The following is a 57,671-nucleotide window of genomic DNA, read 5'->3' on the forward strand; positions in this document are numbered from 1 at the left end:
CACCGCCTATTCGCTAAGTGTGGGCGGCCCGGTCATCGTGCCTCACAGCAAGACCATCGCCATCACCCCCGTTGCCCCTCACAGCCTGAATGTACGTCCCATTGTCATCTGCGACGACTGGGAAATCACGCTCGATGTGGAAAGCCGTAGCCACAACTTCCTCGTAGCCGTCGACGGACGGAGCGAATCGTGCAAGGAGACTACGCGGCTCACTATTTCACGTGCGGACTATTCCATAAAGGTAGTGAAACGATTCAATCACATCTTTTTCGATACGTTGCGGAATAAGATGATGTGGGGAGCAGATGTGAGATAACTCCCACGAGGGTATGTCCAAAGATAGTAAAAACACAAAAGCCCCGCCACTTTCCCTTTCCGGCAAAAGTCAGCGAGGCTTTACTTATATATTCCAGGTCGTCTCCCGATTAGAGAGCGCCTACTTCTTTCAGAGCAGCATTTGTCTTGTGGACGGCAGCGGCGCTGGCAGCGAATTTAGCTTTTTCGTCAGCGTTCAGTTCCAGTTCAACAATCTTTTCGATACCGTTCTTGCCAAGGATAACGGGAACACCGATGCAGATATCCGATTCGCCGTATTCACCTTCCAGATATACCGAGCAAGGAATCATCTTCTTCTGGTTGTGGATGATGGATTCAACCACATAAGCACCTGCCGCACCCGGAGCATACCATGCAGAAGTACCCAGCAACTTAGTCAGCGTAGCGCCGCCTACCATAGTGGAAGCAACTACTTCATCCAGTTTTTCCGCGCTCAACAGCGTGCTTACCGGCTGGCCTTTGTACGTAGCCAGACGAGCCAGAGGAATCATGGTAGTATCACCGTGACCGCCGATAACCATACCTTCTACTTCGTTGGCATTGCAGCCCAAAGCCTGAGACAGGAAGTATTTGAAACGAGAGCTGTCCAAAGCGCCGCCCATACCGATGATACGGTTCTTGGGGATACCCAGAGATTTCAAAGACAGATAAGTCATAGTGTCCATCGGGTTTGAGATAACCACGAGGATAGCGTTGGGAGAATATTTCAGAATGTTCTGCGCAACCGACTTAACGATGCCTGCATTCACACCAATCAACTCTTCGCGGGTCATACCCGGCTTACGGGGAATACCGGAAGTGATTACCACAACATCGGAGTTAGCAGTCTTCTCATAATCGTTGGTACAACCTACAACAGTGGTATCGAAGCCCAACAGTTGAGCAGTCTGCATCATATCCATTGCTTTACCCTCTGAAACGCCTTCTTTAACATCCAGCATTACCACTTCGTCAGCCACTTCATTAAAGGCTAACACATTAGCGCATGTAGCACCTACGTTACCTGCACCTACTACGGTTACTTTTGACATAATTTCTAAAGTTTTTGTTTATTAGTGTTCTATAAAGTTGCTACAAAAATACAACGACATTCCTGATTAAAGAAATATTTCCGTAATAATTTTAGTTAAATGAAGAATTTGATTGGGGTTAGTGATCAGTGATTGGTGATTAATGATTATTTTTGCGGCGATTTACGATTATAGAGGGAAGCATCCGTCTGTCAATCACCAATCATTAACCACTAAACACTATCAAAATGGCCAACAAGAAAAATACGCTTCAGGTTGTTGTCGGAAGCATTCTGATACTATTATTAATAGGTGTTACCGTATTGCTGATTTCAGAAAAACGCGCCAACAACGAGTTGGTGCAGGAATTCAACCTGGAAAAGGAAGACCTGGAAAACCAGTACACCGACTTCGCCAAGCAGTACGATGAATTGAAGCTCACCGTATCCAACGACTCCCTTTCCGTCCTTCTGGAGCAGGAACAACTGAAAACGCAGCGTCTGCTGGAAGAGCTCCGTACCGTAAAAAGTACCAATGCCACCGAAATACGCCGCTTGAAGAAAGAACTGGCAACCCTGCGCAAAGTAATGATAGGCTATATCAACCAGATAGACTCCCTGAGCCGCCTCACTACCCATCAGAAAGAGGTGATAGCCGACGTTACCCGCAAATACAACGTCGCTTCGCAACAAATCAGCAGCCTTGCCGAAGAAAAGAAAAACCTGAATAAGAAAGTGACGCTTGCCGCCCAGCTCGATGCAACGAACATCAACATCTTTGCCGCTAACAAGCGTGGCAAGAAAGCCAAAAAGGTAAAAGACGTCGTCAAGCTGAAAATCAACTTCACAATCGTCAAGAACATAACTGCCGAAACAGGCGAACGCACCCTCTACGTCCGTATCACCAAACCGGACAACGGCGTATTGAGCAAAAGCGATTCCAATACATTCCCCTATGAAAACCGCGAACTGGTATATTCCATCAAGAAATATATAGAATATAACGGCGAGGAACAGAACGTAACGGTGTATTGGGATGTCGAAGAGTTCCTGTACGCAGGAAGCTACCGTGTAGACATATTCTCGGACGGAACGCTTATCGGTTCACAGTCGTTCAATCTGGATTGATTCGGATTGATTCGGACAGAAGAACAAAAGAACAAATTTTAGTTTTGACACACCTCAAATTTGTTCTTTTGTTCTTCTGTCTGAAAAAGATTGTTTTCTGTTTCTTCCCCTCCCTTAAATCAAAAAATCCGCAATTTATTTTGTAATATCATTGAAACCCTATACATTTGCATCGTTGTTTATGCAATTATTGTTGCTTCATAAAACAATATTTCCACAACATTTACAATGTATAGATACAATGAAAAAGTTCTTCTGTTTCATCTACTTGACCTGCCTGATGCTGCCAACGAGCGCGCAGGGCATCCTGAGCCTGGATAGTTGCCGTGCACTGGCCGTAGCCAACAATAAGGAGCTGCTGATAAGCCGCGAGAAAATCAATGCGGCGCACTACCGTAAAAAAGAAGCATTTACAAACTATCTGCCCAAGATTTCCGCTACCGGCGGATATATGCGCAACCAGAAAGAGTTTTCCTTATTGAACGATGCACAGAAAAGTGCGCTCGGCAGTGTAGGAACGCAGGTAAGCGGTGCGCTGCAAAACGGAATCCAGGGAATGATGACCCAATACCCGCAACTGGCACAGAACCCGCAATTCATGGCACTTGTGCAATCATTGGGCAATATAGACATTGCCACCCCGCTCAACGGATTGGGACAATCGCTCGTAGATGCTTTCCGCACCGACACACGCAATATGTATGCCGGGGCGTTGACGCTGACCCAACCCCTCTATATGGGCGGCAAGATACGCGCCTACAACAAGATAACCAGATATGCCGAAGAACTGGCACGCCAGCAGCACAACAGCGGAATGCAGGAAGTAATTCTGAGCACCGACCAGGCATACTGGCAAGTGGTGTCTCTCGCCAACAAGAAGAAACTGGCGGAAGGCTATCTCGAACTCCTGCAAAAACTGGAAAGCGACATAGACAAGATGATTGCCGAAGGAGTGGCGACTAAAGCGGACGGACTGTCGGTAAAAGTCAAAGTGAACGAAGCCGAAATGACACTGACAAAAGTAAACGACGGTTTAAGCCTTTCCAGAATGTTGCTATGCCAACTATGCGGATTAGACCTTTCCACTCCCGTCACTCTGGCAGACGAGCAGGAAGACGACCTGCTCCCCACCCCGGCCGACAACGGCAGCATCGACATGAACAGTGTATATGCCACACGGCCGGAAGTGCGCAGCCTGGAACTCGCCGCACAAATCTATAAGCAGAAGGTGAACGTGACCCGTTCGGAATTCCTGCCGTCCGTAGCGCTCATCGGAAACTATATGGCAACCAATCCGTCCGTATTCAACAGCTTCGAAAACAAGTTCAAGGGCATGTGGAACGTAGGCGTCATGGTCAGCATACCTGTCTGGCACTGGGGAGAAGGCATCTACAAGGTAAAAGCCGCCAAGTCCGAAGCACGCATCAGCCGGTACCAACTGGACGATGCCAAAGAAAAGATAGAACTGCAGGTCAACCAATCGGTTTTCAAGGTAAACGAAGCGGCCAAGAAACTTATCATGGCGGAGAAGAACCTGGAAAAGGCTGATGAGAACCTGCGCTATGCCACTCTCGGATTCGAGGAAGGGGTTATCCCGGCAAGCAATGTATTGGAAGCCCACACCGCCTGGTTGTCCGCCCAATCGGAAAAGATAGATGCACAGATAGACGTGAAGCTGACGGAAATCTATCTGAAGAAAGCAACGGGAAGTCTGAATATCGAGAATTAAAAACTGAAATCATAAATTACAATAATGGATACAAAATCACAAAACAGTAACATGTTGCTGGCATTCCTCACCCTGACGGGAGTAATCGCCATCGTTGCCCTCGTAGGTTTCTTCATGCTGCGCAAAGGGCCGGAAATCATACAAGGGCAGGCCGAAGTAACAGAGTATCGCGTATCGAGCAAAGTACCGGGACGTATCCTGGAGTTCCGGGTGAAAGAGGGACAGAGCGTGCAGGCAGGAGATACGCTTGCCATTCTCGAAGCTCCGGATGTGCAGGCAAAACTGGAACAGGCCCGTGCCGCCGAAGCCGCCGCACAAGCCCAAAACGAAAAAGCCTTGAAAGGCGCCCGCCAGGAACAGATACAGGCAGCCTACGAAATATGGCAAAAAGCCCGGGCAGGACTTGCCATTGCCGAAAAATCGTACAAACGCGTAAAGAACCTGCACGACCAGGGAGTGATGTCCGCCCAGAAGCTGGACGAAGTTACCGCCCAGCGCGATGCCGCACAAGCCACTGAAAAAGCCGCACAAGCCCAGTACACTATGGCGAAGAACGGCGCGGAACGTGAGGACAAGGCTGCCGCAGCCGCCCTGGTAGAGCGTGCGAAAGGTGCTGTTGCCGAAGTGGAATCATACATCAGGGAAACCTGCCTGATAGCGCAGTCTGCCGGAGAGGTTTCCGAAATATTCCCCAAAACAGGCGAACTGGTAGGCACAGGCGCCCCCATCATGAACATTGCCGTTATGGACGATATGTGGGTCACTTTCAACGTGCGCGAGGATTTATTGCAGGGACTGGGCATGGGAACCGAATTTGAAGCTTTCATCCCCGCCCTCGACAGGAACATCCGTCTGAAAGTATACTACCTGAAAGACCTCGGCACATACGCCGCCTGGAAAGCTACCAAAACAACCGGACAGTTCGACTTAAAGACATTTGAAGTCAAGGCATCTCCACTGGAGAAGGCAGAAGGCCTGCGTCCGGGTATGAGCGTAATATTGAATAAGTGACAAGATTATATAAGGTTGTAAAACAATAAGGTGACAGAGTGATAATGGAGAAGAAGAACAACAAATACACGGCCCTGCTGAATGTGATGAAACGCGAGTTGCGACGGCTCGTTTCGCGCCCGCTATACCTGTTCTGCATGGTCATAGCACCTCTGTTCTGCTATATATTCTTCACAACGCTAATGGATTCCGGCTTGCCTACCGACATGCCCGTCGGCGTGGTGGACCGGGACATGACCGCCACTTCACGCCAATTGGTGCGCAACCTGGATGCTTTTGAGCAAACCGCCGTCGTAGCCCGCTATCCCGATATTTCCGATGCACGCATCGCCATGCAGAAAGGAGAGATTTACGGCTTCTACTACATCCCCGAAGGAACAGCCGCCAAAGCACAGGCACAACGGCAGCCTAAAGTATCCTTCTACACCAACAATACGCTGCTCATAGCCGGTTCACTGCTTTTTAAAGACATGAAGATGATGAGTGAACTGGCATCGGGAGCCGCCGCACGCACCGCACTATACGCCAAAGGCGCAACGGAAGAGCAGGCAATGGCATTCCTGCAACCGATTGTCATCGACACCCATCCGCTGAACAATCCGTGGCTGAATTACTCCGTATACCTGTGCAACACTTTTGCTCCGGGCGTACTGATGCTGCTTATCTTTATGATAACCGTCTACTCCATCGGGGTGGAAATCAAGGACCGTACCGCCCGCGAATGGTTGCGCACGGGCAACGGTTCCATCTGGATATCCCTTGCCGGAAAACTGCTGCCGCATACAGCCGTATTCTTCCTTATGGGAATCTTATACAACACATACCTGTACGGTTTCCTGCATTTCCCCTGCAACAGCGGGATACTGCCGATGCTGCTCGCCACGCTCTGCCTGGTGCTGGCATCGCAAGGCATGGGCATACTGATGATAGGTACTCTGCCCACCCTGCGTCTGGGGCTCAGCTTTGCTTCCCTATGGGGCGTACTGTCGTTCTCCATGTGCGGACTGTCATTTCCCGCCATGGCGATGCATCCCGTACTGCAAGGCCTGGCAAACCTGTTTCCCCTGCGCCATTACTTCCTTATCTACGCAGACCAGGCCCTGAACGGCTATCCCATGATTTACTCGTGGATGAACTATGTGGCACTGCTTGTTTTCATGATGCTTCCTTTCCTTGTGGCCCGCAGGCTGAAAGAAGCATTGATACACTATAAATACCTACCCTGATGAAACAGATTACCTTCAAACAGAAAGTAGTACAAGGCATATACGACCTGTTCTATGTATGGAAGCAGGAATTACGCAACCTCTTTCGCGACCAGGGTGTGCTGATATTCTTTGTACTCGTTCCGTTGACATATCCTTTGATATACTCGTTCATCTATACCAACGAAACAGTCCGTGAAGTGCCTGCCGTGGTGGTGGACAACTCGCGCAGTTCCCTGAGCCGGGAATATCTGAGGAAAGTGGATGCCAGTCCCGAAACAAGCATCGTGGCACATTGCGCCGATATGGAAGAAGCCAGACTCATGCTGAAAGAGCGCAAGGCATACGGCATCATCTACATACCTTCCGGCTTCAGCGATGACATAGTCCGGGGCAAGCAAACGCAAGTCAGCATCTTCTGCGACATGAGCGGACTGCTCTATTACAAGGCATTGCTCACTGCCAACACCAACGTGTCGCTCGCCATGAATGCGGATATTAAAATGGAACGTGCCGGCAATACTACCGTCCGCCAGGATGAAATAACAGCCTACCCCATCGAGTATGAGGACATAGCCATCTTCAACCCCACCAACGGGTTTGCCGCCTTCCTGATACCTGCCGTACTCATACTGATTATACAGCAGACATTGCTGTTGGGTATCGGTCTGGCAGCCGGAACAGCCCGCGAGCAAAACCGGTTCAAAGAACTGATTCCTGACGACCCTCATTACAACGGAACACTCCGTATCGTCATGGGAAAAGGATTGAGTTATTTTATGGTCTACTCGCTGGTAGCCGTGTACATACTATGTGTAGTACCGCGCCTTTTCAGCCTCAACCAAATAGCAATTCCCAGTGTGCTGGCTCTGTTTGCCCTGCCCTACCTGACAGCCTGCATCTTCTTTGCAATGACAGCATCCATTGCCATACGCAACCGGGAAACCTGTATGTTATTGTTTGTGTTCACTTCCGTACCGCTGTTATTCCTCTCCGGCATCTCCTGGCCAGGCGCCGCAATGCCCGAATTCTGGAGGTATTTTTCCTATATCTTCCCTTCCACTTTCGGAATCAACGGCTATGTACGTATCAACAGCATGGGAGCCACCCTCAACGAAGTAGCCTTCGAGTATCAGGTCCTATGGATACAAACCGGAATTTACTTCCTCACCACCTGCCTCGTCTACCAGAGAAAGAGCGGTTAGCGATTAGTGTTATCACTAATCCCTAACCGCTAACCTATAGCATACCGGCACTGTGCTGTTGCCTACGCGATAGATGCCGAACTTGAAGTAGTAGCCGTCGTCGTCGTTGCGTCCTATCAGGATTTCTTCGTTATTCACGATATGCTCTTTAACGGTTTTCTTTTTGTCGGCATACTCCATCTGCACATCCAGCTTACCCGGTTTCACAATGGTTTCGGCTTCCTTGCCGTAGGTGGTCCAGTCGATATGAATGCGGAAAGTCACCCAGCAATCTTTGGGGAAGTCGGCAAAAGGCATTTTATAGGCTATCGTAGAAGCCTTGTATTCGGAGGTTACGGGCTTCATTACCGGAGTTTTTTCCGGATTGGCATTGCAACGGTCGTCTTTGTCGGTCAGCCAGCGGCGGTCCGAATTGGCCTTGATGTAGAACCAGCCGCCGGAAAATCCGAAAGCCAGCGGCGGATAACCGCCCTGCTCTACCAGCCAGCCGTTTTTCTTTCCTGCCTTATAAACAGGATTTCCCTTTTTATCTTTCACCGGATTTCCCTGCTTATCCAACTTTGCCACCTTTTCATACCCGGTATTCTTCTTGAAGATAGTAGTCTTATCCAGCTCTATGAACTCGTCAACGGTCAGCTTCTTCACTTCACCCTCAGGAGTCTGCACAAGCGTGCGGTCGGGCATGCCGTGCCATTGGGCAAAAATGGTGGACACATTGCTGTCCAAATCAGACGGGATATATACGGAGAACTCATAGTCGCGCGAAGCCCCTTGCGGGCAAATGCCTTTTCCGTGATGATATACGGTTTTCGTAATTTGCGCTTTCCGGTAAGCATCCGCCGGTAGTCCGTTAAAATCCGCCGAAGTGGCATAACAATAAGAAAGCTCGGCACGGCCTTTGGTTTCTCCCTTGCCGTATCCCTCCAATGTGTTGTCCTCCCGACGCAGTTCGAAACGGTAAGAAGGCTTGCCGTTGAACAGACATGTGAAATCCCGCTGAATCGCGTGTTTCTTCTTTGCACCGACAGCCACCCAGCGACCGTCTATAATCTGGTCGATACGTGCAGAGTCTGCCTGAACATTCACCCGTTCGGTCAGGGGAACCAACGTTTCAGCGCCTTTGGTTTGTGCGGTCAGCGTTGCCATGCACCCCGCTGCCGTCACCATGCAGATAGCAAAAATGTTTTTCTTCATCCTTATTTGATATTAAACTTAAAAACGATGCGGCAAAAGTACGAAAGCTGCGCCTCACACCTATCCCCTATTTGTTTCGGAAAACCCTATATTTGTGCAAATACTCCACAAGATATAGAAATTCTGAAAGATATTAGTATCTTTGGTCCATCATAAATTTTACGGTTCAATAATGAGTATCCTGAAAAAGATAACAACCATCCTGTTTATTTTATGTATAACGGGAGCCTCTAACGCTTATCCGGAAGCTTGGGGACAGATAAACTTTTCTTATATATCCATTAACGACGGTCTGTCACAAAGCACGGTCTTCTCCATAGCGCAGGACAAGCTCGGCAATATGTGGTTCGCCACCTACGACGGCGTCAACAAGTACGACGGATACACATTTACCGTATATCAGCACGATGAAAACGACCCCAACAGCATCGCCAACGACATCTCCCGCATTGTTATGACCGACAGCAAGGGGCGTGTATGGATCGGCACCCGCGACGGTCTGTCGTATTATGACGAGGAAAAAGACAAGTTCCAGAACTTCTTCCTCGAAAAGAACGGCAAGCACCTGCAAGTCAACGGCATTGTGGAACTTTCGCCGGAGCGGCTGCTTATCAGCACGCTCGAAGGGCTGACTATGTTCGACATCCCCGCATCCCGTTTTGTAGACGACATATTCGGCACGGCAATGCACAAAATGGTTGCATCCGCCCTATACAGGCATGACGACCAAATCTATATAGGCACACCGTCGGACGGTCTGTACTGCTATTCCATTCCGAAGAATACACTCGAAAAACTCGCATACATTCCAGGCAGCAAGCAAATCCAAAGCATCCTGCAGCAATCTCCTACCCGTATATGGGTAGCCACGGAAGGTTCCGGCCTTCTCCTTGTCAACCCCAAGACCCGGGAAGTCAAAACATACAGGCATTCCCCTTCCGACCCGCAATCCATCAGCTCCAACTATATCCGCTCACTGGCACTGGATTCACAAAACCGCTTGTGGATAGGAACTTTCAACGACCTCAACATCTACCATGAAGGCAACGACTCGTTCATGTCCTACAGCAGCAATCCCGTAGAAAGCGGCAGCCTGTCGCAACGCTCCGTACGCAGTATCTTCATGGACTCGCAAGGCGGCATGTGGCTGGGAACGTATTTCGGCGGACTGAACTATTACCACCCCATCCGCAACCGCTTCAAGAACATAGAGCACATTCCGTTCAAGAACTCGCTGAGCGACAATGTTGCAAGCTGTATCGTCGAGGACAAACAGAAGAACCTTTGGATAGGAACCAACGACGGCGGCTTGAACCTCTACGTCCCCGGCGCTCAGAAGTTCATCCACTACGCATTGCAGGAAAGCCAGCGCGAAGACGGCTTAGGCTCCAACAACATCAAATCCGTATACGTGGACGAACCGAGAGGACTGGTATACATCGGCGCACATGCCGGCGGCCTGAGCATCCTGCATCGCAACAGCGGACGCATGGAAAACTTCAACCAGCTCAACAGCCCGTTAATCAATGAGAACGTATATGCCATCCTTCCCGACGGAGAGAACAATTTCCTTTTAGGAACATTAAGCGCTCTGGTACACTTCAACCCGGAAAAACGGAGTTTTACCACCATCACTCAGGAAAATGACGGAACACCAATCAACGTCCAGAAGATTACTACCCTGTTCCGGGATTCCAAAAAGCGTCTCTGGATAGGCGGTGAGGAAGGCGTGTCCGTATTCAATCAGCATGGAACCTCCATACAGAAAGCGGACATTTTACCCGAATCCACCGCTACGAAAGCATTCACCAATTACATCTACGAGGCAAACAACGGCTTGGTCTGGATAGGTACACGCGAAGGATTCTATTGTTTCGACGAGAAAGCCAAGCAGATTAAACGGTATACCAAAGCCGACGGACTGCCCAACAACGTGGTTTACGGCATTCTCGAAGACTCTTACGGCCGCCTGTGGATGAGTACCAACCGGGGTATCTCATGCTTCAATCCGGAAACGGAGAAATTCCGCAACTTCACCGAAGCGGACGGATTGCAGAGCAATCAGTTCAACACCTCTTCCTGCTACCGCACTTCCGATGGCGAGATGTACTTCGGAGGCATAAACGGCCTTACTACATTCCGTCCGGAACTGTTGCAGGACAATCCCTATACCCCGCCGGTAGTAATCACCAAGCTACAGCTTTTCAACAAGACCGTCCGTCCCGACGATGAAACCGGCATTCTGAGCAAGAACATCAGCGACACGGAAAGCATCACGCTGAAATCCTGGCAGACAGCATTCTCCCTGGAGTTTGTCGTATCGAACTACATCTCCGGACAGCATAATACATTCGCCTACAAGTTAGACGGTTACAATAAAGAGTGGTACTACCTCACGGACAGGCATCCGGTGTCCTACTCCAATCTGCCGCAAGGTACTTATCACTTCATGGTGAAAGCCGCCAATAACGACGGCAAATGGAACACCACGCCTACCGTACTGGAAATCGTTATTCTGCCCGTGTGGTACAAGACCTGGTGGGCTGTCATACTGTTCCTTGCCACTTTTGCCGGCTTTGTCACATTCGTATTCCGCTTCTTCTGGATGCGCAAGAAAATGGAAGCAGAGCTTGAAATCGAACGCCGCGACAAGGAACACCGCGAAGAAATCAACCAGATGAAGATGCGCTTCTTCATCAACATTTCGCATGAACTCCGTACACCGCTTACCTTAATCCTGGCACCGCTTCAAGAGGTCATCAGTAAAATCAACGACCGCTGGACCCGCAACCAACTGGAATACATCCAGCGGAATGCCAACCGCCTGCTGCATCTTGTCAACCAGCTTATGGACTACCGCCGGGCGGAACTCGGAGTTTTCGAGCTGAAAATAAAGAAAGGCAATGCCTATCGCCTGATACGCGAGAACTTCCTGTATTATGACAAGCTGGCACGCCACAAAGAGATACACTACGCTTTCCACTCCGATTTGGAAGAAAAAGAGGAACTTTTCGACCCTAACTATCTGGAACTGATTGTCAACAATCTTTTGTCCAATGCTTTCAAATATACGGACAACGGAAAGAGTATCACCGTTACCCTGAAAGAGGAAAACAACTGGCTGATACTGCAAGTGAGCGACACCGGTGCCGGCATTCCTATCAATAAGCAGGGTAAAGTGTTCGAACGCTTCTATCAGATAGAAAGCCAGCATATAGGAAGCGGCATCGGACTGTCGCTGGTACAGCGTCTGGTCGATTTGCACCACGGACGCATCGAACTGGAGAGCGAAGAGGGCAAGGGAAGTACATTCTCCGTCTATCTGCCGCAAGACCTGGCCGTTTATAAGGCCACCGAGCTGGCAGGCTCCAACACTTCCAAGGAAGAAGAGCAGGTGTACTCCACCAACTCCAAAGAAATGTATTTCATCGATACGGAGAAAATGGAGAATGAAGCCATAGAAACAGGCGACAAGAAACGCGGAACCATTCTTATTGTGGAAGACAATCAGGAGATTCGCCATTATCTCAGCAGCGGTTTGGCTGCATTGTTCAACATACTGGAAGCCGGAAACGGCGAAGAAGCCTTGGAAAAACTGAAGAACCATGAGGCGGACATTATTATCACCGATGTCATGATGCCTGTAATGGACGGTATCAAGCTATGTAAGAATATCAAACAGAATATTCGTACCTGCCACATTCCGGTTATCATCCTGTCTGCCAAAACCGACATAAAAGACCAGTTGGAAGGCCTGCAAGTAGGTGCGGATGATTATATCTCCAAGCCTTTCTCCATCGCCGTCCTCACTTCCAAGATACAGAACATGATGCGTACCCGCCGCCACATGCTCGAGAAGTACGCCAAATCCTTGGAAGTGGAACCGGAGAAGATTACTTTCAATGCCATGGACGAAGAGTTGCTGAAACGCGCCGTAAGCATCGTAGAAGAAAACATTGATAATTTTGAGTTCTCTACCGATGAATTTGCACAAAAGATGAATATGAGCCGCTCCAACCTGCATTTGAAACTGAAAGCAATCACCGGAGAGTCAGCCATCGACTTTATCCGTAAAGTACGGTTCAAAAGGGCTACCGAACTGCTGAAAAGCGGACGTTATACGGTAACCGAAGTCAGCAGCATGGTGGGATTTAATTCATCTTCTTATTTTGCAACTTGCTTTAAGAAGTATATAGGCTGTTTGCCGACGGAGTACATTAAAAAAGTAAAAGGATAGGCCTTATCCCGCAAGGCAATTTTGCTTTTCAAAACACCGCATGTTAGCGTCCGAAACACCGCGTCTTTGCGAGTGAAATGCCGCGCTATAACAGATAAAATCCCTAAGGTTTGCCAAGCAAATGCCTGCACTTTCGGGTGGTAAGGTGTGGAGTTTTAGATGCAACTGTGTAGCATTGCCAATGAAGCTCTACAACCGGGCTTCACCCGCTATCCCGCATGAATAAAGAGTTGTGAAGGGTGAAGGAGGTACAGGCTAACATTTTTTCTGATAAGATACTGATAGAATGCACATAAGAAAGGATAGTTCCTATTCATCCGAACACCCCTCTCAGAATACCCCATGCAGGCTTTTTAAACAAATACGATATTTCATTCAACAAATTTAATAATAAAATTCAGATTTCAAAGAAAGCATAAACAAGACAGATTAGCTCTTAGAAATCAATGTAATATATTTGCGGCAAGGAAAATTGAAACTTTTACTAATAAAAAACAACTTAAGTATGAAGAACACTCTTTTTATCTGTTTGTTCGCAATGTTTGCACTCTCCGGATGTGTTGACGACGAAGAAGAATTCGCCACAGGCGGAAACATCAGTCCGGAACTGATTCCTGAGAACAAAGAAAACGCAGTATTGAACACTGCTGTTTTTGACCAACTCAACCTCGACTATCCCGGCTTGGAAAAAGTAAAGCAATATCATGAAGCTGGTGAGGACTATCTTGCGGCAAGTGCACTCTTGGAGTATTACCGCATGAGAGCCAATGCAGAAAACCCGGCGTTGTCATTAGTCAACATCACTCTCAACAAAGGAAATGCAAGTAACAACTTCAATGATGGTGACCAAAATATCGCAGACTTCGCATTAGAATATCGCTTTTTTGTTAAAGGCTTCTATGAAGGCAGCGATAAAAAGCCCTACTCTTTGGGTAAAGCCGGCAGTATTGACTGGAACAAAAATGCGAGTGTTGGTGAAGAATATCTGAAACAATTACATCGTCATCAATGGTTCATCCCACAAGCCAAAGTTTATCGTGTAAGTGGTGATGAAAAATATATCAAATCCTGGATAGAGGTCTACAGCGATTGGATTACTCAAAATCCACAACCGGCAGAAGGGCCTAATACCACTTCATGGTGGCAACTCCAAGTAGCAACCCGTCTTATCGATCAGGTACAACTGTTGGAATACTTCAAACACTCCGACAATTTTACGCCCGAATGGCTCACTACATTCTTGACTTCATTTGCCGAACAGGCAGATTTTCTTGTAAAATACCCTTATGCAGAAAGCGGTAACATTTTAGTTACACAAGGACAAGCATTGATTGCTGCCGGTGTACTGATGCCGGAATTGAAGAATGCTCAAAATTGGTTGGATAAAGGATGCAGCATTGCAAATGCAGAAGTAAAGAATCAATTCATGGCTGATGGCTGGCATAAAGAAATGTCACTTCATTACCATATTTCCGCTGTAGCTGATTTTTACGAAACAATCAGATTGATTCAGGCTAATAAACTGACAAGCAAGTTAGACCCTGAATTCAATGAATATCTCCGTAACGCAGCAGAAGTCTTAATCCATTTCACCTATCCCAATTATTTTGAAAAAGGTGCAGATTATATTGTACCCGGTTTTAATGATTCTTGGAAATCAAACTGGAGTCGTTCCACAATATCCAAAAACTTCATAAAGTACACAGAACTATTTCCAGATAGTGAAAAATTTAAGTATATGGCAACAGCCGTCAACGGTGGAAATGCCCAGGGGAAAACACCCGGAAACGACATAAAAGTATTTGGAGACGCCGGTTATTATGTGATGCGCAACGGTTGGGAGCCTTCATCTACTGTAATGATTTTCAGTAATAACAAGAGCAATGATATATCTACCGACTTGGAACGGTGGAGCCACAACCAACCCGATAACGGAACATTTGAATTATACATCAACAAGCGTAATTTCTTCCCTGACTCCGGTGTATATAGTTACGAATACAACACTAATACCGATTCAGGAAAAGCACGTTTATGGTTCCGCAACAGTGAAAACCATAACACGCTGACTCTAGGAAAAGTTACTGAAGGAAACAGATATGCCTCGGATTTCAAATACGCAGCAGGCAAACTTTTAAAAGCAGATGCGGATGTATTGGTATTCGAAAATCAAGGTTACGACAACTTAAAGCATCGTCGTACTGTATTCTACGTGGATAAATCATACTTCGTATTAGTAGACGAAGGTATCGGTGAAGCAACAGGGGATCTACATTTGAACTTCAATTTATGCGAGAATAAAGATAATGTAGTTTTAGATGCCGAACAAAAAGGAGCACATACCTCTTTCGCTGATAATAACAATATTGTCATCCGTACATTTGCCGAAGATAATAATTCTATAACCTGCCAGGAAAAAGAGGGACGTTTTTCATTCTCAAGTTCTGCAAATGATGGTTATAAAGAACGCATTGCTTACTCTATAGATATGAATAAAGCGGATAATAAAACAGCCCGATTTGCCACCGTTATTCTTCCTATAGAAAAATATACGGAGGAGAAAGAAATTTCAGTAACATTCGGTGAATGCACCAATAACAGTATTTCCGTGAACGTAACAGTAGCAGGAGAAACCAAGACTTTATCATACACTTTATAACAAATCAATAATTTTCAGAATATGAAATCTAAATTGCTAAGCACATTCAGCATGCTACGTTTCTTTATAGTAGCTGCATTAACTGTGTTTTGTGTCTCTTGCGATAAAACAGAGACCACAGACTCTACAGGATTTATTCTCCATTACTTAGGAGTAACGGATATAGGTCCCGGTATGTCCTATACATTACAGGCGCCTACTTATAAAGGTAGTGCACCTTATGATTTTACAATCACAAAGGTTACACTTAATGAAGAAACTTTCAGCAACAACGACAACTTTGTGATAAATGCAGAAACAGGTGAAATTACAATTCAGAATACTGATGGCATGACATCAGGAATGTATAGCATCAGTGTAGGCTGCTATTCTAACGGCAAGTTCTTTGATTTTAAAGATGCTGTTCAGGTAAACATGTTGCTGGCTGTACCCGAAGGAGTAACTGTAGAACCGGCAGAAGTATTGGTGAACCAAGATGAAGAAAACTGGGCAGAAGCCAGTGCACAAGTAAGTACAGAAGCTGACAAACATGTCAGTATCACAGGATATGCCATTGCACAAGACGAAACGAAGCCATATCTGTCCTACTTTACTTTCGATCCCAACACTAAAGGAAAGATTATTATTCGCGAAAGTGAAAAAGATAAATTAGTTGCAGGAGAAAGTTATACATTAAACTTAAAACTTACCACTAAGGCTGGTGAACACATGTATAACAATGCTGTAACCTTTAAAGTTGTTTCTAAACCACGCAATTTATTTTATATAGAAACTGAAGCTTTACCTGATCTTTTTGAAACCGGTACTGAAAATAAATCAGTAATACCTACTATTGCAGGGGCAAAAGAAGAACTAAAATTTGCCATAAAATCCGTAACTCCAGAAACAACAGCTTTCACTATCAATGAAACAACAGGACAAATTAGTGTTCCAGAGGGTAATTCTTTGGAAATCAGCGAAACTCCTTATGTATTTACTATTACAGCAAGTAATGCTTATGGCAGTAATGACTTTGAAGGCATATATTCAGTAAAGGTTGTAGCTTTCATTGAGCCTATTCAACCCGAAACATTCAAATATACTGCTATAAACCAACTTTATCAATTAGGTGGTAAAGCAGAAGATAATGCCATTGTTCCAGGTTTTGTTGGCGGTGCACCAACATTTACATTCGATGCAAATAATAGCGATGAAATTAAGGCTCAAATAGATCAAAAATTCATCACACTAAACTCTGCAAACGGAACCATCGACATTACAGACAAACAAACTTTAAGTACTGGAAAGCATGAAATTAAAGTTAGAGTTACCAATAAAAAGAATGAAGAAGGCGTAGTTTCAGCACTTGAAGTTAATGTTATTCCAAATCCAAATAATTTTGAATACGTGAGTTGGGGAACTAATATAGAAAATGAAATTCCAACTAATACAAATGGCAATAAAACAAACCCCATCTCCACAGAAACGACAGAAGAGACTAAAGAAGAAAATAGAAATCTCTTCCGATTTATTCAAGGTCGAGATGTAAGAGAATTACCTCTACAAAGAATAAAAATGATAAATGAAAATGCAAATACAACATTTACATATAAAGTATTAGAAAATAATTTCATTGGGCATGAGAAAATAGTTAAAGGGGCAAAAGTAAAAGAAGACGGTACGATTTATTTCACAAACTTAACTGCAAAAAAGAATTTTGCAGATGGAAGCAGTAATGCAAAAGGGTGTGTTTTCCAAATTGCTGTTACAGCTAAAGGAAATAATGCACCTGCTGTTACTAAAAATATACCTATTTTTATTAGCACCCCCAAACCTACTGTTATAAGATATCCTAACATTGTAGATAAAGACAAGATTAACTATGTATTACTTTGTACTCCATTCGTTATAAAAGTTAACCCCAAAGAGCCTAAAATTCCATCTATAAAAACACAGATGCATATTATTGGAGCACAAGATATAGATGGAGTGCAAACTAATTATAGCTTATACTCTGGAATTTTAGATGATTATCATTCAAACTTTATTTGGGATTATAGAGACGATTTTTCCTATTGCAATTTTGATGATAATACCGGACATGGGACAGGGGATAATAAATCCGCAGGAAATTTATTAAATCAAATATGGTCCAACATTGGCGTAGCAACAACTACCAATACACCATTCCGCTATTATGATCATAAAACAGGTCAAATAGACAAGCAAAATACTAAAGCAGCATACATTGAGCCAACTTCTAATGGCCATCAATTAATTATTAATCCCAATGTATGGCAGGCAGCAGATGGAAAATATCCATATGGAGCAATGTTAGGAAATATGAGGTTTACCTTAGAAAACAAACCTGAAAATCTAGAAGCAGGAACTTTATGTGCTTCACAATATTCATTCATTATCTGGTTCGACGAAACCTACGAAGGCAACTAATTATCTAACAAAACAATAAATACAATTATGTATAAACCAACATATCATACACTGAGCAAAAGAGGGTACATCACCCTCTTAGCTCTCCTTGTATCTATTATCACCTTTGCACAAGGTGTAACAGTGAAAGGAACTATCCTTGACGAAAATAAAGAGCCTTTAATTGGCGCCACAGTACAGGTAAAAGGTGAAACGACCGGTGCAGCCGCTGATTTGGACGGTAATTTCACCCTCAAAGCCAAGAAAAACGCAACATTGGTGGTAAGTTACATTGGTTATCTGACACAAGAAGTACGCCTGCAAGGTAAAACCCAGGTAACTATCCAACTGATTCCCGACAGTAAAACACTGGATGAAGTGGTAGTTGTAGGTTACGGTACTATGAAGAAAAGTGACTTGACAGGTTCCGTAGCCTCCGTTGCAGCCAAAGATATCGAAGGATACCAGACCAGTTCCGTAGCCGGAGCATTGGGCGGTCAAATTGCCGGTGTACAAATCACCTCTACCGATGGTACTCCGGGCGCAGGTTTCAACATCAGCATCCGCGGTGTGGGAACATTGACAGGAGACGCATCTCCGCTCTACATTGTAGACGGTTTTGAAGTATCAGATATCGACTACCTCTCCAATTCGGACATCGAATCTATCGAAGTGTTGAAAGACGCTTCTTCTTCCGCTATCTACGGTGCACGTGCAGCTAATGGTGTTGTACTGATTACCACCAAATCGGCTAAAGTAGGCAAGACAACCGTTACTTACAATGGTTCGGCAACCTACCGTAAGATTTCAAAGACTTTGGATTTGCTCTCTCCGTATGAATTTGCAAGACTTCAAGGTGATATTGACCCCAAATACAAAGACACTTACTACAAAGAAGGAGAAGAAACAGAAGGAGTTCCTTACAAGTATCAAACACTTGACGATTATATCGGTGTTGCCGGAGTAGACTGGCAAGGAGAAACATTCAATCCTACATGGTCTCAAGACCATAATGTAACCATTATGGGCGGTACAGACAATACCAAATATAACGGTTCTCTCTCACGCTATGTAGAAAACGGTATCTTCAAGAATAGCGGCTTCGACAGAACCACTGCCAAGTTCCGTTTGGATCAGAAAATCAACAAGAAAGTTTCTTTCAACCTGACTGTAAACTACGCCATGACCAACCGTAAAGGTGTAGGTACATCCGGCGACTCCGGACGTTTCAATATGCTGGCACAAATATTAAGCGCACGTCCTACCGGCGGTTTGAAAATGACAAATGAAGAACTTTTGGAGTCTGCCATTGACCCCGAAATGTTGAATTCCGGTGAAAGTTTGGCACAGGTAAATCCTGTAAAGCAAGCTGAATCGGTAACCAATGAAAAGCGTGCAGAAATGTGGTCTGCAAATGCCTCTGTAAACTGGCAAATTATCAAAGGATTAACATTCAAAACCAGCGGTTCTTACAATACAACCAATAACCGTACCGATATTTTCTATAGAGACGGTTCAAAAGAAGCGTACCGTAATGGTGAGAAGCCCTATGGACGTACACAAATGGGACGCGATGTACGCTGGACAAATACTAATACTTTGACGTGGAAAGATAAAGTGAAGAAGCATAACTATGATGTGATGCTGGCACACGAAGTTTCTTTCAGAAGTTCCGAATATTTGCTGGGTGAAGCTATGGACTTCCCGTTTGATAATTTGGGCAATAACAATTTAGGATTGGGAGCTACTCCGAGTAAGGTAAATACCGATTACTATGATAAGACATTGCTCTCCTTCTTTGCCCGTGCCAACTATAACTATGACAACCGTTATTTGTTGACAGCTACAGTACGTACCGATGGTTCTACCGTATTCTCCCAAAAGAACAAATGGGGTTTCTTCCCCTCATTCTCCGCTGCATGGCGTGTATCTGAGGAAGCTTTCATGAAAGACCTGAAATGGATATCCAACTTCAAAGTTCGTTTCGGTTGGGGTATCGTGGGTAACGACCGTATCAGCAACTACCTCTCTTTGGATATGTATTCAAATATAAAGTATGGTATAGGTAACAATACTGTTACTGTATTGACACCCAAACAACTCAAGAACTCTAACTTGAAATGGGAAGGCTCAAGCTCTGTCAATTTAGGTGTAGACTTAGGTTTCTTCGACAACCGTTTGAACGTCACCGCAGACTTCTTTATCAAGAATACAAAAGACTTGTTACTTGCACAATCGTTGGCACAAGCTACCGGTTTTACTTCACAATGGCAAAATATCGGTAAAATACAGAACAGAGGTATTGAATTGAGTATAACCTCTACCAACATACAGACTAAAGACTTCACATGGAATACCAATTTCAATATTTCATTCATCCGCAACGAACTGAAAGCGCTGGCAGACGGTGCAAGTCATATGTATGCACGCTCTGGTTTTGACAGCAACTTCACCGGATACGACTACATTGCCAAAGTAGGCGAATCATTAGGTTTGATTTACGGATACGAATTTGATGGTGTATACCAATACGATGATTTCTATACTGATACAGACGGTAAACTGGTATTGAAACCGGGCGTTACTCAAAACTCCCGTTACAGCACAGGAGTAAAAGGCGAACCGAATGGCGCACGTCCCGGAGCCGTGAAGTATAAAGACCAAGACGGTGACGGTGACATCACTACCAAAGACCGTACCGTAATAGGTAATGCTATGCCGAAATGGTTTGGCGGTATCACCAATACTTTCGAATATAAAGGCTTCGATTTAAGTTTTATGTTCCAGTTCAATTACGGTAACGACATCTACAATGCTACCCGTCTATACGCTACACAAACCAGAAGCGGACGCCGTAACATGCTTGCCGAAGTAGCAGACCGTTGGACTCCGACCAATGCGTCTAACTCCGTACCCTCTACTAAAGGATATATTACAAATGACGTATACTCACGCTTCGTAGAAGACGGTTCTTTCCTTCGCCTGAAAAACCTGACACTGGGATATACCCTACCGAAGAAATGGACTAACAAATTCCATGCTTCCAGACTCCGTGTATACGTTACCGGCCAAAACTTGTTCTGTCTGAATAACTACAGCGGCTATGATCCGGAAGTTAACAGTCTGAATAATCCGATGATGCCGGGTCTTGACTGGGGTGCTTATCCTAAGAGCCGAGTATTCACAGTAGGACTTGACCTTCAATTCTAATTCGTAAAATAATATACATATGAAAAAGTTTATATACTATATAGGATTTTTAGTTTTATGCCTTCTTCCCGCTTCATGTTCGCTGGAAGAAGAGAGTAGTACCGAAGTAGAGAAAGACAAATACATGAATGATGCCAAAGAAGCACAAGATGTATTGCTTGGCGTGTATCGTTCTACTGTAGAAGATGCAATGTACGGCTATCATTTGTCCATCTACTTCTCTATGGGAACAGACATTTCACAGGTGGAAGGAAGTACAACCGAAAACTTCCGCATACTGCCTACCAATGCTTACCCTACTTCACAGGCAGAAGTACAAAGCACATGGGCTGCACTCTACTCCGGTATCTATAATGCCAATGATTTTCTGGAACGTATTTCTGTCAAAATGGAATCATATAATGAAACGGACAAAAAATTGGCTACTATTTATATTGCCGAAGCCAGAGCTTTAAGAGCGCTGTACTATTTCGAGCTGGTACGCCGCTGGGGCAATATTCCATTAATGACAAGCACAGCCATGTCCAACCAACACCCGAGTACTTTTGTACAAGCTGATCCCGTGGACGTTTATAAGTTTATCGAAGACGATCTGCTGTATGCTTGCGACATACTGCCGTATGCAACAGACGACCATTACCGCAGCAGTAATGACTATCGTTTCTCCAAAGGAGCAGCGCTCGGCTTACTTGCTAAAGTGTACGCTACTTGGGCAGGATACCCTTTAAGAGACGAGAGCAAGTGGGAAGCCGCTGCAAAGACGGCACGTATCTTGGTTGAATCAGGTAAACACGATTTACTGAACGACTACGAACAATTGTGGAAAAACACTTGTAATGGCATTTGGGACCCAACGGAAAGTTTGATTGAAATATCTTTCTACTCTCCTACATATTCAGGAAATAGCGATCCTGTAGGCCGTATCGGCAAATGGAATGGGGTAAAAACTACAACTCAAGCCGGCAAAAGCGGAAGTACTGCTGCCAACGTACAAGTAGTGCACTCGTTCGTTCTTGACTGGAGAAGGGCCGTTGGAGTTGATGTAGATAACCGCATAAGCCCCGACAGGCGGTTAGACTTATCTATTGCCAACTATAAGCACGGTCATAATGATGACAAAGCAGGCATACAGTATCTCGGTGATGTTTATTTGGCTGGCAAATATACAGATTCCGAAGATGTAGCTTTAGAAAAGGATTTAAATGAAAAAAAATCTGCAAAAGAAAAGCAGAATTATACACCAGCCAAGTGGGACATTGACAAGTATATGGAAAGCGTACCGTTCGTCAACAATGATAAATCCACTGTAAACTGGTACGTATTGCGATATGCCGATGTACTGTTGCTATATGCAGAAGCTTTGAACGAATGGAAAGGTGGTCCGACAACAGACGCGTATGCCGCTATCGAAAAAGTACGCAAACGCGGTTATAATGGTGCCAATGGTTACAAGTTGACCCAAGGTATGGACCAAGCGCAATTCCGCGAAGCCATTCAAAAAGAACGTGCTTACGAACTGGCGTTCGAAGGACATCGCCGTCTTGATCTCGTACGTTGGGGCATTTACTTCGAAACAATTGAAAAGACCCATACAGCCTTAAACGAATGGTGGGACAACAGCGATATAGACAAAGCGAAAAACCCCATTCCCAACTACGTAGTATACGACTACACGAAAAAAGGTCAGCACGAACTGATGCCTATTCCGCAACGCGAAATGGACTTGTGTACCCAGTTCAACCAAAACCCAGGTTGGTAACAACCACCCCAAATACATCTCCAATATGCCCAGAGAGGGGCATATTGGAGATTTTCTAAACTCTTTTCAACAAAAGTGACATTCAAAGAACGCGGATTAATTGCCTTTTCAACATTCTTGCTACAAGAACCATAAAAAATCCGTTAGCTTTGCTTTCGTTACAAAATCTACTAAAATCAATTATTTTAAAAACGAATAACATGAAAAAGAACCTTGTTCTCTTGGCTTTGGGTGCATTGACTTTCGTGTCATGCCAAACACAACCCAAAGAAGACTACAGTTGGATTAAAAAAGGCTTGGACGCAGCCTCTGCGCAACTGCAATTAACCGCAGAAGAAATTTCGTCCACTAATATGCTGCCGCGTTCTATCCGTACAGGCTATGACATGAACTTCCTGTGCCACCAGTTGGAAAGAGACTCGCTTACTTTCAAGGACTCGCTCCGTGCGCAGCCTACAGCCGACCAGTTGGGAAAACGCCGTTTGTGCAGCGTTTATGACTGGACCAGCGGTTTCTATCCGGGCTCTTTGTGGTATGCCTACGAACTGACGGGCAACGATACACTGAAAACATGGGCCATCCAATATACCAACCTGTTGAACCCCGTCCGTTACTACACCGGTACGCACGACCTGGGCTTCATGGTAAATTGCAGTTACGGCAACGCAGAGCGTCTGGCTCCTAACGACACCATTGCAGCCGTAATGAAAGAAACTGCCGACAACCTGTGCGGACGCTTCAACGATTCCATCTCGGCTATCCGTTCATGGGACTTCGGAACATGGAACTTCCCCGTTATCATCGACAATATGATGAACCTGGATTTGCTGTTCAATGTAGCCAAGGCAACCGGCAACAACTCTTATAAAGACATCGCCGTAAAACACGCAATGACTACCATGAACAACCACTTCCGCCCCGACTATACCTGCTGGCACGTAGTAAGCTACAACAACGACGGCACGGTAGAGAAGAAACAGACATTCCAGGGCAAGAACGACGACTCTTCATGGGCACGCGGACAAGCATGGGCCGTATACGGCTATACCGCCTGCTATCGTGAGACGCAAGACACTACTTTCCTGAATTTCGCCGTAAAAGTGGCCGACATGATTATGAACCGTGTCAAGACCGACGATGCCATTCCTTACTGGGACTACGACGCTCCCGTAACCGAAGAGACTCCGCGCGACGCATCCGCCGCTTCCGTAACCGCTTCCGCCCTGATAGAGCTGAGCACAATGGTTCCCGACGGAAAGAAATACCTGGATTATGCAGAAAAAATCCTGAAGAGCCTGTCGGGCGACGCCTATCTGGCAAAGGTCGGCGAAAACCAGGGATTCATCCTGATGCACTCTACCGGTTCGCTGCCTAACGGTTCGGAAATCGACACTCCGTTGAACTATGCGGATTACTATTACCTGGAAGCTCTGAAACGCTTCATGGACTTGAAAGGTATCAGCTACAAAAACCTCTAATAACCAGACTGTAAACCAACAAACATTATGAATAAGACTTTTAAATATATCGTCCTGCTGGCACTTGCCTGCTTCGTTGGCAAAGCAAATGCCCAGGAATTGAAAACCGAAGTGTTCTCGCTCCTCAACCTGGATTATCCCGGACTGGAGAAAGTAAAGGCCCTGCACCAGGAAGGCAAAGATGCCGATGCAGCCAAAGCGTTGCTCGACTACTACCGTGCACGTACCAACGTGAAGACTCCCGACATAAACCTGAAAAAGGTTACCATCGGCAAGGACGAACAGAAAATGGCCGACGAGGCTCTGCAACATACATTCTTTGCCCACAAAGGCTACCAGCCGTCATTCAATTACGGTGAAGACATCGACTGGAGATACTGGCCGGTAAAGGACAACGAACTGCGCTGGCAGTTGCACCGCCACAAATGGTTTACTCCCATGGGCAAGGCCTATCGTGTAAGCGGCGACGAGAAATACGCCGTAGAGTGGACCAAACAGTACATCGACTGGATCAAGAAAAACCCGTTGGTGAAGGTCGACAAGAAAGAGTATGAAATGACCGGTGACAACCAACTGAAAGGTGATGTGGAAAACGCACGTTTCGCATGGCGTCCGCTGGAAGTGAGCAACCGTCTGCAAGACCAGACCTCACAGTTCCAACTGTTCCTCCCGTCTCCCTCTTTCACCCCGGAGTTCCTGACCGAGTTTCTGGTAAACTACCACAAACATGCCATCCATATATTGGGCAATTACTCTGCACAGGGCAATCACCTGCTGTTCGAGGCACAGCGTATGATCTACGCCGGCGCTTTCTTCCCCGAATTCAAAGAGGCTGCTGCCTGGAGAAAGAGCGGTATCGACATCATGAACCGTGAAATCAACGTACAGGTGTATAACGACGGCGGACAGTTCGAGCTCGACCCGCACTACCACCTCGCTGCCATCAACATTTTCTGCAAGGCACTGAACATTGCCGACCTGAACGGTTTCCGCAACGAGTTCCCGCAGGAGTACCTGGATACAATCGAGAAAATGATTGTATTCTATGCCAACGTTTCTTTCCCCGACTACACCAACCCGTGTTTCAGCGATGCCAAGCTGACCAATAAGAAAGAAATGCTGAAGAACTACCGCAACTGGAGCAAGATGTTCCCGAAGAACCAGTTCATCAAATATCTGGCAACCGATGGTAAAGAAGGCGCACTGCCCGAATATCTCTCCAAAGGTTTCCTGAAATCCGGTTTCTTCGTATTCCGTAACTCTTGGGGAACGGATGCCATGCAAATGGTTGTAAAGGCCGGCCCGAAAGCATTCTGGCACTGCCAGCCGGATAACGGTACTTTCGAACTCTGGTTCAACGGCAAAAACCTGTTCCCCGATTCTGGTTCGTACGTATATGCCGGCGAGGGCGAAGTGATGGAACAACGCAACTGGCACCGTCAGACCTGCGTACACAACACCGTAACGCTGAACAACAAGAATCTGGACCAGACCGAATCCGTAACCAAGCTGTGGCAGCCGGAAGGCAACGTACAGATATTGGTTACCGAGAATCCGAGCTACAAGAACCTGAAACACCGCCGTTCCGTATTCTTCGTAGACAACAGCTACTTCGTAATTGTAGACGAAATGGTGGGAAGCCAGAAAGGTTCCATTAACCTGCACTACCAGATGCCGAAAGGCGAAATTGCCAACAGCCGCGAGGACATGACTTTCGTCACTCAGTTTGAAGAAGGAAGCAACATGAAGCTGCAATGCTTCGGCCCCGAAGGCATGACGATGAAAAAAGAGCCGGGCTGGTGCTCCACCGCTTACCGCAAACGCTACAAACGCATGAACGTATCCTTCAATGTGAAGAAAGACAGCGAAGATGCAGTACGTTACATCACCGTTATCTGTCCGATAAAGAACAGCGCAGACGCCCCCAAATTGTCTGCCAAGTTCAAAAACAAGGCATTCAATGAAAACGGACTGGAAGTAGAGGTGAAAGTAAACGGCAAGAAACAGTCTTTAAATTACAAATTATAATATAAAAGCAACATGACGAAAGGGAGTGCCCAAAAATGAAAAGCAAAGCGATAGCGATTTTAGTTTTTGAGCAGTCCCTTTCTTCATAATGAAAAGCGATACATCCCGGTTATGAAAAACAATCTTTCCAATGTACTTCTTCCGTTAGCCACATTAAGCCTCGCTTCCTGTGCCGGCCAGCAAAAAGAAGAACCCAAGCGTCCGAACATAATTTTCATGATGACGGACGACCATACCACACAAGCCATGTCCTGCTATGGCGGTAATCTCCTGCAAACTCCCAACATGGATCGTATAGCCAACGAAGGTATCCGTATGGACAACTGCTACGCGGTCAATGCCCTTTCCGGCCCGTCACGCGCCTGCGTCCTTACCGGTAAGTTCAGCCACGAAAACGGCTTTACGGATAATGCAAGCACCTTCAACGGCGACCAGCAGACATTCCCGAAACTGCTCCAGCAAGCCGGCTACCAGACGGCCATGATCGGCAAATGGCACCTTATCAGCGAACCGCAGGGCTTCGACCACTGGAGCATCCTGAGCGGCCAGCACGAACAGGGCGATTATTACGACCCCGATTTCTGGGAAGACGGCAAACATATCGTAGAGAAAGGCTATGCCACGGACATTATCACAGACAAGGCCATCAAATTCCTCGAAGGCAGGGACAAGAGCAAACCGTTCTGCATGATGTATCATCAGAAAGCGCCTCACCGCAACTGGATGCCGGCTCCGCGCCACTTGGGCATCTTCAACAATACCACATTCCCGGAACCCGCCAGCCTGTTCGACGACTACGAGGGACGCGGCAGAGCAGCCCGCGAGCAGGACATGTCCATCGAACATACCCTGACCAACGACTGGGACCTGAAACTGCTGACCCGCGAAGAGATGCTGAAGGATACCACCAACCGCCTTTACAGCGTGTACAAGCGCATGCCTGCCGCCGTACAGGACAAATGGGACTCCGTATATGCGCAGCGCATTGCCGAATACCGCAAAGGCGACCTGAAAGGTAAGGCGTTAATCAGTTGGAAATACCAGCAATACATGCGCGACTACCTGGCTACCGTACTGTCTGTGGACGAAAATATCGGCCGCCTTCTGAACTATCTTGAAAAGACCGGAGAGCTGGACAATACAATCATCGTCTACACTTCCGACCAGGGCTTCTTCCTCGGCGAACACGGCTGGTTCGACAAGCGCTTCATGTACGAGGAATGCCAGCGCATGCCGCTTATCATCCGCTACCCCAAAGCTATCAAGGCGGGAAGCACAAGCAATGCAATCTGCATGAATGTGGACTTCGCTCCCACTTTCCTCGACTTTGCCGGTGTGGAAATCCCGTCGGACATTCAGGGTACTTCCTTGAAACCGGTGTTGGAGAACGAAGGCAAGATACCCGCCGACTGGCGCAAGGCTGCCTATTACCACTATTATGAATACCCTGCCGAGCATTCGGTAAAACGTCATTACGGCATCCGTACACAGGACTTCAAACTGATTCATTTCTACAACGACATCGACGAATGGGAAATGTACGACCTGAAAGCCGACCCGCGCGAAATGAACAACGTGTTCGGCAAGCCTGAATACGCCGAAAAGCAGAAAGAGCTGATGCAACTGCTGCAAGAGACTCAAAAGCAGTATAAAGACAACGACCCCGACGAAAAAGTAAACGAGCTTTTCAAGGGCGACAGAAGATTAATGAAAAACAGATAAAACCATTAAATTTATTATCATGGATAGAAGAAGTTTTCTAAAAAACACAGGCTGGTCTTTTCTCGGACTGGCAGCTTCGGGAAGCCTGCTCGGCTCTTGCGTGGCAGGAAGTAAAGAGGCAAAGAAGATTATGCCGTCGGCAAGCAACCTGAAAGTATTCTGGGGCGACTTGCACAACCACTGCAACCTCACTTACGGACACGGCGATATGCGCGATGCTTTCGAGGCGGCCAAAGGCCAGCTGGACTTTGTCAGCGTAACGCCCCATGCCATGTGGCCGGACATTCCGGGTGCAAACGACCCTCGTCTGAAATGGGTAATCGACTACCATACCGGAGCTTTCAAGCGTCTGCGCGAAGGCGGCTATGAGAAGTACGTAAAGATGAGCAACGAATACAACAAGGAAGGCGAATTCCTTACCTTCATCGGATACGAGGCCCACAGCATGGAGCACGGCGACCACGTGGCGTTGAACTACGACCTGGATGCACCGCTCGTGGAATGTACCTCTATCGAAGACTGGAAAGAGAAAGCCAAAGGACATAAAGTATTCGTTACTCCGCACCACATGGGCTATCAGGGCGGTTACCGCGGTTACAACTGGAAATGCTTCACCGAAGGAGACATCACTCCGTTCGTCGAGATGTATTCCCGTCACGGCCTGGCGGAAAGCGACCAGGGCGACTATCCGTACCTGCACGATATGGGTCCCCGCCAATGGGAAGGAACCATCCAGTATGGTCTGGAACAAGGACATAAATTCGGCATTATGGCTTCCACCGACCAGCACTCCGGCTATCCGGGCAGCTACGGCGACGGCCGCATCGGTGTCCTGGCTCCGTCACTGACCCGCGACGCCATTTGGGAAGCTCTCCGCACCCGCCACGTATGTGCCGCCACCGGTGATAAAATCATCATCGACTTCCGCCTCAACGACGCTTTCATGGGCGATGTAGTCCGTGGCAACAGCCGCCGCATCTACCTGAACGTAACCGGCGAAAGCTGCATCGACTATGTAGACGTTGTCAAGAACGGCCAGATACTGGCACGCATGAACGGCCCGCTGACTCCGGTTGCACCGGAAGGCGATACCGTCCGCTGCAAAGTAAAAGTGGATTTCGGCTGGAACCGCGAAGAGCGCTATGTGCACTGGCAAGGCAAGCTGTCTGTCAACAAGGGCCGTATCGTAAGCGTTACCCCCTGCTTCCGCGGCGCTGCCTTCACCTCTCCTCAGGAGGGCGAAACCGAATTCAAGACACATGTCAACCGCATCCTCTCCGTAGGCGAGAAGGAAACGGAACTGGACCTGTACAGCAGCAAGAACCCGAATACCACCACCGCAGCCATGCAGGCGGTAATCCTCGACCTGGAGATGCCGAAAGACGGCGTGCTCACCGCAGACTTCAACGGCAAGAAGTTCGAACACACACTGGGCGAACTGCTCGAAGGTTCACGTTCGCACTTCATGATAGGCTGGTTGAGCGAAGCCATTCTCTTTAACCGCGCCATGCCCGAAAGCTGCTTCACCGTAGAGCACTATATGGAAGACAAAGAGCCGCAGCGCGACACCGATTATTATTATGTACGCGTGCGCCAGCGCGACGGACAATGGGCATGGAGTTCTCCTATATGGGCTGAAAGAGTTTGACAATCATGAAAAAATACGCTATAGGAATTGACCTTGGCGGTACTTCCGTGAAATACGCCCTTATCGACAATGAAGGCGTATTTCACTTTCAAGGGAAACTGCCGTCGAAAGCCGATGTATCTGCGGAAGCGGTAATCGGCCAATTGGTAACCGCCTGCAAAGAGGCAATGGCTTCGGCCCTGCAACTCGGAATAGCGGTGGAAGGAATAGGTATAGGCACTCCCGGCATTGTGGACGAAACCAACCGCATTGTGCTGGGCGGAGCCGAGAATATCAAAGGCTGGGAGAATCTGAATCTTGCCGACCGCATCGAAGCGGAAACGGGGCTGCCCGTGCAGATGGGCAACGACGCCAACCTGATGGGACTGGGAGAAACGATGTACGGAGCCGGACAAGGCGCACAGAATGTAGTGTTCCTGACCGTGGGAACCGGCATCGGCGGCGCAGTGGTCATCGGTGGCAAGCTGTTCAACGGCTTTGCCAACCGCGGCACCGAACTGGGCCATGTGCCCCTCATCGCCAACGGCGAACCCTGCGCATGCGGCTCTGTGGGCTGTCTGGAACATTACGCCTCCACTTCCGCACTGGTGCGCCGTTTCAGCAAGCGTGCCGCAGAAGCAGGCATCTCGTTTCCGGGCGAGGAAATCAACGGAGAGCTTATCGTACGCCTCTACAAAGAAGGAGACAAGCTGGCAACGGAATGCCTGGACGAGCATTGCGATTTTCTGGGGCACGGCATCGCCGGATTCATCAACATCTTCAGCCCGCAACGCATCGTAATAGGCGGCGGACTGTCCGAAGCCGGCGACTTCTATATCCGGAAAGTCAGCGAGAAGGCACACCGCTATGCCATAGCCGACTGTGCCGTGAACACTCAAATCATGGCTGCATCTTTAGGTAACAAGGCAGGAAGCATCGGCGCCGCGTCACTGGTCTTCTCACTAAACACGAAATAGTATGAAAAAGAATTTAGGAATGCTGGCGCTGATTATGGCGTTCTGGTTCACCATATCGTTTATCACCAATATCCTGGGACCGCTCATTCCGGACATTATCCATAACTTTAACCTGAGCGACCTGGCGATGGCGGGCTTTATCCCGACTTCTTTCTTCATCGCCTATGCCATCATGTCGGTTCCTGCCGGACTGATGATCGACCGTTTCGGCGAGAAACCGGTACTGTTTCTGGGCTTCCTGATGCCGTTCATCGGCACTACGCTGTTTGCCTGCATACACACCTACCCCATGCTGCTTGCCTCATCGTTCATCATCGGCTTGGGCATGGCTATGCTGCAAACTGTGCTAAACCCGTTGCAACGCGTTGTAGGCGGCGAAGAAAACTATGCTTTCGTGGCGGAAGTGGCCCAATTCGTATTCGGCATCGCTTCGTTCCTGAGCCCACTGGTATATACGTACCTCATTCACGAACTCAATCCGGACATATACACGGAAGGCAGGAACTTTTTCATCGACCTGCTGGCAGGTATCACCCCGCCCGACCTGCCCTGGGTATCGCTTTACTGGGTATTCACGTTGCTGTTGCTGGTGATGCTGGTTGCCGTAGGGCTTTCCCGTTTCCCGAAAATCGAGTTAAAAGAAGATGAGAAAGGCGGTTCGAAAGACTCCTACCTGGCGCTGTTCAGGCAGAAATACGTATGGCTGTTCTTCCTCGGCATCTTCTGTTATGTAAGTACGGAACAGGGAACTTCCATCTTTATGAGTACGTTCCTCGAGCAGTATCACGGAGTGAACCCGCAGGTGGAAGGCGCAAAGGCCGTAAGTTACTTCTGGGGACTGATGACTGCCGGCTGCCTCGTAGGCATGGTGCTGTTGAAGCTCATTGACAGCAAACGGCTGCTCCAGCTATCGGGCGGACTCACCATCATCCTACTGCTCACCGCACTCTTCGGAAGTAAGGAAGCATCCATCATTGCCTTCCCTGCCATCGGTTTCAGCATTTCCATGATGTACTCCATCGTGTTCTCGCTGGCGCTGAACTCGGCATCGCAACACCACGGTTCGTTTGCCGGCATCCTGTGTTCGGCAATCGTGGGCGGAGCAGGCGGCCCGATGATTATCAGCATGCTTGCCGATGCCACTTCGCTGCGTACCGGAATGCTGATTATCCTCGTATTTGTAGGCTACATCACATTCATCGGTTTCTGGGCGCACCCGCTGATTAACAACAAGACGGTAAGCCTGAAAGAGCTTTTCAAGAAGTAAAAGACAAGAACGGCACACAATAAAAAAGAGACCGCAACGGCTTGCTGCCGCATGCGGTCTCTTTACTTTACACAACCCTTTTTATATCTAAAATCTACATAACTGGTTCATTACTTTCCTTCCGCAGCATCCGGCCGGGTATTTATGGTACAGATGCTCACCCGGTTCCAGTCCGGTTCTTCAAACATATAACCCACTCCCTGACCTTCGGCCACAATCCGGTCTTTGGCGATTCTATATCTATTGACCAGCATATTGCGCACGGCCTCGGCACGTTGGCGGGCGATGCGTTCGTTCACCTCCGCACTGCCTTCGGGAGAGGCATACCCTTTGATAACGACTCCCGCTTCCTTATGATTTCTCAGATAAGTGGCGATGCGCTCCACATTGGGCAACTGTGAATTATCGATGCCGATTCTGCCCTGGCGGAACGTAATCACCGACTCCAACAGCTTCTTGCTATTGTCGATAGTATCCTTCACCACTTCCGGTTTCCGGTTCCGGCAAGCTGCCAGTTCACTTTCCAAATCGGAAACTTTCCGGTTGGCATCCTGCAATACTTTGGCGGTATTGTCGGCCTCGGCACGGAGACGGTTGATTTGGGCGTTCAGTTGGTTGACTTCCGCCTGGTCGTAAGGCCTTACTTCGGTAAAGTAATGGCGGCCGTTGCTGCATCCGAAATGATAAGTCAGCCCGGCGCTGATTTCCCAGGCTGCACGGTTGGCATGGAAACGCACGGCTTCCGTACCCATAGCGTTCATATCATACACCAAAGCCGGTTTCACAGCCAATGTCCATGCCTTGCTTTCTCCCAGGTTGAAGTTGAAATTCAGTCCCAGTTTGCTGGACATACTGTTACGGTCTTCGCCCATACCGGAGTTTACATAATAATGCAACCAGCCGATACCTGCCACAGCCTCAACCTCAAACAGACGGGGAGCACCGTTATACCCCGCAAACAGATTACCTAAGTTGACCAGCCCCAGCAGACTGACGTTTGACGCGTCAAAAGCCGTTTTGCTGCCCGTAGTGTTAAAGCTGCCCATAGCCTCCAGGCTCAGGCCGAAGGCAGGTGTCAGATACTTATCCACATGAACGCCCACTACCGGACGCATGTTCTTAAAGAACGAGTGATGCGTCAGCGGAGTCGTTCCACCCGCATTGACACCTATCGCCCAGTTGTCGGCAAACTTGTTTCCGGTCAGCGCCGTTTGTCCGTCAGCGTAGCCAACCGCAACACTCAACAATAATAAACTCGCTAAAATCTTTTTCATACAATTTTCTGTTTTAAGTTAGTACATAAATTTATAAATAGATGTTGAAAGCCTGTTTACAGAGCTTCCCAGTACTTCATATTGGTAATTCTTTCCAGCAGCACTTTTCTGTCGCCCTCGCGTACACTGTTGCCTGCCGCAACCGGGATGATGCTTGCCCGTTTGCCTATACCGTGCCATTTCAGCATAGCTGCCGGAACGCCACGTTCGAGCAATGCCTCATACACTCTTTTGGCACGGCGGTTGGAAAGGTCCGTATTATAAGCGCTGCTTCCCCTTGCATCGGTGTAGCCGGTAATCAGGAAGCGGGCGTCGGGATAGCTTTTCAGAAGCCCGGCCAGCCTGTCGAGCGTTTTTTCCGAAGCAGCCGTCAGCACATCCTTGTCAAACTCGAAGTAGATATTATCCAGCAGGTCGCACGCCATTGCTTCGACAGAACCGGCTGTATCCGCCTGCTTCTCTACAATCCGCTCAACAATCTTTTCCACTTCAACAGGTTTCTCTATCTCCACATACTTCACTACCGGAGCCTGCTTTTTGCTCTTTCCGCCAATGCGCCAGATGACGCGGGCAGACACCTGCACAAAGTGAGGAAGATTCTTCTGCACCGGCAGGAGATATTCACCTTGCAGGCCAAGCCCGAAGGAATTGCTTAGCCACGCATTTACACCTGCACCGAACGAAAGCGGAACAAAAGAATTCTTATCCGATGAGCGCCCGTCGGGATTCCACACATCGGACGATTCCCAGTGCGCCTCTCCCGTGGGGTCGTCCACAAAATTGCCGCCATAGGCAGACGCGAAATTCTTATGCAGGTAATTCACCCCCACTCTGAGGTAGGGTTCCACCCATTGAGACTCAAACAAGGGAGTAAAGCGGAACTGCATGCCCAAACCGCCCATATACAGCAGGTCGTGTTTCCGGTCATTGCCCGCAATCCGGTTCTTGTTTTTCGCTACGCCTACCGTACCTTGCAAATCCAGATAAAACCACCGGTTCAGTTCCCGTGCCACATACAGGTTTGCTCCTCCCATCAGGTGGTTGGCCTTCAGGTTGTACATATAATTATCCGGAGTACTCTGGAAACCGGTGACAGACACGCGGCTCCAGTTTATCAACGAACCGCCTGCACCTATTTCCCATGCTTTCCTGTCCTGGCCTCTTCCCGTCAGAGGAACTGACAGGAAGAAGAGGGAGACAAGATATAGTATTGTTTTTTTCTTCATATTCATATATATTTATCTACGTAAATCAATCCATCCAGTCTGCCGGGCACTCTTTTATCTCCAAAGGCATACGCTTGGTTCTGTCCGCAAAGTCAACCAGGAAATACTGCTCACCTTCTTTCAGCAGATAGTAAATAAATCTACTGCGATATTCGTAACTCATGTTATATGTTATCTGATTGGTTCCCTTTTGCCTGCGTCGGATATCCACACCTATCCAATTACCCGGATAAGCGCTTGTCAGTATAAAGCGTTTGCCACCTTCCGAAAGTGGTACAGTACCGGTGTGTACAGTGCCTCCCGTTCCGTTAATGAATGTACGCATTTGGATGTATACAGCACGGTCTTCTGCCAAATCTGAAGCAGGCAACTTGCCTTCCGGAGATTTCCAGATATCGGTATTCGGGTCTTTCGTAAACTGATATTGCTTTGTCGAATAAGCAGATGTTTTATAGAAATCAGGCAACTGGTCTGTATCGATTTCACCCCATAAGGTGGTTACTCCCTGTTTGATTTCCATAAAGACAGTCCCCTCCTTGAAACCCGGAGCCGGATATACTTCCGGAATATGAATCTTATCCTGCAAATATACGGTCTGTCCGTAATCATTATAAGAACCGGCACCGTCACCGAAGTAAAGGCCTGAATAAAACTCGTTCCCATCCCACTCGTATTTTAACAACCCATTAATCGTATCATTCTTTGCCACGTTAGCTTTTTCCGTAGGAGTCAGTACCAAAGGACGCCGTATAGAGAGATATGTCTCGCCAGTACTATAAGTGTAACTCGTGCTTTTATCCAAATTTCCCTCATTTACAGGTTGATTTATATCTTTAATTTTAGCAGCTCTCATCATATAAGACTTAAGATTACTTGGATAATCGCTCCACTCTCCGTCTATCTGGCGCTCATATTTAAAGGATACAGATGTATATCTGGTTGCATTTATGTCAGACGAATTATAACTCAAATATACCGTACTCACCGTAGCCCTCACATTTACCCTATTCGGAACCAGCGTATTATTGGCACTTGTTTCCTGCACTCCGCCAACCGTTACGGTTACACTGCCTGTCCGGCGTGATAAAGGTTGGTTGTCCGGCAACTTATCCCATGCCACCTTGAACTGTCCGTTGTCATCGGTTGTGAAGGTTTCCGTTGCTCCTACTCCGGGCAATCCGCTTACCTGCACGCCTGCGGCTACTTTCTTTCCTGTTTTGTCATACACGGTAAAGAGCACCGAACCGTCCGTAGGAATCACATATTCCCGTAACTGGGAGTTCCAATAATCAGGAATGACATTATATTTTCCTACTTGTATTTCAATCACCGAAGACCTACCCGTCAGGAAATCCCAGAAGTCCGTCTGCTTGTTCCGGTCTGCCGGCCATTTCTGGTCGGGTTTATGAGGATTATCCACTTCACCGGATGCGATGTATTCTTTCCAAAGTTCATAGGCACTCTTTCCGTTCGCACCATTTGCGCCGTTTGTACCATTTGTTCCGTTTGTACCATCCTTACCGTCTTTCCCGAAAGATGGCTTTCCGGTATCCGTACCGTTGATATACCAGTTACCGTTCTCGCCAATGGCCACTTCCGGAGATTTCCCGTCGGCACCGACGGCTTTCTTACCCGTATCTGTACCGTCTACGAACCAGTTGCCGTTATTACCGATGGTAATCGTGGGCGACACGCCGTCTTTTCCATCCGTGCCCGTGGCTTTCTTACCGGTGTCCACACCATTGACAAACCAGTGGTCGTTAGCACCGATGGTTACGGTAGGCGGCACGGCATCCTTACCGTTCGCACCGTCCTTGCCTGCTTCTCCCTGCGCGGCAATGCCCGTATCCTCATTTCCGACAAACCAATGGCCGTTATCGCCGATATGCGGTGTCTGGCCGCTCTCGCCGGTAGCGCCTGTGAGGAAATACCAGAAATCCTGCACCGTATTGTTGCCGGCAGGCCATTTGCTGCCGGGGTTGTGCGGATTATCCACACTGCCGTCGGCAATCATATCCTTCCACTGGTCAAAAGCACTCTTTCCGTCTTTCCCGTCATTTCCTTTAAGATACTTGAAAAAGTCCGCAACTTCCGTCCGGTCTTTCGGCCAGTCTACCGTTCCGTCCGCTACTTTTTCTTTCCAAAACTCATAGGCCGAAAGCCCGGTATCACCTTTAGGTCCTTTGGGCATGGTGATATCAACATCGGTACAGGCGGCCATCAACAGGCATACAACTATCCCGTACCATTGTACAAATTTAAATTTACTCATCTGAATTTCAATTGTTTAATTAGCTTATAGTTTGTATATACTGTTTATAAGATGCAAATGGCAAACGGATGTAAGTTTCGGGCAGCCAGAAGTCCTTTTATTTCGTCTGCAAAAATACATACACATTTACAACGCATCATTTCAGATAAAAGACAATTAATTTCCCTTTTCGGACAAAATGCCCGAAAAAAGAATAAACAAGCGGTAAACATCTGTTTCACACCCATATATACTGAAACAGATGGCAGTTGTCCTTACTCTCCATGATGCCTTTCCGCTTCAATGCCGAATACAAGTCCTCGCACGATTTCATGCCTATGCCGTGCAGCTTTGCCAACGCATTGAATCCGTTCTTCTTGACAAAGCGCAGAAGGTCTTCCAGCAGATAGATGTTATACTCCCTGAGCCTGCGCAGGATTCTCGGAGTTATCTCAAGCACTGCCAGAGGCGTCGACAGCATTTTCAGGTATTCAACGGGGATGCCCCGCTCCTTGAACGGTACGACAACCCTCACCGGAGTACGGTCGATGTTCCTTTTGGATAGAAGCGACCGGCAGTTCCTGTATCTCACTCTAATCGCCTGAAGCTCCTGCCGTTCCTGCGCCATGGCATCCCAATCGTCCATAATCTCTTCTACCGACCTCTCATACATAGAGGCCAGTTCTTTTGCCGAAAGGCCGTATTTCTCCGCAAGTTCCTGCATGCCGTCTTTCCTTGTCAGCAGCGAGCAGAAAATATCCTGCTCCCTGGGGTCTTTTATCTGCATGGACATCTTCCTGACAAGCCGTTCAAAACTGTGCATGCAGTGGTTTTTCTTCTCCATTAAATATTTCATAGTGTTACGATTGTTTTTTGATGTGGCTCTCCTCGCGCAGGTGGGTCGGGGTTGTGCCGAACTGTTTCTTGCAGTAGCAGGTGAGGTGCGCGGAAGAGCTGAAACCGAACTCCCTGGCTATTTCCCGGAAAGCGATATCCGGGTTACAGATTTTCTCGTGGATAAGTTCGGCTTTCCGTTCCTGCATCCACTGATAGGGGCTTTGGTTGAAATAGTGCTGGAACTTCCGGTTGAAGGAGCGTTCCGAAACGCAGCACAGACTGGCAAACTCCTTGACGGTCTTTACCTTCCGGTAATTGTTCAGGATGAGGTTCTCGAACTTGCTTCCTATTCCGGAAGCGCCGGCAAAAAAGCCAGCCAGTTCGTTTTTGGCATAAAAGCCGCGCAGTATCAGAATGATTTCCTGCTGTTTAAGAATATGCATGTGCCTGCACAGCAGTCCCGTTTCCAGATAGAACAGCACCTGCCTCAAGGCATGAAGCAGTGGTTTACGGATGGGCAGGGTGTGGTCGTTGGTGGCAATAGGTTTCTCATGAGAAATGGAATCGAAATACATCTTGTCGCACACCGTTATTTCCTTGTTCCAGAACAGCAGGAGGCATTCTGCCGGGGTGATGCCCGTCAAGCGGTTCTCTTCCCGCTGAGGTATGAGCAGCATCCTGTTGGCATGCACGGAGATGGTATGCTCCCTGCCCAGCTCTACCTGCACCTCTCCTTTGAGCACGAACAGTACACAGAAGCAACCGTCATTATCAATCCGGCCTTCTTCGTGTGCAGTTAATTCGTACCGTGAAAATCCGCTTTCATACCTCAGTTGATAATTGAAGCAGGAACGATGCTCTGACAAATAAAATAATCTCATTGATAACTTTTTAATTTATACGCCATAATAACGCATCGCTTTTTTAGATTGTTTTTCACAAAAAAGACATTTATTTATAAATTTAAGACTATCGTAAGGTTTCGCAGGGTTTTATAAGTATTTGAAAGGTGTATTGATTCCGCTCATTAGCAGCAAGATGGCTGCCAATAAAGTCAAAGCAAAAGATTATCCCGTTCCACCGTGGAGTAGTTTTCATTCCACCATGGTGGAACAAAAACTACTCCGTGGCAGAACAAAACTTTCTCCACGGTGGAACGGATTGGTTCTTGCATGCTTTCTGCCTGATACTTATAGAGGAAACACTCGAAGATGCGCTTTGGAGGGAAAGATAATGGCTGTATTTATTATCCCCATAAATAGGGATTGTTCCATTATGGAATACTTTGTATCTTTGCCGCAAAACTAAACGGATGAAACAAGGATGCCTGAAAATAATGAGATGGTTTCTGCCTGTACTATTTATATCGTACATGGCAGGTATCACACTCTTTACTCACTCGCATGTAGTGAATGGGGTGACCATTGTCCATTCGCACCCGTTTAAGAAAGACTCTCCCCATAGTCATACCACAGTCGAATTTCAATTGATTCATTTGCTGAGCCACGTGGCGACTACCGGAGCCGGTATCTTTTTTCTCTCTTTTCAGTTTATTGCTTATCTGCTCTATACCCTTTCGTGGCGTCCGGATAGGGCAGGATACTGTTCGTCCGTCGTGGGCGTGGTATCTTTGCGGGCACCTCCTACCGGAAGATAAAACCTCTCTCTCACTGCATTATTTAGAAAAATTTATTTAGTAATTCTACTATCCAAAAATGAAAATGAAGAAATATATATTTTTCCTCGTTGGCCTGTGCTGTGCCCTGTTGCCTGCTATGGCCGACCAACCGGAGCTGCTGGAACTGAAAGCGTCTGATGCCAATATTATCGGTCATGTACTCGATAAAAAAACGGGTGAACACCTCTCTTATATAACAATCGCCCTGAAAGGAACTACCATTGGTACGGTGACGGATGCCACCGGACACTATTTCCTGAAAAACCTTCCCGAAGGGAATTTTGTGCTCGAAGCCAGTTCGGTGGGGTATAAAACCATCAGTCGCAATGTCAGTCTCAGGAAAGGAAAGACACTTGAAGAAAATTTTGAGTTGGAAGAAGATGCCGTGGCGCTTGACGGAGTGGTGGTATCGGCCAATCGCAGCGTGACCAAACGGCGCCTGGCACCTACATTGGTCAATGTGGTAGATATGAAGATGTTTGAGAATACAAACTCGCCTACACTTTCGCAGGGGCTTAACTTCCAGCCCGGCGTCCGGGTCGAAACGAACTGCCAGAATTGCGGTTTCCAGCAGGTGCGCATCAACGGACTGGACGGTCCGTATACACAGATTCTTATCGATTCGCGTCCCATCTTCAGTGCCCTTTCCGGTGTTTACGGGTTGGAGCAGATTCCTGCCAATATGATCGAGCGCGTAGAGGTGATGCGAGGCGGAGGTTCTGCCCTGTTCGGTTCGTCCGCCATTGCCGGAACCATTAATATCATCACCAAGGAGCCACTGCGCAATTCGGGGCAGTTGGCACATACCCTTACTTCTATCGGCGGCAGCTCGTCTTTCGATAATAATACTTCGCTGAATGCATCGCTGGTGACCGATAATCATCGGGCGGGACTCTATGTGTTCGGGCAGAACCGTCATCGGGATGCGTACGATCATGATGGAGACGGTTATTCCGAAATGCCGAAACTTAAAAACCAGACAGTCGGCTTCCGTTCGTTCCTCAAGACAAGCACTTATTCTAAGTTGACATTCGAGTATCATCACTTACAGGAGTTCCGTCGTGGCGGAAACCTGCTGAACCGTCCGCCTCACGAGGCTGACATTGCCGAGCAGATTCAGCACTCTATCAACGGCGGCGGCTTGAAATTCGATTATTTTGCTCCGAATGAAAAACACCGTCTGACCGTTTATACTTCGGCACAGCATACGGACCGCGACAGTTATTATGGCAGCAAAAAAGACCAGAACGCCTATGGAAAGACAACGGACCTGACCTTTATCGGCGGTTCTCAATATGTGTACAGTTTCGGTAAATGCCTTTTCATGCCTGCCGACCTGACTGCGGGATTGGAGTATAACCGGGATAACCTGAAGGACGATATGTGGGGATACAACCGTTATACGAAGCAGACGGTAAATATCGGTAGTGCTTTTTTGCAGAATGAATGGAAAAACGAAAAATGGAGCATTCTCTTGGGCGGACGTCTGGATAAGCACAATCTAATCGACCATGTTATCTTTAGCCCTCGTGCCAATCTCCGTTTCAATCCTTCCGAGGACATTAATCTCCGCTTGAGTTATTCGTCGGGCTTCCGTGCCCCGCAGGCTTTCGACGAAGACCTGCATATTGAGAATGTAGGCGGAACGGTGTCGATGATTGAGCGTGCCAAGAATCTGAAAGAGGAAAAATCTCAGAGTTTCAGCGCCTCAGCCGATATGTATCACCGTTTCGGTGCTTTTCAGGTGAACTTCCTGGTTGAAGGTTTTTATACCAGACTGTCGGATGTATTTGTACTCGAGAACATCGGAGAGCGGGACGGCATTCTTATCAAAGAGCGGCGTAACGGTTCGGGTGCCAAAGTATTGGGACTATCGATGGAGGGAAAAATGGCTTATCTCTCTTTGTTCCAGTTACAGGCAGGAGTCACCTTGCAACAGAGCCGTTATGACGAACCGGAAAAGTGGAGCGAAACGGCACCGGCCGAGAAGAAGATTTTCCGTACACCGAATACCTATGGGTACTTTACGGCAACGTATACGCCGATCAAGCCTCTCTCATTATCCCTGTCGGGCACGTACACCGGCTCGATGCTGGTGCAGCACATGGCCGGTTATATTGACAAGGATGTGGCGGTGAATACACGCGATTTCTTCGATATGGGAGTCAAGGTGGCCTATGATTTCAAACTTTATAAGTCAGTGGACCTGCAATTGAGTGCAGGTGTGCAGAATGTGTTCAATGCTTATCAGAACGATTTCGACCAGGGAGTGGAGCGTGACTCCGGATATATTTACGGTCCGGCTGCTCCGCGAAGCTATTTCGCCGGAATAAAGATCAGCTATTAACTCCATTACATTTGAATGGAAACCGAACTTCTGTTCGGTCGAAATGAAAAAGAGCGTAATGAACGGCGTTTACGCCTGCTCATTACGCTCCGAAGTTATAAAATACTATTTACTGGTTTGAGGATATTGGTTAGGGAATGAATTTAGTTATGATTATTCATAGTTCCGTAACCATGAATATAATAATCAGCTATATTAAACTTACCATCATTATCCAATGTTATGAAAATACGAGCATCACTACCATATGTAGGATGATATTCATCTATACCCCAATTAAAGTTTTCATCAGTTTCCTTATTTGATGTATTTTCATCTAAGAATAAGCTTATTAAACCAGTAGGCGTTGCATCCGGAGTGAAATCTTTGAAAAAATTTTGTTCCTTCACATAAGCATCAATACCAGCAGGTACCATATCAGTTCCTTTCAGCATATAAACTTTCTTGGTATTAGCACCTTTTTCAACTTTTAGTGTCGCAGCAGTTCCTTCAGCGGACACAACCGTCAATGTCAATGCTCCATTACCTGAGAAGTCAGCTTCTTTCGGTTCTTCCACCTCTGCCGCTTTAGTCTGAATACCATTCTTACCTTCACCAGCCTTATCCACCAAGTCAACAATCTCACTCAGCTTACCGTCCTTATCAACCGTTACAGCTCTCAAGTAATAAATAGAACCCGGACTTAAAATATACAATCCGCCGTTGTTTTCCTCAGTCTTAAGTTTGCCCAAATCTTCTACTTTATATTCAGTCCACTGTACATTGCTGGAAGCTTCATCCACCATTATCCAATCAAGGTTAGCAGGAACAGATGTTTCCCAGAATACGCGAACCGCTGTCGTATTTTCATTGACACTGATATCTACAAGCAGTTTCTCCGGAGAAGTCTGTTCGGGGAAGCTGACACTTGTAATACTACCTACTCCCTCAAAAGTAGGACGTCCCGTTGTAACTCCGGTATAAACAATCTTACCAAGCTTGCCTTGCTTGTCGATAGGTATGGCATATACATAATACTTGGTATTAGGAACCATATCCTTGCTGGCAAACTCTTTTGAGAACGGTTGAGTGTATGTAACAGGAACGCTTGCACCCAACTTAAGAATGCTGGCTTCGATTTCGGCTACGGACATCTCTGTAAAATCTTTACCGCTGTTTTTAGCAATAGCACCTGCATCCGTCTGTCCCACAATCATTTTGGCACAATTGGCATCTGCCGTAAAGGTAGCTTCAAAGCTTCTCAAAGCAATCTTACCGGCAGGAATCTCTATGCTTGCCACCACTTGTCCGTTAAGTTCTGCATCGGGCACAGTGACTTCTTTTGTAAAGACCGTTCCCTTACCCTCTGCATCTACCGCATAAATGGCAACAACCACCTCGGTTTCATCTGTTTCCAATGCGGTCAGAATAATACCCTTGCTTTCACTGATATCCTTATCCTGCAAAGCACTTCTTACCAATGTCTGTTCATTAAACGTAGCGCTTACGTCCGACCAGTTGTAGGGCTGCATAGGATAATCCTTGTTGGGATTCAAAGAAAGTTCAGCACTTTCAATAAATTCTGCTTCCTTGTAGATTTCTTCATACTTATCCAGTCCGGTTTCAAGGTCTTTACCCATATATCCCTTTATAATTGCCCCAATCACATACTTGGCGCACTTAGCCCCTTTCTTCACCTCTACATCCATAGAGAAAGCGGAAAGGTTCTTGATTTCAAATTCCACCAATTCGTCCATCAGGTCCTCATACTTGAATATGAACTCCTTGACAGCTTCCTGGCTCTTGCCGCTCTCATTCTCGGCATAGACAGTCAGAACATAATCCTTATCTATATCGATGGGGATTTCCAGTTTAGTCTCTTCCTTGCCGGTTACAGCCGTATATGCGGCAGCAGACTCGCCTTTCGGTTCGCACTTCCAGTACCATTTTTCCGTATCATCGGAAGGGGTAACGGTTACTACGGCTTTGGTATTGTCGGCGCTAAGAGCAGGTTCGCTCACCGTGATAGTAGGTAAAGCCGGCTTTTCCGGTGTCGGATCGTTTTTGTCTTTGTCGTCCGAGCAACTTGTCCATACGCAAGCAGCCATTGCCAGTATGGGAAGCATTGTCTTAAAAATGTTTTTCATACATTATTAATTAATTAGTTAATAAATAGAGATAAATACTATAAGTAGAAAACAGGGAGATAATATGGGAAAAACAAAGAGGAAAAAGAGAGAGTTACCACACTGTTATCTTTTTGCAAAATTATAAATTATTTATAAAAACAAGATAGAATATATATTTTTTTTCAGAACTTTTTCTATATTTGTTGCAAATATATCCAAAGAAAGTTTTAAACAAAGGGCTTTTTGTAAATATAAAATTAACATTATTACAGCATCCTTAAAAGCAGACAAACAACAAGCAACCCCGATGTTATCCTTTAATTGGACTGATATTATAGAAAAACGTAAGCAAACAAAACTGTAAAAAAAATAAAAGGACGGCAATATACACTTTAAAAATGTCTCTTTCCGCTCCAGACTAAAAAACAGAAACATTAAGTATTAATCAAATCATTAGAAGAACAAAGATGAGAAAATCAATTCTCTTGTTTGTGCTTTTAACTCTGTTCGGAATCCCGTACCTATTGGCACAGGGCGGATTCCGGATTACAGGACAAATCCTATCGGCGGAAGACAACCTGCCGGTAATCGGAGTATCTGTAGTTGAAAAAGGCACAACAAACGGTGTAATTACCGATATCGACGGAAATTACAGTATCACGGTAAGCAAGTCTCCCGCCACCTTGCAGTTTTCGTACGTAGGCATGAAGACGGTAGAAAAGCTGTTTACAGCGGCAACCCGCTACAATGTGATTATGCAACCGAACACCGAAATGGTGGACGAAGTGGTAGTAGTGGCATACGGCGTGCGCAAGAAAGGAACCATAGCCGGCTCCGTATCCACCGTAAAAGCGGAAAAGATGGAAAATGTGCCGGCAGCCGGCTTCGACCAGGCGTTGCAGGGACAGACACCGGGATTGTCGGTCATCTCCAATTCGGGAGAACCCAGCAAAGCCGCCGTGTTCCAGATACGCGGCACAAACTCAATCAACTCAGGCACATCGCCGCTGTTTATCCTCGACGGCGTGCCCATTGCAAGTTCGGACTTCAACACCATCAGCCCGGGCGACATCGAATCCATTTCCGTGCTCAAGGACGCCTCATCCACCTCTATCTACGGGGCACGCGCCGCCAACGGCGTAGTGGTAATCACCACCAAGCGCGGACTCTCCATAGACAAGGCGAAAGTAACGCTGCGCGCGCAATACGGCTTCTCGCAACTGGCATCCGACGGCAAATGGACCATGATGAACACCCCCGAACGCATACAGTTTGAGAAAGAAATAGGCCTGGACACCGGGCAGGACTACGACCTGCTCTCACGCACCAACGTCAACTGGCTGAAAGAGATATTCAACGACCGCGCACCGTTGCAGAACTACGAAATCTCCGTGAACCGCGCCACCGACCGCCTCAACTACTACGTATCGGGCGGGTTCTACGACCAGGACGGTATCGCCCAGAACTCTTCCTTCCGGCGCTACAACATGCGCGCCAATGCCGAAGTGAAAGCCAACAACTGGCTGAAAATAGGCACAAGCACCATGTCCGCCTACGAAGAGGTGCAGCAGGCGGAAGAGGGGGAAATGGCGATTTACACGCCGATAGCCGGCTCGCGCTTCATGCTCCCCTACTGGAGCCCCTACAACGCAGACGGCTCGATAGCCTCGGAGAACAACGGCACATGGACGGGCACGGGACAGAACCCCATCGAATGGATGGCGAACAACCCGGTGAGCTATAAGAAGTACAAGGTACTCTCCACCGTATTTGCCGACATCACCCCGATACAGAACCTGACCGTACGCATACAGTTCGGCGCCGACTACTCGCACGCCACCACTTTCATGCAGTCGTTCCCGAGCTACGTCATCAACAACGAGCAGGGCACTGCCGGACGCAACTCCTCGGACGTACTGAAACTGAGCGAAACCGCCACCGCCAACTACCGCTGGGCGCTGAACGACGACCACTCCTTCAACTTCATGCTGGGGCAGGAAGCCATGGACTACCAGTCGAGCGGCTTCCAGGTAGTGACGAAAGGACAGTCCAGCGACTTCCTCACGAACATCAGCTCCGGCACGCGCGCCTCGTCCTGGGACGACACCACCAGCGCATATTCCTACCTCTCGTTCTTCCTGCGCGGCGAGTACAACTACAAAGACCTCTACTACGGCGAAATGGCACTGCGCACCGACGCCTCCTCGCGCTTCGGCAAAGACCACCGCTGGGGTATGTTCTGGTCGCTGGGATTTATGTGGAACATCAAAAACGAATCGTTCCTGAAAGACACCGAATGGCTGACAAGCGCGCAAATCGCACTCAGCACCGGTACTTCGGGCAACTCGGAGATACCCTACTACGACCACCTGGCACTCGTTGCGGGCGGGCCGAAGTATAACGACGAAGCCGGTATCTACCCCAAACAGAGCGGCAACGAAGAGCTGAGCTGGGAACAGACCTGGTCCAACAACATCGGGCTGCGCCTGGGCTTCTTCAACCGCGTCAACCTCGACATCGACTTCTACCACAAGAAAACCACCGACATGCTGATGTCCGTACCCGAAAGCTATGCCATTACCGGCGAGGGCTACCGCTGGGACAATATCGGGGCGATGGTGAACCGGGGCGTGGAAGTGTCGGTCAACAGCGACATCATACGCACCAAAGATTTCACCTGGAACCTCAACGCCAACGTGTCCTACAACAAGAACAAGCTGGTGGAACTGTACAACGGCGTGCAGGAGTACGTAAACTCCACCACCGGACTGAAATTCGTCGTGGGGCATCCGGTACATGAGTTCTTCCTGAACCGCTATGCCGGCGTGAACCCTGCCAACGGCGACGCCCTGTGGTACACCAAAGACGGCGAGCTGACGACCGAATTCAACGAAAGCGACAAGGTGATGACCGGCAAGACGTTCGATTCGCCGTGGGCGGGCGGCTTCGGCACTACCTTCGCCTGGAAGGGTCTTTCGCTGTCGGCACAGTTCAGTTGGATGGCTGACCGCTGGGTGATGAACAACGACCGCTTCTTTGAAGAGAGCAACGGACTGTACAGCACCTACAACCAGTCGCGCCGGCTGCTGTACGACCGCTGGAAGAAACCGGGCGACATCACCGACATCCCCCGCTACGGCGTGACGGCGCAACTGGACGACCGCTTCCTGGAGAACTCCTCGTTCCTGCGCCTCAAGAACCTGACACTGGCATACGCACTGCCGCAGACACTGCTGAAAAAGACCAACTTCTTCACCTCGGCACGCGTGTACCTGCAAGGCCAGAACCTGCTGACCTTTACGGGATTCACCGGACTCGACCCCGAAATGTCGAGCAATATCTACCGGGCACAGTATCCGGCTTCGCGCCAGTTTACGCTGGGCATCGAAGTATCATTCTAACCCTATCAAGCAAAAGAAAGATGATTAAGAAATTCAAACTATATATCATGCTGGTTGCCGTGGCGCTGTCGTCCGTCTCCTGTCTGGACAAAATGCCGGAAGACGGCATTCCTTTCGACGAGTCGCTGCAGACGGTATCCGACATAAACCTGGCGGTCATAGGTATCTACGACGCTTTCAGGAGCAAATACCTCTATTCGGGCAACCTGACGCTGCTGCCCGACATACAGACCGACCTGGTGTACGGAGTGAACGGCAACACCAATGTGTACGGCGACATCTGGCGCTGGAAAGAAATCAAACCCACCAATACCGACATCGAAGCCGTGTACGGTGCGTTGTACGATGTTATCAACCGCTGCAACTTCATGCTCGACCGCGCGGACGCCGTGCGGAAAAAGACCACCGACGACAAGGATCTCGACAAGCTGGACCAGTGCTGCGGCGAAGCTTACTTTGCCCGTGCACTCGCCTACTCGGAGCTGGTGAAGCTCTTCTGCAAGGCATACGAAAGCGATGAGGACGCCGCCGGCCAGTTGGGAGTTATCCTGAGCGAACACTATCTGGGCGATGAAACCATGAGGCGCGCTTCGCTGAAAGACTCCTACCAATTTATCCTCGACGACCTCGACCGTGCGGCAGAGTTGCTGGAACTCGAAGAGGACTTCGACACCGACACGCAGGGAACGCTGTACGACAGCATCTACTTCAACGAATATACGGTGCATGCCCTCCGCGCCCGCGTACTTCTCTATATGAAGCGGTGGGACGAGGCCATCAAGTATGCCACCAAAGTCATCGACAGCGGTTACTACTACCTGTCGAGCTGTACGCGCGCAGCCACCTCAAGCGCCAGCTACTACAAGTATATGTGGACGAACGACTTCTCCACCGAAGCCATCTGGAAAGTGGGCTTTACCGTTAATGCCTACGGCGGCGCACTGGGACAGGTATTCGCCAACTACGACTACAGCACCCTGCGCCCCGACTACGTGCCGGCTACATGGGCCGTCAACCTGTACGACATGAACGACCTGCGCGTATCCGCATTCTTCCAGAGCTTCACCACCGGATACAGCCACGGGCTTACATGGCCGCTGCTGATAAAATACTTCGGCAACGAATCGTTCACCAACTACAACATCCTGCACGTCAGCATGCCGAAAGTGCTCCGCCTGTCGGAACAGTACCTCATCCGTGCAGAAGCATACGTGCAATGCGACCAGCCCGACTACGGCAAGGCGGGAAGCGACATATCCGTACTGCGCACGGCACGCTACTCCTCCTACGGCGGCTCCACTTCCCTGAACAAGGAGAACGCGATGGACGTCATCGAACAGGAGCGCGTAAAGGAGCTATACATGGAAGGCTTCCGCCTGCACGACCTGAAACGCTGGCACAAGGGATTTGAACGCACGCCGCAAGACCAGTCGCTGTCCAACGGCAGCAGCCTGAAAGTGGAAAAAGACGACCCGCTGTTCGTATGGCCCATACCCCAGCACGAGCTGGATGCACCGGGCTCGGAAGTAGAACCTAATGAAAGTAACAAATAAGCCAAAAGATTTATGATAATGAAGAAACTATTAACCGGATGTATGGTAGCCCTTGCCATCCTGGCAGCCCTGGCAGGACTTGCCGGATGCGACCAGGACAAGGTGCTGTACAGCGGACGCAACTACCTGATGTTCTCCGATACGCTTTACCACTATGCCGTACAGGAGAGCAACGAGAAGTTCGAAGTTCCCGTATCCGCTACCAGACGTGCCGACTACGACCGCACGTTTGCCGTGGAAGTGGTGGACAAGGAAAGCAATGCCGTGGAAGGAAAACATTACAGGATTCTTTCCAATACCGTAACCATCAAGGCGGGCGAAACCGCCGCCAATGTCGAGATAGAAGGCGTGTACGAGAATATCGGCATCAGCGATTCGCTGGGATTTGCCCTGCGGCTGATAATCCCCGAGACCGAACAGTGGCACAAATACGGAACGGAGACCAAAGTGGTGATGCAGAAAGTATGCCCGTTCGACATCAATGCCTTTACCGGCTATTGCAAGGTCACTTCCTCGCTTTTCAATACCTATATGACGAATACGACCCTGCGCCTGATAACGTCCGAAGTCGTGGAAGGGGAAGAGAATACGATTGTACTGCACGGACTCTACTTCGACGGATATGACACCAAGCTGAAATTCAACTACGACGATTTGCTCGAACCCAGCATCGAAATGGAAGAACACGTCTGCGGCAGCACTGCCGAACTGTTCGACACCACACATGGCAACGGCAAGCTGATGATGACACAGCCGTCGGGCTATCCCGCCTACTTCAGCACGTGCGAGAAGTTCGTGTTCCACTACGTCAACATCCGGGTAGACAACAAGGACGGCTCGCTGGTGGGCGTGGTGGATACTCCCGCCAACATCATCGAATGGATAAGCGAAGCGGAAGCCGAAAAGCTGAAAGAACAAGGATATTAACTTTATAACCCCTACAATTATGAAAATAACAGAACTGAAAAGCATGAGCCTGATTATGGTGCTCGCCATGATGATAATGACAGCGTTCACCGCCTGTTCGGACGACGATAACGAAGGCAACAAAACCGTTGTTTTCCCTGAGCTTGCAAACATCAGCAGCGCAGCCGGAGAAACTACCGAACTATCTTTTGAAGCATCTGCGGACTGGGAACTCTCCAGCAATGCCGGCTGGTGCAAATTCCAGAACGGCGAATTCCTGGAAAGCCTCATCTACGGAAAGACCGGAAAGCAGACCGTTACCATTATGACCTCCGCCGACGGACAGAACTACAACGAGGATGCCGTAGCGGAAATCACACTGAAAATGGGCAATGCCTCGCAGGTAATCTACAAGGTGACGCGCGCCAAAAGAGAATATGCCGACCTCGTTGTCAGCGATGAAGCAGGCAATATATATGACCGGACGCACCCGCTGACCATCAAGGGCAATACCGCTACCTCACCCGTCTATACCGTTATCAAGGCACAGGCGGAAAGCGGCGTGAAGATAGGCTTCACCAATCCGGAATGGCTGAGCTATGTCATAGACGAAAAGGCGGGAACGTATCAGTTTACGTTCAATACGGCAAACACGAGCGGACTGAATCCCAAGTATCCGATTACCGGAAACAGCTATACCCTGACTTTCGTTACCGAAGACGCCACGACCGCCAAAACGGACAAGGTGCGCAAGGTGGAGATTCCCGTCGTGTACGAAGGACTGCAACGGGACGCTATCGGCATCAGCCCCACGTATCTGAACGCGCTGGCAAGCGTGACGGGAGAAGAGCTGTCGGACGATACTGGAATTCTGGAACAGATGCAATCGACCGTTACCGTATATAATGATGAATTCGAGACTGTGGTATTCGCCATGAAGAACCAGGACGGTGAATTCAGTTATGATTTCAACAGTACGGTAGACTGGCTGCACGCCGTTACAGGAACAGGCAGTAATAAGGATAAGGTAACGGTCACCGCCGACCTTAACGAGAATACGGAAGAGCGAGCAGCTACCGTCATGGTATTCCCTAAAGCCGTTTATGATGAAATAAAGAGCAACTGGGCAGGCAACCTCATCGACGAAAGCACGGGAGACATCAAGTCCAACTATGCGAACAATGTCATGACCAATATCACACAGGAAGCCTGGCAGAAACAGGGTGACAGAATTAAATTCAAAGCGCTGTTTATGTATGCGTACGATTACGACCAGACCGGGTTCAGAAACATCAAGGACTTCTTTGAAGGCACTGTTATCAAATTTGAGGACTTGGAGAATTCGGACGGTGTCGACGAATATAATGTAACCGACAACAATGTATGGAAAGCCACCATCCCCAAAAGCCTGCTCAAGAAATTCGACGAAATCGGAGAACCGGGACACGGTCCGGGAAAAATCATTTTCGAGCCCGTTGAAGCGGCTACCGACCAGGAAATAACGGAAAAAGCCTCTCATGCAGGTATTTCATCCGAAAAGATGTCAGGTCAGGCATGGTCACAGGACGCACGCAAACTGGTACGTATCAACGGAATAGGTTTCTGCTTCGACAACACCAGCTATGAAACATACGCCAACGATTACCAACTGGTGGTCAAGGGCGAAGGCGAAGAGATTCTTGCACTCTGCATCGTAGAAGTATTTGACGATACACAAAGTCAAACCACCTTCTGACGGAATATGTACAAGCAATCACTGTAACTCAAACTACAGAAAAGAAAGAATAAATGAACTCAAAGAGAATTATAAAAGGAAAACTGTTTCTTGCAGCACTTGTCACCATGCTATGCGGCATGGTGGCAGGCGGATGCTCTGACGACAAGGACGAACTGGCGGGCAAACAATACGGCCACGTACAGTTCAGGCTCTACAAGTCGGCATCCTATACGCAGGAAGAGACAACCCGGGCCGGCACGGCATCTACGCGTGCCACCGCAATGGACCGGTTGAGCGACGCCCAGAAAGTGGAAATCGAAATGCAGCACAACGGTATGAGCATCACCCAGACCCTCGTGCTGAACGCCTACAACGAGAGCAACGCCGAATATGGCATGAGAAGCGACAAACTGGAGCTTCTGACCGGAACGTATAAAATCGTAGGTTACAAGCTGCTCGACAAGCTGGACGAGGTGATTACCGGCATATCTCCCGGTGCGGACGAGACGTTTGAAGTCGTTTCGCGCGGACTGACCACCAAAGACCTTGTTGCCGACTCGCAAGCGCGGGGCATGGTGACTTTCAAGCTGATAAAGTCCGGACTCACCACACGCGCCGCCGACGGTGAGAGCATCGACTACCTGTTCAGCGACATAAAGGTTATCGACGTAACGGTGACCAACACGTTTACACGCGTGCCCGTCACTATCAAGAACCTGAAAGTGACTTATAAGGAAGAGTATGAAGAACATCCGAATACGGACTATACCGACGACAACAAGCACAAAGACAAATATAAGGATATCGGTACCGCCAAATGCGACTCGGCAGTATGGCTGCCAGCCGGCACGTATCAGGTAACCTCTTACACCATTTATAAGAAAAGCGGTTCGGTAACCTCTACGCTCGACTCCAGAAGCCAGCTTGCGGGAGAGATGTTCAGCGTAGAAGATAACAGACAGACGGACGATGCCCTTGTGCCCATCCAACTGTCGCCGGCAGCCGCTTACATCAAGGACTACATCGCACTGAAAGCCATTTGGGAAGCGCTCGACGGAAGAAACTGGCACTATACCGGAGAGACAAGTCCTGCCGGAGCAACCTGGAACTTCAATAAGGAGGTAGACATGTGGGGCGACCAGCCCGGCGTGTCGCTGGACAATAAAGGGCGTGTCATCAGCCTGACACTCGAAGGCTTCGGCGCCAAAGGCAGAGTGCCCGACGCCATCGGCCAACTGACCGAATTGAAAGTGCTTTCCCTCGGGTCGCACAACGAAAAGCTGGGCGGCAGACTGTTCGGCGCAGGCGGAATAACGCCCGATATGAGCGATGCACAGAAACAGAAGATGCGCATGCACTACAAGGAACTGTTCCTCGACTACGACCCCAGAGAGAATATGTCGGAACTCCTGCAGGACGGCATTAACCGCGACCCCGAAATGGCAAAGATAAAGAAAAGCAACCGTATCAGCATGAAAGATATACAGATAGGCCAGACAACCAACAACATTACTTTCATATCCAAAGCGGTAATGCGGTTGAAGAACCTGCAACAACTTTATATTGCCAATTCTCCCATTAAGGCTGAGGACATCTGCACAGATTGGGAAAACGAAAATTCCGAATATGCCAAGTCATTTAAAGAGGAAAGCAGCTCCTGGGCATGGAGAACCCTGACCGACCTGACGGACGTAGAGGTGTACAACTGCCCCAACCTGACGAAACTTCCGGAATTCCTATTCGAACTTCCCGAAATCCAGTTGCTGAACATCGCCAACAACAAAGGCATTGACGGACTGAACGGAGCAAGAGACGGAAGCGGCGAGCAACTGACAGCCGACTGGAAGAAATTAGCGGATGCAACTGTAGGAGCCAAACTCCAGATTCTGTATCTCGGCAACAACAACCTGACTAAATTTCCGGAACACGCATCATTGAATAAAATGAGGAAACTGGGACTGCTCGACTGTATCAACAACAACCTTACAGGAAAGCTGGAAGCCTTTGGCAAGGAAGTGGAATTCACTACCCTGACTCTGGACAACAACCAAATTACCGAAATACCGGAGAACTTCTGCGGTTTCACCGAGCAGGTAGAAAGCCTGAGTTTTGCGCACAACCTGATAGAATACATCCCCAATATCTTTAACGCAGAATCCGTCTATACAATGGGGTCTGTAGACTTCTCGTACAACCGGATAGGACAGAATGACGGGAAAAACATTAATTGCAGCCTGGACGACTTCAAGGGAATTAACGCCTCAACGATTTCTTTGTCGAACAACCTTATCAGTAAGTTCCCCACGGAACTGTTTGCCAAAGGTTCCCCCATCTCCACCATCGACCTGAGCAACAACCTGATGACGGAGATTCCGAAGTACTCGCTAAGGTCGGAAACTGGTAACTACAAGAACACGTATCTGCTGACCGTTATCGACCTTCGCTTCAACAAGCTGACCAAGCTGTCGGACGACTTCCGCGCAACCACGCTGCCTTATCTGAAGAACCTCGACCTCAGTTACAACTGTTTCTCGAAGTTCCCGACCGAACCGCTGAACAGCAGCCAGTTGCAAGCTATCGGCATCCGCTTCCAACGCGATGCCGACGGCAACCGCATCTTGCGCGAATGGCCTACGGGAATTACCAGTTGCCCCAGCCTTATACAGTTGCAGATAGGCTCAAATGATATCCGCAAGGTAAACGAAACGCTGACATCGCAACTCTACATCGTGGACATCAAGGACAACCCGAATATCAGCATCGACGTAACAAGCGTATGCTCGCAAATAAGGGCAGGCATGTATAAACTGATTTACGACAAGACTCAGGATATCCGTGGCTGTGATGCTTTAGACATAAAACGATAAACCAATAAGATTCTACCAATGAAATATGTATATAAAATAATGACGGGGCTGGCTCTCTTCGCAGGGCTGGCAAGCTCGTGCAAAGACGACGACGCAAGCATCCCCGGCGGCATTGCAGTGGATAAGGAAGAGATAACCGTAGGGCCCGAAGGCGGAACCGAAAGGATTACGGTCAACTCTTACAAGAACTGGGTGGCCGGAGCATCCAGACCGTGGATCGCCGTATCGCCCGCAAACGGTTCGGGTACGGCGGAATGCCGGCTTGCCATCGACTCTACCTTAGAGAACACGGCACGCACCTCGCAAATACGCTTTGCACTGGAAGGCCAGGAATCCAAACTGATAACCGTTACCCAGTTCGGTTTCGGGAAACAAATCATCGCTAAAGAACCGGATGTGGACATCGAAAGTTCGGCAGCTTATAACAAACGCCTTTTCGAGGCTGTCATATCCAGTAACGTCAACTTCCTGATTGATAAAGAGCATATCGACTACTCCTTTGCCGAAGAAGAGACAATGACCAATGAGGATAAAGCAGAATTCGGAGCCGACCGGACAGGCTGGATTACCCCTCCCAAAGATACGGACCTGAAACTGAACCTCGACCGGAAAGCCCGTCCGCGTACGGTCAAGGCAAAATTCCGCTGGGAAATGAATACGACTCCCTACACCCGGATAGCGAAAATACGCTTTGTTCCGCAAAATCCGGATGAGGACCAGTTGGTGGACGACAACGGCAATCCTATCGAAGCTTTCATTTTGACTGTGACCCAAAAGGCAGCTCCCAAGATTGAGGACAACCGTTCGGGAGACTCGCTGGCAATCATCACCATCAACGAGAAGATTCAAAGCATGATGTCCTTCGATACAAGTGAGAATATGCAGAACTGGGATAACGTAACCCTATGGGAGGCAATCGACAAGGATGTACCCGAAGGTGCGGTAGGACGCGTGCGTTCCGTCAAATTCTCCCTGTTCGACCTGCAGGAAGGTGAAACACTGCCCAAAGAAATACGTTATCTCAAATACCTGGAATCGCTCGACATCCAAAGCAACTCCAACAATCAGATACGTATCGTAGCGTTGGGCGAGGAAATCTGCGAACTGAAATACCTGAAATCGCTGAGTGTATCCGCCTATGGCATGAACGAACTGCCCGAAAACTTCATCAAGCTGGGCGGCAAGGCAGACAAGAGTTATCGCGGACTGGAAAAACTGGACTTGTCGGGCAACAACTTCCCGTCGCTGGCTGCCATTACCGAAGTGGTAAATGAAGAAAACTTCCCGAATCTGCACGCGCTCAGCCTTGTCGGAAACCGCCGGAGCGACTCCTACTCCGACCTGAGTCAGGGACGTACCCACAATGGAAGGGAACTCGGTCTGTACATCGACATCAGTGCCGGAGCGGAAAAGGAAGCATTCCTGCAACTGCTCACTTGGGACAAGCTGAGAAGCCTGCGGTTCTCGTACAACTTCATTGAAGGGACATTACCTACGGATGAAGAGGTAGATACCGCACTCGAACGGGCAAACAAACCCAAACGTTATCAGGACGACGACTTCTCCGACAACAAGGAAGAGTACAAAGACAAACTGGTAGGCGATACCTGCATCTGGCTGAAAACGAGTGACAACGAAGTCACATTCACCGAAACTGGCGGAACCACCCTGCAAGTGAAAGGACAGGATGTGCCGCGCGTACTGCCGAAGGCACGCTCCTTCTCCATCAACCTGAACTTCCTGACCGGTCCGGTGCCCAAATGGATTCTGTTCCACCCGTATTTTGTAGAATGGGACCCCATGACACTGCTCTTCAACCAGCAGGAAAACGGCAAGAACTCCGCAGGATTCAAAGTGGGATTCAATAACGTCGATGCGGTGAAGTTCAACTTTGAGTATTACTACGGCAAAGAGAAGCCGGAAGGTACCAAAGTAAACGGAGTAGCTTATCCGCTATACTATTACAGGTATGTGGCGGGAGTCAACTAACCCCCAAACAGGTACTTATTAACAAGATAATATTAAACAGAAACAATGAAGAAAAGATTCTTATACATCGCACTCATTACCCTGACGCTAGGTGCCTGTACGGAACAGGATATCGTCGAACAGCCGTCCATCCCCACCGACGGGGGGACGGAAGTCCGGCTTCCCACCGATGTCAACTCGGGTGAACTGCTGATTAAGTTCAAACCCGAAATGACCGACATCCTCGACCGTACAATGACCCGCGCAGCGGGAAACGGCGGAGTGATGACCCGTTCGGGCATCCCCTCTACCGATGAGGTACTCGAAATTCTGGGCGGATACCATTTTGAACGTATCTTCCCGGTAGACAGCAAAAACGAAGAACGCACCCGCATAGCCGGCCTTCACCTGTGGTATCAGGTGAAGTTCGACGAAGGTACAGACTTGCAGGAAGCTGCCAGACGGCTTTCCCAATTAGGAGAAATCTCAAAGGTACAGGGCAACAGCCGCATCAAGCGCGCCTACAACCCCAAAAGCCGCCGGAGCTATGTGAGCCAGGCAGCCCTGCAACAGCGGGCAGCCACCCGAAGCGGAGTAGCGGCCGGAAGATTCTCCGACCCCGGACTTGCCTACCAGTGGCACTACACCAACTCCGGCAACAATGCTTTCGACAAGACAAACAGTACGGGAGAAACCCTTGCTGGCTCAATAGCCGGATGCGATGTCGGCTGCTACGAAGCATGGCAGAAATGCACGGGCGACCCGTCCGTTATCGTTGCCGTATTGGACGACGGAGTGATGTATACGCATCCCGACCTGGCAGGCAATATATGGGTAAACGACAAAGAGGAACTCTATGCCGGCACGGATGCCGACGGCAACGGATACAAGGACGACAGATACGGATATAACTTCGTACACAATACCGCAGCCATTTCGTGGACGGATGTAAGCGACATCGGTCACGGCACGCACGTATCCGGTACGATTGCCGCCATGAACAACGGATACGGAGTCTGCGGCATTGCCGGAGGAGACGGCACGAAGGATTCGGGCGTGAAGATTATGATTTGCCAGGTATTCGCCGGAGAAAACAGCGTGAGCCTGAACGGAGAAGCCCAAGCCATCAAGTATGCCGCCGACAACGGCGCCGTCATCCTGCAATGCAGTTGGGGATACAACTCCTCGGAAGCGAACGAAGTGGAAGGATACTCTCCCGGACCGGCTACCGAAAAGGAATGGGCGGATACTTATCCGCTGGAAAAGGAAATCCTGGATTATTTCATCAACAACGCCGGTTCTCCGAACGGAGTCATCGACGGCGGTATCGCCATCTTTGCATCGGGCA

33 protein-coding genes and 1 pseudogene (1 of these 34 running past the window's edge) are annotated in these 57,671 nt (G+C 48.3%); 26 read left to right on the forward strand and 8 right to left on the reverse strand.

The genetic code is table 11. The features are described 5' to 3' along the window. Nucleotides 1-316: pseudogene (locus AB5903_RS01215) on the forward strand (NAD kinase); the annotation flags it as partial. Nucleotides 317-425: 109 nt separating this feature from the next. On the opposite strand, the gene mdh reads toward AB5903_RS01215, so the two are convergent. Then, entirely contained in the window at nt 426-1,367 is a 942-nt protein-coding gene (mdh, locus tag AB5903_RS01220) for a malate dehydrogenase (RefSeq protein WP_005658135.1), read from the reverse strand. Between the two features lie 227 nt (nt 1,368-1,594). On the opposite strand from mdh, the gene AB5903_RS01225 reads away from it, so the two are divergent. The 5 genes from AB5903_RS01225 to AB5903_RS01245 all read left to right on the forward strand — a co-directional run bounded on the left by AB5903_RS01225 (nt 1,595) and on the right by AB5903_RS01245 (nt 7,623). Next, a complete protein-coding gene (locus AB5903_RS01225) occupies nt 1,595-2,473 on the forward strand; it encodes a hypothetical protein (RefSeq protein ID WP_005658137.1) in 879 nt (292 codons plus the stop codon). A gap of 241 nt (nt 2,474-2,714) precedes the next feature. Next, entirely contained in the window at nt 2,715-4,202 is a 1,488-nt protein-coding gene (locus AB5903_RS01230) for a TolC family protein (protein ID WP_272710472.1), read from the forward strand. 24 nt (nt 4,203-4,226) lie between these two features. Beyond that, nucleotides 4,227-5,213 carry an HlyD family secretion protein gene (locus AB5903_RS01235; RefSeq protein WP_272710473.1) on the forward strand — a complete coding sequence of 329 codons (987 nt, stop codon included), beginning with the start codon at nt 4,227-4,229 and terminating at the stop codon, nt 5,211-5,213. 44 nt (nt 5,214-5,257) lie between these two features. After that, entirely contained in the window at nt 5,258-6,439 is a 1,182-nt protein-coding gene (locus AB5903_RS01240; protein WP_117899653.1) for an ABC transporter permease, read from the forward strand. Then, entirely contained in the window at nt 6,439-7,623 is a 1,185-nt protein-coding gene (locus tag AB5903_RS01245; RefSeq protein WP_272710476.1) for an ABC transporter permease, read from the forward strand. Before AB5903_RS01240 ends, AB5903_RS01245 begins: the two co-directional genes overlap by 1 nt. A gap of 15 nt (nt 7,624-7,638) precedes the next feature. Here the strand turns inward: AB5903_RS01245 and AB5903_RS01250 are convergent, their stop codons facing one another. Then, nucleotides 7,639-8,817 carry a heparin lyase I family protein gene (locus tag AB5903_RS01250; RefSeq protein WP_117740267.1) on the reverse strand — a complete coding sequence of 393 codons (1,179 nt, stop codon included), beginning with the start codon at nt 8,815-8,817 and terminating at the stop codon, nt 7,639-7,641. Nucleotides 8,818-8,989: 172 nt separating this feature from the next. On the opposite strand from AB5903_RS01250, the gene AB5903_RS01255 reads away from it, so the two are divergent. The 11 genes from AB5903_RS01255 to AB5903_RS01305 all read left to right on the forward strand — a co-directional run bounded on the left by AB5903_RS01255 (nt 8,990) and on the right by AB5903_RS01305 (nt 32,190). Then, entirely contained in the window at nt 8,990-13,054 is a 4,065-nt protein-coding gene (locus AB5903_RS01255; protein ID WP_272710480.1) for a hybrid sensor histidine kinase/response regulator transcription factor, read from the forward strand. A gap of 505 nt (nt 13,055-13,559) precedes the next feature. Continuing rightward, complete coding sequence (gene hepC / locus AB5903_RS01260; RefSeq protein ID WP_368117603.1) at nt 13,560-15,713, forward strand: heparin-sulfate lyase HepC; 2,154 nt, start codon at nt 13,560-13,562, stop codon at nt 15,711-15,713. 21 nt (nt 15,714-15,734) lie between these two features. After that, nucleotides 15,735-18,143, forward strand: coding sequence for a surface glycan-binding family protein (locus tag AB5903_RS01265; RefSeq protein WP_272710484.1), 2,409 nt, complete (start codon nt 15,735-15,737; stop codon nt 18,141-18,143). 27 nt (nt 18,144-18,170) lie between these two features. Then, nucleotides 18,171-21,332 (forward strand): TonB-dependent receptor, encoded by a 3,162-nt coding sequence (locus AB5903_RS01270; RefSeq protein WP_060385908.1) that lies wholly within the window; start codon nt 18,171-18,173, stop codon nt 21,330-21,332. A gap of 19 nt (nt 21,333-21,351) precedes the next feature. Beyond that, the gene (locus AB5903_RS01275; RefSeq protein ID WP_272710487.1) at nt 21,352-23,091 is read left to right on the forward strand and encodes a RagB/SusD family nutrient uptake outer membrane protein; all 1,740 of its coding nucleotides are present in this window, start codon (nt 21,352-21,354) and stop codon (nt 23,089-23,091) included. Between the two features lie 200 nt (nt 23,092-23,291). Further along, complete coding sequence (locus AB5903_RS01280; protein ID WP_195657898.1) at nt 23,292-24,569, forward strand: DUF4995 domain-containing protein; 1,278 nt, start codon at nt 23,292-23,294, stop codon at nt 24,567-24,569. Between the two features lie 27 nt (nt 24,570-24,596). Next, nucleotides 24,597-26,597, forward strand: coding sequence for a heparin-sulfate lyase HepC (gene hepC / locus AB5903_RS01285; protein ID WP_060385906.1), 2,001 nt, complete (start codon nt 24,597-24,599; stop codon nt 26,595-26,597). Nucleotides 26,598-26,708: 111 nt separating this feature from the next. After that, complete coding sequence (locus AB5903_RS01290; RefSeq protein ID WP_117985895.1) at nt 26,709-28,319, forward strand: sulfatase; 1,611 nt, start codon at nt 26,709-26,711, stop codon at nt 28,317-28,319. A 19-nt stretch (nt 28,320-28,338) separates the two neighbouring features. Further along, entirely contained in the window at nt 28,339-29,967 is a 1,629-nt protein-coding gene (locus AB5903_RS01295) for a hypothetical protein (protein ID WP_005658169.1), read from the forward strand. 2 nt (nt 29,968-29,969) lie between these two features. Continuing rightward, nucleotides 29,970-30,923 (forward strand): ROK family protein, encoded by a 954-nt coding sequence (locus AB5903_RS01300; RefSeq protein WP_368117623.1) that lies wholly within the window; start codon nt 29,970-29,972, stop codon nt 30,921-30,923. A gap of 1 nt (nt 30,924) precedes the next feature. Beyond that, complete coding sequence (locus AB5903_RS01305; protein ID WP_005658173.1) at nt 30,925-32,190, forward strand: sugar MFS transporter; 1,266 nt, start codon at nt 30,925-30,927, stop codon at nt 32,188-32,190. A 110-nt stretch (nt 32,191-32,300) separates the two neighbouring features. On the opposite strand, the gene AB5903_RS01310 is transcribed toward AB5903_RS01305, so the two are convergent. From AB5903_RS01310 to AB5903_RS01330, 5 genes are all read right to left on the reverse strand, one after another. Continuing rightward, on the reverse strand, nt 32,301-33,464 hold the full coding sequence (locus tag AB5903_RS01310; protein WP_005658175.1) for an OmpA family protein: 1,164 nt from the start codon (nt 33,462-33,464) through the stop codon (nt 32,301-32,303). A 56-nt stretch (nt 33,465-33,520) separates the two neighbouring features. Continuing rightward, nucleotides 33,521-34,696 carry an OmpA family protein gene (locus tag AB5903_RS01315; protein ID WP_005658176.1) on the reverse strand — a complete coding sequence of 392 codons (1,176 nt, stop codon included), beginning with the start codon at nt 34,694-34,696 and terminating at the stop codon, nt 33,521-33,523. A gap of 19 nt (nt 34,697-34,715) precedes the next feature. Further along, nucleotides 34,716-36,962, reverse strand: a complete 2,247-nt coding sequence (locus AB5903_RS01320; protein ID WP_195657895.1) for a collagen-like protein — start codon at nt 36,960-36,962, stop codon at nt 34,716-34,718. Between the two features lie 217 nt (nt 36,963-37,179). Further along, nucleotides 37,180-37,797, reverse strand: a complete 618-nt coding sequence (locus tag AB5903_RS01325) for a hypothetical protein (protein ID WP_016661592.1) — start codon at nt 37,795-37,797, stop codon at nt 37,180-37,182. A 4-nt stretch (nt 37,798-37,801) separates the two neighbouring features. Beyond that, on the reverse strand, nt 37,802-38,659 hold the full coding sequence (locus AB5903_RS01330; RefSeq protein WP_195657894.1) for a helix-turn-helix transcriptional regulator: 858 nt from the start codon (nt 38,657-38,659) through the stop codon (nt 37,802-37,804). A 455-nt stretch (nt 38,660-39,114) separates the two neighbouring features. Here AB5903_RS01330 and AB5903_RS01335 point away from each other — a divergent pair, with 455 nt between their 5' ends. Then, nucleotides 39,115-39,435 carry a hypothetical protein gene (locus AB5903_RS01335; RefSeq protein WP_195657919.1) on the forward strand — a complete coding sequence of 107 codons (321 nt, stop codon included), beginning with the start codon at nt 39,115-39,117 and terminating at the stop codon, nt 39,433-39,435. 64 nt (nt 39,436-39,499) lie between these two features. Then, entirely contained in the window at nt 39,500-41,803 is a 2,304-nt protein-coding gene (locus AB5903_RS01340; RefSeq protein WP_117907519.1) for a TonB-dependent receptor, read from the forward strand. Nucleotides 41,804-41,946: 143 nt separating this feature from the next. On the opposite strand, the gene AB5903_RS01345 is transcribed toward AB5903_RS01340, so the two are convergent. After that, nucleotides 41,947-43,929, reverse strand: a complete 1,983-nt coding sequence (locus tag AB5903_RS01345; protein WP_368117604.1) for a hypothetical protein — start codon at nt 43,927-43,929, stop codon at nt 41,947-41,949. A gap of 449 nt (nt 43,930-44,378) precedes the next feature. Here AB5903_RS01345 and AB5903_RS01350 point away from each other — a divergent pair, with 449 nt between their 5' ends. The 7 genes in view from AB5903_RS01350 to AB5903_RS01380 are tightly spaced (at most 53 nt apart) and all read left to right on the forward strand, a layout consistent with a single transcriptional unit that may run on beyond the window. Further along, nucleotides 44,379-47,312 carry a SusC/RagA family TonB-linked outer membrane protein gene (locus AB5903_RS01350; protein ID WP_368117605.1) on the forward strand — a complete coding sequence of 978 codons (2,934 nt, stop codon included), beginning with the start codon at nt 44,379-44,381 and terminating at the stop codon, nt 47,310-47,312. A 20-nt stretch (nt 47,313-47,332) separates the two neighbouring features. Continuing rightward, nucleotides 47,333-48,865 (forward strand): RagB/SusD family nutrient uptake outer membrane protein, encoded by a 1,533-nt coding sequence (locus tag AB5903_RS01355; RefSeq protein WP_005658189.1) that lies wholly within the window; start codon nt 47,333-47,335, stop codon nt 48,863-48,865. A gap of 12 nt (nt 48,866-48,877) precedes the next feature. After that, the gene (locus AB5903_RS01360) at nt 48,878-49,792 is read left to right on the forward strand and encodes a DUF4984 domain-containing protein (RefSeq protein ID WP_005658190.1); all 915 of its coding nucleotides are present in this window, start codon (nt 48,878-48,880) and stop codon (nt 49,790-49,792) included. Between the two features lie 19 nt (nt 49,793-49,811). Then, the gene (locus AB5903_RS01365; RefSeq protein ID WP_368117606.1) at nt 49,812-51,506 is read left to right on the forward strand and encodes a BACON domain-containing carbohydrate-binding protein; all 1,695 of its coding nucleotides are present in this window, start codon (nt 49,812-49,814) and stop codon (nt 51,504-51,506) included. Nucleotides 51,507-51,559: 53 nt separating this feature from the next. Next, nucleotides 51,560-54,355, forward strand: coding sequence for a DUF4458 domain-containing protein (locus tag AB5903_RS01370; RefSeq protein ID WP_368117607.1), 2,796 nt, complete (start codon nt 51,560-51,562; stop codon nt 54,353-54,355). An 18-nt stretch (nt 54,356-54,373) separates the two neighbouring features. Further along, nucleotides 54,374-56,344 (forward strand): BACON domain-containing carbohydrate-binding protein, encoded by a 1,971-nt coding sequence (locus tag AB5903_RS01375; RefSeq protein ID WP_005658194.1) that lies wholly within the window; start codon nt 54,374-54,376, stop codon nt 56,342-56,344. 45 nt (nt 56,345-56,389) lie between these two features. Continuing rightward, nucleotides 56,390-57,671, forward strand: the 5' portion of a protein-coding gene (locus tag AB5903_RS01380; protein WP_005658196.1) for a subtilase family N-terminal domain-containing protein. It continues 815 nt past the right edge of the window; 1,282 of the gene's 2,097 nt are visible here — the first part of the coding sequence; it begins with the start codon at nt 56,390-56,392; the stop codon falls past the right edge of the window.

This window comes from Bacteroides sp. 2201st1_D9_2201SCRN_220225, assembly GCF_040928965.1.
In the GTDB taxonomy this organism is placed as follows: domain Bacteria; phylum Bacteroidota; class Bacteroidia; order Bacteroidales; family Bacteroidaceae; genus Bacteroides; species Bacteroides stercoris.

Coding starts and splice junctions, on each gene's coding strand:
- mdh (WP_005658135.1), bottom strand. CDS start 1,367: ATGTCAAAAGTAACCGTAGTAGGTGCAGGTAACGTAGGTGCTACATGC.
- AB5903_RS01225 (WP_005658137.1), top strand. CDS start 1,595: ATGGCCAACAAGAAAAATACGCTTCAGGTTGTTGTCGGAAGCATTCTG.
- AB5903_RS01230 (WP_272710472.1), top strand. CDS start 2,715: ATGAAAAAGTTCTTCTGTTTCATCTACTTGACCTGCCTGATGCTGCCA.
- AB5903_RS01235 (WP_272710473.1), top strand. CDS start 4,227: ATGGATACAAAATCACAAAACAGTAACATGTTGCTGGCATTCCTCACC.
- AB5903_RS01240 (WP_117899653.1), top strand. CDS start 5,258: ATGGAGAAGAAGAACAACAAATACACGGCCCTGCTGAATGTGATGAAA.
- AB5903_RS01245 (WP_272710476.1), top strand. CDS start 6,439: ATGAAACAGATTACCTTCAAACAGAAAGTAGTACAAGGCATATACGAC.
- AB5903_RS01250 (WP_117740267.1), bottom strand. CDS start 8,817: ATGAAGAAAAACATTTTTGCTATCTGCATGGTGACGGCAGCGGGGTGC.
- AB5903_RS01255 (WP_272710480.1), top strand. CDS start 8,990: ATGAGTATCCTGAAAAAGATAACAACCATCCTGTTTATTTTATGTATA.
- hepC (WP_368117603.1), top strand. CDS start 13,560: ATGAAGAACACTCTTTTTATCTGTTTGTTCGCAATGTTTGCACTCTCC.
- AB5903_RS01265 (WP_272710484.1), top strand. CDS start 15,735: ATGAAATCTAAATTGCTAAGCACATTCAGCATGCTACGTTTCTTTATA.
- AB5903_RS01270 (WP_060385908.1), top strand. CDS start 18,171: ATGTATAAACCAACATATCATACACTGAGCAAAAGAGGGTACATCACC.
- AB5903_RS01275 (WP_272710487.1), top strand. CDS start 21,352: ATGAAAAAGTTTATATACTATATAGGATTTTTAGTTTTATGCCTTCTT.
- AB5903_RS01280 (WP_195657898.1), top strand. CDS start 23,292: ATGAAAAAGAACCTTGTTCTCTTGGCTTTGGGTGCATTGACTTTCGTG.
- hepC (WP_060385906.1), top strand. CDS start 24,597: ATGAATAAGACTTTTAAATATATCGTCCTGCTGGCACTTGCCTGCTTC.
- AB5903_RS01290 (WP_117985895.1), top strand. CDS start 26,709: ATGAAAAACAATCTTTCCAATGTACTTCTTCCGTTAGCCACATTAAGC.
- AB5903_RS01295 (WP_005658169.1), top strand. CDS start 28,339: ATGGATAGAAGAAGTTTTCTAAAAAACACAGGCTGGTCTTTTCTCGGA.
- AB5903_RS01305 (WP_005658173.1), top strand. CDS start 30,925: ATGAAAAAGAATTTAGGAATGCTGGCGCTGATTATGGCGTTCTGGTTC.
- AB5903_RS01310 (WP_005658175.1), bottom strand. CDS start 33,464: ATGAAAAAGATTTTAGCGAGTTTATTATTGTTGAGTGTTGCGGTTGGC.
- AB5903_RS01315 (WP_005658176.1), bottom strand. CDS start 34,696: ATGAATATGAAGAAAAAAACAATACTATATCTTGTCTCCCTCTTCTTC.
- AB5903_RS01320 (WP_195657895.1), bottom strand. CDS start 36,962: ATGAGTAAATTTAAATTTGTACAATGGTACGGGATAGTTGTATGCCTG.
- AB5903_RS01325 (WP_016661592.1), bottom strand. CDS start 37,797: ATGAAATATTTAATGGAGAAGAAAAACCACTGCATGCACAGTTTTGAA.
- AB5903_RS01330 (WP_195657894.1), bottom strand. CDS start 38,659: ATGAGATTATTTTATTTGTCAGAGCATCGTTCCTGCTTCAATTATCAA.
- AB5903_RS01335 (WP_195657919.1), top strand. CDS start 39,115: ATGAGATGGTTTCTGCCTGTACTATTTATATCGTACATGGCAGGTATC.
- AB5903_RS01340 (WP_117907519.1), top strand. CDS start 39,500: ATGAAGAAATATATATTTTTCCTCGTTGGCCTGTGCTGTGCCCTGTTG.
- AB5903_RS01345 (WP_368117604.1), bottom strand. CDS start 43,929: ATGAAAAACATTTTTAAGACAATGCTTCCCATACTGGCAATGGCTGCT.
- AB5903_RS01350 (WP_368117605.1), top strand. CDS start 44,379: ATGAGAAAATCAATTCTCTTGTTTGTGCTTTTAACTCTGTTCGGAATC.
- AB5903_RS01355 (WP_005658189.1), top strand. CDS start 47,333: ATGATTAAGAAATTCAAACTATATATCATGCTGGTTGCCGTGGCGCTG.
- AB5903_RS01360 (WP_005658190.1), top strand. CDS start 48,878: ATGATAATGAAGAAACTATTAACCGGATGTATGGTAGCCCTTGCCATC.
- AB5903_RS01365 (WP_368117606.1), top strand. CDS start 49,812: ATGAAAATAACAGAACTGAAAAGCATGAGCCTGATTATGGTGCTCGCC.
- AB5903_RS01370 (WP_368117607.1), top strand. CDS start 51,560: ATGAACTCAAAGAGAATTATAAAAGGAAAACTGTTTCTTGCAGCACTT.
- AB5903_RS01375 (WP_005658194.1), top strand. CDS start 54,374: ATGAAATATGTATATAAAATAATGACGGGGCTGGCTCTCTTCGCAGGG.